This window comes from Oceanirhabdus seepicola (genome assembly GCF_023684385.1).
Taxonomy (GTDB): domain Bacteria; phylum Bacillota; class Clostridia; order Clostridiales; family Clostridiaceae; genus Oceanirhabdus; species Oceanirhabdus seepicola.
In genome coordinates this window covers 865,069-922,739 of record NZ_JAGSOJ010000002.1, presented here as the reverse complement: position 1 = coordinate 922,739, position 57,671 = coordinate 865,069, and the positions used below count along the sequence as shown (strand labels likewise).

General features: G+C 29.6%; 44 protein-coding genes and 2 other annotated features (2 of these 46 only partly in view). Of the genes, 21 read left to right on the top strand and 23 right to left on the bottom strand.

The window, feature by feature from the left end; all coding sequences use genetic code 11:
* The 3 genes from KDK92_RS11625 to fba form a co-directional block, all read left to right on the top strand.
* Positions 1-505 carry the 3' portion of a YetF domain-containing protein gene (locus KDK92_RS11625; RefSeq protein WP_250859425.1) on the top strand. The gene continues 167 nt to the left of window position 1, outside the view, so the window shows 505 of its 672 coding nt (coding positions 168-672); its start codon lies beyond the left edge, outside the window; it ends in the stop codon at positions 503-505.
* An 8-nt stretch (positions 506-513) separates the two neighbouring features.
* Positions 514-894 (top strand): DUF4363 family protein, encoded by a 381-nt coding sequence (locus KDK92_RS11620; protein WP_250859424.1) that lies wholly within the window; start codon positions 514-516, stop codon positions 892-894.
* A 182-nt stretch (positions 895-1,076) separates the two neighbouring features.
* Positions 1,077-2,015, top strand: coding sequence for a class II fructose-1,6-bisphosphate aldolase (fba, locus tag KDK92_RS11615; RefSeq protein ID WP_250859423.1), 939 nt, complete (start codon positions 1,077-1,079; stop codon positions 2,013-2,015).
* A 28-nt stretch (positions 2,016-2,043) separates the two neighbouring features.
* On the opposite strand, the gene KDK92_RS11610 is transcribed toward fba, so the two are convergent.
* The gene (locus KDK92_RS11610) at positions 2,044-3,081 is read right to left on the bottom strand and encodes a nucleoid-associated protein (RefSeq protein WP_250859422.1); all 1,038 of its coding nucleotides are present in this window, start codon (positions 3,079-3,081) and stop codon (positions 2,044-2,046) included.
* A gap of 142 nt (positions 3,082-3,223) precedes the next feature.
* Between KDK92_RS11610 and KDK92_RS11605 the strand changes: the two genes are divergently transcribed.
* The 5 genes from KDK92_RS11605 (at position 3,224) to leuS (ending at position 8,640) form a co-directional block, all read left to right on the top strand.
* The gene (locus tag KDK92_RS11605; RefSeq protein ID WP_250859421.1) at positions 3,224-3,772 is read left to right on the top strand and encodes a class IV adenylate cyclase; all 549 of its coding nucleotides are present in this window, start codon (positions 3,224-3,226) and stop codon (positions 3,770-3,772) included.
* Positions 3,772-4,629, top strand: a complete 858-nt coding sequence (locus KDK92_RS11600) for a DUF5685 family protein (protein WP_250859420.1) — start codon at positions 3,772-3,774, stop codon at positions 4,627-4,629. Before KDK92_RS11605 ends, KDK92_RS11600 begins: the two co-directional genes overlap by 1 nt.
* Before the next feature lie 82 nt (positions 4,630-4,711).
* Positions 4,712-5,371: a J domain-containing protein gene (locus KDK92_RS11595; protein WP_250859419.1), complete on the top strand. Its 660-nt coding sequence runs from the start codon at positions 4,712-4,714 to the stop codon at positions 5,369-5,371.
* 9 nt (positions 5,372-5,380) lie between these two features.
* A complete protein-coding gene (locus KDK92_RS11590) occupies positions 5,381-5,896 on the top strand; it encodes a hypothetical protein (RefSeq protein ID WP_250859418.1) in 516 nt (171 codons plus the stop codon).
* A gap of 54 nt (positions 5,897-5,950) precedes the next feature.
* Positions 5,951-6,151, top strand: a binding site (T-box leader).
* 56 nt (positions 6,152-6,207) lie between these two features.
* Positions 6,208-8,640 carry a leucine--tRNA ligase gene (leuS, locus tag KDK92_RS11585; protein WP_250859417.1) on the top strand — a complete coding sequence of 811 codons (2,433 nt, stop codon included), beginning with the start codon at positions 6,208-6,210 and terminating at the stop codon, positions 8,638-8,640.
* 48 nt (positions 8,641-8,688) lie between these two features.
* Here the strand turns inward: leuS and KDK92_RS11580 are convergent, their stop codons facing one another.
* Positions 8,689-9,486: a GTP pyrophosphokinase gene (locus KDK92_RS11580; protein WP_250859416.1), complete on the bottom strand. Its 798-nt coding sequence runs from the start codon at positions 9,484-9,486 to the stop codon at positions 8,689-8,691.
* A gap of 145 nt (positions 9,487-9,631) precedes the next feature.
* Between KDK92_RS11580 and KDK92_RS11575 the strand changes: the two genes are divergently transcribed.
* On the top strand, positions 9,632-10,540 hold the full coding sequence (locus KDK92_RS11575) for a DUF2225 domain-containing protein (protein WP_250859415.1): 909 nt from the start codon (positions 9,632-9,634) through the stop codon (positions 10,538-10,540).
* Positions 10,541-10,811: 271 nt separating this feature from the next.
* Here KDK92_RS11575 and KDK92_RS11570 read toward each other — a convergent pair whose 3' ends face one another.
* The 6 genes from KDK92_RS11570 to KDK92_RS11545 all read right to left on the bottom strand — a co-directional run bounded on the left by KDK92_RS11570 (position 10,812) and on the right by KDK92_RS11545 (position 16,811).
* Positions 10,812-11,501 (bottom strand): metallophosphoesterase, encoded by a 690-nt coding sequence (locus tag KDK92_RS11570; protein WP_250859414.1) that lies wholly within the window; start codon positions 11,499-11,501, stop codon positions 10,812-10,814.
* Positions 11,501-11,770 (bottom strand): EscU/YscU/HrcU family type III secretion system export apparatus switch protein, encoded by a 270-nt coding sequence (locus KDK92_RS11565; protein ID WP_250859413.1) that lies wholly within the window; start codon positions 11,768-11,770, stop codon positions 11,501-11,503. Before KDK92_RS11565 ends, KDK92_RS11570 begins: the two co-directional genes overlap by 1 nt.
* 35 nt (positions 11,771-11,805) lie before the next feature.
* Positions 11,806-13,539: a hypothetical protein gene (locus tag KDK92_RS11560; protein WP_250859412.1), complete on the bottom strand. Its 1,734-nt coding sequence runs from the start codon at positions 13,537-13,539 to the stop codon at positions 11,806-11,808.
* A 315-nt stretch (positions 13,540-13,854) separates the two neighbouring features.
* Positions 13,855-15,072, bottom strand: coding sequence for a tyrosine--tRNA ligase (gene tyrS, locus KDK92_RS11555; RefSeq protein WP_250859411.1), 1,218 nt, complete (start codon positions 15,070-15,072; stop codon positions 13,855-13,857).
* A gap of 105 nt (positions 15,073-15,177) precedes the next feature.
* Complete coding sequence (locus tag KDK92_RS11550; RefSeq protein WP_250859410.1) at positions 15,178-15,600, bottom strand: hypothetical protein; 423 nt, start codon at positions 15,598-15,600, stop codon at positions 15,178-15,180.
* A gap of 131 nt (positions 15,601-15,731) precedes the next feature.
* Positions 15,732-16,811: a sensor domain-containing diguanylate cyclase gene (locus tag KDK92_RS11545; RefSeq protein ID WP_250859409.1), complete on the bottom strand. Its 1,080-nt coding sequence runs from the start codon at positions 16,809-16,811 to the stop codon at positions 15,732-15,734.
* Between the two features lie 149 nt (positions 16,812-16,960).
* On the opposite strand from KDK92_RS11545, the gene KDK92_RS11540 reads away from it, so the two are divergent.
* Entirely contained in the window at positions 16,961-17,116 is a 156-nt protein-coding gene (locus KDK92_RS11540; RefSeq protein WP_250859408.1) for a hypothetical protein, read from the top strand.
* Between the two features lie 30 nt (positions 17,117-17,146).
* Here KDK92_RS11540 and KDK92_RS11535 read toward each other — a convergent pair whose 3' ends face one another.
* The 3 genes from KDK92_RS11535 to trpS form a co-directional block, all read right to left on the bottom strand.
* Positions 17,147-18,739 (bottom strand): peptide chain release factor 3, encoded by a 1,593-nt coding sequence (locus KDK92_RS11535; RefSeq protein WP_250859407.1) that lies wholly within the window; start codon positions 18,737-18,739, stop codon positions 17,147-17,149.
* Positions 18,740-18,797: 58 nt separating this feature from the next.
* A complete protein-coding gene (locus tag KDK92_RS11530) occupies positions 18,798-19,382 on the bottom strand; it encodes an ATP/GTP-binding protein (RefSeq protein WP_250859406.1) in 585 nt (194 codons plus the stop codon).
* 189 nt (positions 19,383-19,571) lie between these two features.
* Positions 19,572-20,573 carry a tryptophan--tRNA ligase gene (gene trpS, locus KDK92_RS11525; RefSeq protein WP_250859405.1) on the bottom strand — a complete coding sequence of 334 codons (1,002 nt, stop codon included), beginning with the start codon at positions 20,571-20,573 and terminating at the stop codon, positions 19,572-19,574.
* Between the two features lie 370 nt (positions 20,574-20,943).
* Positions 20,944-21,185, bottom strand: a binding site (T-box leader).
* A gap of 148 nt (positions 21,186-21,333) precedes the next feature.
* Here trpS and KDK92_RS11520 point away from each other — a divergent pair.
* Positions 21,334-21,555, top strand: a complete 222-nt coding sequence (locus tag KDK92_RS11520) for a hypothetical protein (RefSeq protein WP_250859404.1) — start codon at positions 21,334-21,336, stop codon at positions 21,553-21,555.
* A 67-nt stretch (positions 21,556-21,622) separates the two neighbouring features.
* Here KDK92_RS11520 and KDK92_RS11515 read toward each other — a convergent pair whose 3' ends face one another.
* Positions 21,623-30,100 carry a GH36-type glycosyl hydrolase domain-containing protein gene (locus KDK92_RS11515; protein ID WP_250859403.1) on the bottom strand — a complete coding sequence of 2,826 codons (8,478 nt, stop codon included), beginning with the start codon at positions 30,098-30,100 and terminating at the stop codon, positions 21,623-21,625.
* 116 nt (positions 30,101-30,216) lie between these two features.
* On the bottom strand, positions 30,217-31,515 hold the full coding sequence (locus KDK92_RS11510) for a M18 family aminopeptidase (protein ID WP_250859402.1): 1,299 nt from the start codon (positions 31,513-31,515) through the stop codon (positions 30,217-30,219).
* A 384-nt stretch (positions 31,516-31,899) separates the two neighbouring features.
* Here KDK92_RS11510 and KDK92_RS11505 point away from each other — a divergent pair, with 384 nt between their 5' ends.
* The 4 genes from KDK92_RS11505 to KDK92_RS11490 all read left to right on the top strand — a co-directional run bounded on the left by KDK92_RS11505 (position 31,900) and on the right by KDK92_RS11490 (position 37,172).
* Entirely contained in the window at positions 31,900-32,985 is a 1,086-nt protein-coding gene (locus KDK92_RS11505; RefSeq protein ID WP_250859401.1) for a PRK06851 family protein, read from the top strand.
* 138 nt (positions 32,986-33,123) lie between these two features.
* Positions 33,124-33,822: a response regulator transcription factor gene (locus KDK92_RS11500; protein WP_250859400.1), complete on the top strand. Its 699-nt coding sequence runs from the start codon at positions 33,124-33,126 to the stop codon at positions 33,820-33,822.
* The gene (locus KDK92_RS11495) at positions 33,819-35,294 is read left to right on the top strand and encodes a HAMP domain-containing sensor histidine kinase (protein WP_250859399.1); all 1,476 of its coding nucleotides are present in this window, start codon (positions 33,819-33,821) and stop codon (positions 35,292-35,294) included. Before KDK92_RS11500 ends, KDK92_RS11495 begins: the two co-directional genes overlap by 4 nt.
* Before the next feature lie 81 nt (positions 35,295-35,375).
* Positions 35,376-37,172: a C40 family peptidase gene (locus KDK92_RS11490; protein ID WP_250859398.1), complete on the top strand. Its 1,797-nt coding sequence runs from the start codon at positions 35,376-35,378 to the stop codon at positions 37,170-37,172.
* 329 nt (positions 37,173-37,501) lie between these two features.
* Here the strand turns inward: KDK92_RS11490 and KDK92_RS11485 are convergent, their stop codons facing one another.
* The 3 genes from KDK92_RS11485 to KDK92_RS11475 all read right to left on the bottom strand — a co-directional run bounded on the left by KDK92_RS11485 (position 37,502) and on the right by KDK92_RS11475 (position 41,030).
* Entirely contained in the window at positions 37,502-39,004 is a 1,503-nt protein-coding gene (locus KDK92_RS11485; RefSeq protein WP_250859397.1) for an LCP family protein, read from the bottom strand.
* Between the two features lie 367 nt (positions 39,005-39,371).
* Positions 39,372-40,514, bottom strand: a complete 1,143-nt coding sequence (gene iadA, locus KDK92_RS11480) for a beta-aspartyl-peptidase (protein WP_250859396.1) — start codon at positions 40,512-40,514, stop codon at positions 39,372-39,374.
* Positions 40,515-40,553: 39 nt separating this feature from the next.
* The gene (locus KDK92_RS11475) at positions 40,554-41,030 is read right to left on the bottom strand and encodes a hypothetical protein (protein WP_250859395.1); all 477 of its coding nucleotides are present in this window, start codon (positions 41,028-41,030) and stop codon (positions 40,554-40,556) included.
* A gap of 220 nt (positions 41,031-41,250) precedes the next feature.
* On the opposite strand from KDK92_RS11475, the gene KDK92_RS11470 reads away from it, so the two are divergent.
* The 4 genes from KDK92_RS11470 to KDK92_RS11460 all read left to right on the top strand — a co-directional run bounded on the left by KDK92_RS11470 (position 41,251) and on the right by KDK92_RS11460 (position 46,457).
* Positions 41,251-42,108, top strand: coding sequence for a patatin-like phospholipase family protein (locus tag KDK92_RS11470; protein WP_250859394.1), 858 nt, complete (start codon positions 41,251-41,253; stop codon positions 42,106-42,108).
* A gap of 58 nt (positions 42,109-42,166) precedes the next feature.
* The gene (locus tag KDK92_RS24565; protein ID WP_276575946.1) at positions 42,167-42,301 is read left to right on the top strand and encodes a hypothetical protein; all 135 of its coding nucleotides are present in this window, start codon (positions 42,167-42,169) and stop codon (positions 42,299-42,301) included.
* Between the two features lie 198 nt (positions 42,302-42,499).
* A complete protein-coding gene (locus KDK92_RS11465) occupies positions 42,500-44,416 on the top strand; it encodes an ABC-F family ATP-binding cassette domain-containing protein (protein WP_250859393.1) in 1,917 nt (638 codons plus the stop codon).
* Between the two features lie 115 nt (positions 44,417-44,531).
* Positions 44,532-46,457, top strand: coding sequence for an ABC-F family ATP-binding cassette domain-containing protein (locus KDK92_RS11460; RefSeq protein ID WP_250859392.1), 1,926 nt, complete (start codon positions 44,532-44,534; stop codon positions 46,455-46,457).
* Positions 46,458-46,493: 36 nt separating this feature from the next.
* Here the strand turns inward: KDK92_RS11460 and KDK92_RS11455 are convergent, their stop codons facing one another.
* The 4 genes from KDK92_RS11455 to wecB all read right to left on the bottom strand — a co-directional run bounded on the left by KDK92_RS11455 (position 46,494) and on the right by wecB (position 53,352).
* Positions 46,494-47,090, bottom strand: a complete 597-nt coding sequence (locus tag KDK92_RS11455; protein WP_250859391.1) for a DUF3793 family protein — start codon at positions 47,088-47,090, stop codon at positions 46,494-46,496.
* Positions 47,091-47,189: 99 nt separating this feature from the next.
* Positions 47,190-47,609 (bottom strand): flavodoxin, encoded by a 420-nt coding sequence (locus tag KDK92_RS11450; RefSeq protein ID WP_250859390.1) that lies wholly within the window; start codon positions 47,607-47,609, stop codon positions 47,190-47,192.
* A 369-nt stretch (positions 47,610-47,978) separates the two neighbouring features.
* Positions 47,979-52,208 carry a 2-hydroxyacyl-CoA dehydratase gene (locus KDK92_RS11445; protein WP_250859389.1) on the bottom strand — a complete coding sequence of 1,410 codons (4,230 nt, stop codon included), beginning with the start codon at positions 52,206-52,208 and terminating at the stop codon, positions 47,979-47,981.
* 28 nt (positions 52,209-52,236) lie between these two features.
* Positions 52,237-53,352, bottom strand: coding sequence for a non-hydrolyzing UDP-N-acetylglucosamine 2-epimerase (gene wecB / locus KDK92_RS11440; RefSeq protein ID WP_250859388.1), 1,116 nt, complete (start codon positions 53,350-53,352; stop codon positions 52,237-52,239).
* 243 nt (positions 53,353-53,595) lie between these two features.
* On the opposite strand from wecB, the gene KDK92_RS11435 reads away from it, so the two are divergent.
* Both KDK92_RS11435 and KDK92_RS11430 read left to right on the top strand, forming a co-directional pair.
* Complete coding sequence (locus KDK92_RS11435) at positions 53,596-53,967, top strand: tetratricopeptide repeat protein (RefSeq protein ID WP_250859387.1); 372 nt, start codon at positions 53,596-53,598, stop codon at positions 53,965-53,967.
* 245 nt (positions 53,968-54,212) lie between these two features.
* The gene (locus KDK92_RS11430; RefSeq protein ID WP_250859386.1) at positions 54,213-54,860 is read left to right on the top strand and encodes a TetR/AcrR family transcriptional regulator; all 648 of its coding nucleotides are present in this window, start codon (positions 54,213-54,215) and stop codon (positions 54,858-54,860) included.
* 78 nt (positions 54,861-54,938) lie between these two features.
* On the opposite strand, the gene KDK92_RS24810 is transcribed toward KDK92_RS11430, so the two are convergent.
* The 3 genes in view from KDK92_RS24810 to KDK92_RS11415 are tightly spaced (at most 11 nt apart) and all read right to left on the bottom strand, a layout consistent with a single transcriptional unit that may run on beyond the window.
* A complete protein-coding gene (locus KDK92_RS24810) occupies positions 54,939-56,108 on the bottom strand; it encodes a transglutaminase-like domain-containing protein (protein ID WP_250859385.1) in 1,170 nt (389 codons plus the stop codon).
* A gap of 11 nt (positions 56,109-56,119) precedes the next feature.
* Complete coding sequence (locus KDK92_RS11420; RefSeq protein ID WP_250859384.1) at positions 56,120-56,953, bottom strand: RecX family transcriptional regulator; 834 nt, start codon at positions 56,951-56,953, stop codon at positions 56,120-56,122.
* Positions 56,940-57,671: the 3' portion of a M16 family metallopeptidase gene (locus KDK92_RS11415; protein ID WP_250859383.1), read on the bottom strand. Its footprint extends 528 nt past the window's final position; 732 of the gene's 1,260 nt are visible here — the last part of the coding sequence; the start codon falls outside the window, past its right edge — the gene reads right to left on this strand; the stop codon is at positions 56,940-56,942. Before KDK92_RS11415 ends, KDK92_RS11420 begins: the two co-directional genes overlap by 14 nt.

Below are 57,671 nucleotides of genomic sequence, written 5' to 3'. Positions count from 1 at the left end.
AATTCACGTAATAGGACCAATTGTAACTTTATTATTTTTACAGGTTTTCACTATGTTTTTATCTTTAAAAAGTGAATGTGCTAGAAAATACCTTTGTGGAAAACCTACTGTTCTTATTGAGGAAGGTAAAATTCAAGTAGAACAGTTGGAATATCAGAAAGTCAATTTAAATGATTTGCTTGAAGAATTACGATTAAAAGGTTTTTATAATATTGAAGATATTGAGTATGCTATTTTAGAAACAAGTGGTGAGTTATCTATTATTCCAAGAACATCAAAAACGAATGTAACAAAATCTGATTTAAATATACGTTCAACCCAGGATAAACTCCCTGTTACATTGATATTAGATGGTAGAATAAATTATAATAATTTGAAAGTAATCCGTAAAGATATCCATTGGCTTGAAGAACAACTAATAAGACATAAAATTAATGATTATAAAAAAGTATTTTTTGCCATTTGTGATTCTAACGGAGACTTTTTTTATCAATTACGACCTTGAGGTGAATTATGACTAGAACCAAATGTAGCATTGCTATTTTCATACTTTTACTGTTCTATATTTTATTCTCTATAAATAAAATAAATACTATTACAGCTGAAACAAATAAATTATGTGATGAAATACATGATTCAATAATGTCCTCTCATTGGGAAAAAGCTCATGCCGAATCTGAGGATCTTCTTAAATTATGGGATAAAAATTCTAAATCAATGATTGTTTATGTAAATACTAGTGAATTAGATTTAATCAGTTCTGAAATAGTCAGGTTAACTGACTATATTCAATTTAAGAAACAAAGTGAAGCCATACCTTGCATTAGCGTGATAAAGCACCAAATTAATGAAATTAAGACTTTAGAAAAGTTAACATTGCATAATATCCTCTAACAAAAATATAAATTCAATTTGCAATATGCAACAAATTCTATATAATGATATAGGACAGTATTTTATAAAGAACAATTAACAAATAACAATATTTGTTCTCTATTCTTTGTTCTTTTATTATAAATCTACGAAGTAGTTTATATACAAATTACATATATTATTTTATGAAAGGCGGAGATTAAATGGCATTAGTAAATACTAAAAAAATGTTTGAAACTGCATACAAAGGTGGTTTCGCTATAGGAGCTTTTAACATCAACAATATGGAGATTGTTCAAGGTATAGTAGATGCTTGTAAAGTAAAAAACACTCCTGTTATACTTCAAGTATCAGCTGGAGCAATGAAATACATGAGACCTACTTATTTAAAGCACTTAGTAGACGCGGCTGTTGAAGAAACAGGATTAGATATAGCTTTACACTTAGATCATGGTCCAGATTTTGAAACTTGTAAAAAAGCAATAGACTTAGGATTCACTTCTGTTATGATTGATGGTTCTCACCACCCACTTCAAGAGAATATTGAAATCACTAAGAAAGTTGTTGAATATGCTCATGAAAGAAACGTTACTGTTGAAGCAGAACTTGGAAGATTAGCTGGTATAGAAGATGATGTTGATGTATCTGCAGCAGACGCTATTTACACTAACCCAGACGAAGCTTTAGAATTTGTTCAAAAGACAGGTGTTGATTCATTAGCTATAGCTATCGGTACTAGCCACGGTGCTTACAAATTCAAAGGTGAAGCTAAATTAGATTTTGATAGATTAGAAAAAATTACAGAGAAACTTGAAGCTGCTGGTATACATAACTATCCTATCGTATTACATGGTGCTTCAGCTGTTGATCCAAAATATGTTGCAATGTGTAACGAAAATGGTGGTAATCTTGGTGGAGCTAAAGGTATTCCAACTGAAATGCTAAGAAAAGCTGCTTCTATGGCAGTATGTAAAATCAACATGGATACTGACATAAGATTAGCTATGACTGGTTCAATCAGAAAAGTATTAAATGAAAAACCAGAAGAATTCGATCCAAGAAAATACTTAGGATTAGGAAGAGAAAACGTTACTAATCTTGTAACTGGAAAGATTGAAAATGTATTAGGAAGCTCTAAATAGATAAAAAGCACGGTTACCCGTGCTCTTTTTATTTCTCAATATAGTTTCTAACTTGTTTAATCAGTATATTAATGCTTCCGTCTCCGTTGCGCTTAATCTCAAATCTTTCATTATCATTATACGCATCATGTGTAAGATATAAGTCAATATCACTATCAATTTTCAATCTCGTTCTCTTAAGTTTCTTTTCCACCCAATTTTTATCAACTTGAACTTCTTCTTTTACACCTTCATTAATTGCAAAACTCTTAAAATCTTCTTGAACTTCTTTCTGCTCATGAAACACTTCTTGTGTAAATTCAGCAATATTAATGTTGTCTTCTTCTTTTAATTTTTCTTTTACTTTACGTCTTACCTCTTCTGCCTTTACTGCATTTTCTCCTAAATTTGCTCTAGTCCATTTCTCTGCCGCATTATAAAATGCTTTAGTTTCATCTCTTTCACTATCTATAATATTGCATCCTAAAAAATTCTCTATAAAATAATTTGTACCATATTCTTCTGTATCTTTGCTTTTCTTTTTTTTATCAATTACAAGAAGATCATATTTATTATCTTCTTTGAATACCTTAACAAAAGCGCACTTTGCTACCCTTTGACCACTGCCAGGTAAACCTGTATACTGCGGTATTATATTTATCCCTATTTTTTCTTCTATAAAATCAATTGTATGCATATAGTTTTTTATATAGTCCATCTTAAGCATCCCTAACATAGGCCCTAACTCGCATGAAAAAGCTACAACAATCATATCACAGGAAGGAATATTCCCTCCGCTCTTCATAAGCATGAACATTTGTCTTGAGACTTCTTTCGATACTTCTAAAATATTCTCATGTCCATTTAGGTATTGTTGACATAGTTCTCTTACGATATTTCTTTCTTCACTGTATTTAGCATATTTTAAGTCTTCATCTTTTAATGCCTTTTGTATATGCTTTAATAAGTACGTATATAGTTCATCACTTAAATCTAATGCAAACTCATTAAGTATCGGTTCTTCTCCATTATTATCTAAAACGTGAATTACGGCCTCATAAATATTAATATCACTTACATAATCCAAAATACTCTCCTCCTTTTACTGCACTCTCAATTATATATTGATAGGGCAAAAAATTCAAATATCTACACTGTTCATATTTTCAATTTAGTAACACATTGTGTATTGAATTTATGTTATAATCCTTTAATAAGGAGTGATTTTGGTGAAAGAGTTAGAAGTAAGGATTATAAAGATTAATCCAGAAGAGATAAGAGCAAAATTGACTGAATTAGATGCCAAAAATGTAAAAGAAGAGGATCAAATAAATAGAATTTATGATTATGATGATGGTCGCCTTCTTAATAATAAAGGATATGCAAGAATTAGAACTGTTCATGATAATTTAAATGATAAAACAATCCACTATATGACTGTAAAAAAATTATTGAGTCAAGAAAAGTATAAAATTATGGAAGAAAATGAAACTGAAATTCATAATTGTGATGAAGGCATTGCAATTTTCAAAGCACTTGGACTTAATTTAGTACAAGAAATAAAAAAAAGTAGAGAAAGTTATCAATATAAAAATACTCTAGTAGAAATAGATATAAATGATAAGAGTTTTTGTCCTTTTCCTTATATAGAAATTGAGACGGAAGATGAGAAAGAGTTAGAAGAAGTTGTTTCTCTTTTAGGATACAACCTTGAGGACACTACATCTGCTACCATTTATGAAATTCTACAAAAAGAAGGAGCTGTAAAAGGTCTATAATGTTTGGTTATGTACTTCCATGCAAAATGGAATTAAAAATGAAAGATTATGAAATATTTAGATCTTATTATTGTGGTCTATGTATTGCTATAAAAAATAATTACGGTCAATTACCTAGACTTGTTTTGAATTATGATATGACTTTCCTTGCTATATTATTAGATTCTTTAAATAATGAAGATAGGAGTATTGTAAACAACGCCTGTGTTATGCATCCTATTAAAAAAAGAACTAAAATTATTATCAATAAGCCATTAAATTATGCTGCTTTTTCTAACGTAATACTTGCATATTATAAACTTATTGATGATGTTGAGGATGATAGATCATTAAAATCTTCGATTTTTTCTTCAATGCTTAAACCTTATATTAATAAAAACAATAATGAATATGAAGAAGTAATTGAAAATGTTAAAACCAATCTCAATAAACTGTCATCAATGGAAAAAGAAAACTTTTCTGATAATATTGATCAAATTTCTCATCCCTTTGCTGATATAACAGGTCTTATTGTATCTTATTACTATAAAAATGAAGAATTTAGTGAAAATCTCTATTGGTTAGGTTATAATTTAGGTAAATGGATTTATATAATAGATGCATGGGATGATTTAAAAGATGACCTTGAGAAAGGTAAATATAATCCCATAAATGCAGTCTTTAATAAAAATAATCAAAATTTCAATAAATTTTCTGAGCAAATATACTTGAGAATCGAAGATTTACTTTTAAGTTGTGGTTATAACTGCACTGTTAATCTAAAAAAACTTCCTCTCAAGAAAAATATTGATTTACTTGATAATATACTTCATTTAGGATTGATTGAAAAAATGGATAAGGTATATGAAAAAAAATAACAAATCAAAGATACACACCTTAAACCTAGACTAGTTATTTATTTGAATATGCCGTATGTTATGAAAAGGAGTGAAGATCACAATGGAAAATCCTTATGAGATTCTTAATGTAAAAAAAGGTGCTACCAAAGATGAAATTAGAAGAGCATACAAGAAGTTAGCAAAACAATATCATCCTGATCAATATGATGATAATCCCCTTAGGGATCTTGCAGAAGAAAGAATGCGTGAAGTTAACGAAGCATACGATACACTTATGAAATCAGCTAGTGAGAACAATACTCATAGTAGCAGAAGTAGTTCTTATAGTAATCAAACATCTTACAACAATCAAAGTTCAAGCACTAATAACAACTATAATCAACAGAACTATCAATCTCAAAATGTATATGAAAATATCAAAAATGATATTTATTCTGGAAATTTAAGATCTGCTGAACAGAAATTAAATACCGTAAAAACAAGAGATGCTGAGTGGAATTATCTAATGGGAATATTATTCAGTAAAAAGGGATGGAATGATAGTGCAAAAAGATATCTATCTGTAGCATGTAGAATGAACCCTTCACATCCTGAATACAGAAATGCGCTTGAACAAACAAACTTTAGCACAACATCATATAGACAAAACTATTATGGAAGAAAACACAGAGATAATGATATGTTTGATATGTGCTTTAAACTTTGGTGCGCTGATTCCCTTTGCGAATGTGCTGGTGGAGATTTAATTGACTGTATGTAGGAGGCTTTTATGAAAAACACAAGGTTTATAGCTCTTGGTGGGGTTCTAACCGCTTTAAATATTATAATTCTTTATATGAGTGTATTGCTTCATTTTAATAAGTTATTTTTCTTATTTATTACATCCTGCATCGTAGTCACATCAATTATTATCACTGATAAAAAAACTGCTTTCATAAGCTATGTTGCAACTGCTTTGTTATCATTATTTTTATTATCAGCTAATATTGGTGTTGCAATTGTATATATCTTAATATTTGGAGCATATCCTTTTATTAAACTTTTTCTTGAAGGTTGTAGGAATGCCCCTATTGAATTTCTTTTGAAATTATTATATATTAACTCAGGTGTATTAATAAGTTTTTTATTATATAGCAAATTATTTGCAGATATATTTACATTTAAATTTTCAGTATTTATATTGATAATAGTTTTACAGATTTTATTTATTGTTTATGACTATGCTCTCACTACTTATGTAGTATTTATTACTAAGAAATTCAAACCACTTATCAAAAAACAATAAGTATTTTCTTGACAGAAAAAAGGGTTAAATGTATAATAACATATAATTAAATAATGTACTGCGTTGAATAGGAGTAGTAGATTTATTTTGTATTATCAGAGAACTGTTGGTTGGTGTGAAACAGTAATACAAACTTTCGAACTTGCCTTGGAGCATATCTGTAGAAAAACAGATACGGTGGAAGCCGTTATACAAATAAGATGGATATTTATGTCCGAATTAGAGTGGTACCGCGAATTATACTTCGTCTCTTACTGAGACGGAGTTTTTTTATTATAAAAAATACTTTAAATATTTGAGGAGGTCTTTATATGTCAAATTATTCTACTGCTATTGATAAAAAATGGCAACAAAAATGGGCTGATACAAACTTATATAAGTTTGATGAAAATAATCTTGATAAAAAACTATATGTTTTAGAAATGTTTTCTTATCCTTCTGGAGCTCAATTACACGCAGGGCATTGGTTTAACTATGGTCCAGTAGATTCTTGGGCTAGAATGAAAAGAATGCAAGGATTCAATGTTTTCCAACCTATGGGATTTGATGCATTTGGATTACCAGCTGAGAATTATGCTATAAAAACTGGAGTACACCCTAAGGATTCAACTGAAAAAAATGTAGCTACTATGGAAGAACAACTAAAAGCTATGGGAGCAATGTTTGATTGGGATCATGAACTTATCACGTGTGATCCACAGTATTACAAGTGGACTCAATGGTTATTCTTGAAATTATATGAAAAAGGATTAGCATATAGAAAGAAAGCTCCTGTGAATTGGTGTCCTAGTTGTAACACAGTTCTAGCTAACGAGCAAGTTCTAGATGGACTTTGTGAAAGATGTGATACTGAAGTAACTAAGAAAAATCTTACTCAATGGTTCTTCAAGATTACTGAATATGCAGATGAACTTCTTGATATGATTGATGGTCTTGACTGGCCTGAAAAAACTAAAGCAATGCAAAAACACTGGATTGGTAGATCAACAGGGGGGCAAATTACATTCTCAATCGTTGATTCTGATCTATTATTTGAGGTATTCACAACAAGAGCTGATACATTATTTGGAGTATCTTATGTTGTTCTTGCTCCTGAGAATGATCTTGTTGAGAAAATCACTACACCTGAGCAATTTGAAGAAGTACAAAAATACATTGATGATACAAAAAAACAATCTGAGATTGAACGTCAATCAATTACTAGAGAGAAAACCGGAGTATTCTCAGGTGCCTATGCAATAAACCCTATTAACGGAAGAAAGGTTCCTATATGGATCGGTGATTACGTATTAAACTCATATGGTACTGGTGCTGTTATGGCTGTTCCTGCGCATGATGAACGTGATTTTGCTTTCGCAACTAAATATAACCTTCCAATCGAAAGAGTTATTGAAGGTGGTGAAGAACTTCCATTTACAGAGCACGGAAAAATGATCAACAGTGGTGAATTTGATGGTCTTTCAACTAAAGAAGGAAAAAAAGCAATTCTTGATTCACTTAATGATAAGAATCTTGGAGGAGAAAAAGTAAACTTCAGATTAAGAGATTGGCTTGTTTCAAGGCAGAGATACTGGGGTGCCCCAATTCCTGTTGTTTATTGTGAAAAATGCGGTACAGTAGCTGTTCATGAAGAACAATTACCAGTTGAACTTCCTTATGACGTTGATTTTGCACCAGATGGTAAATCACCACTTGCTAAATGCGAATCTTTCTTAAATACAACTTGTCCTAAGTGTGGTGGAAAAGCTACTAGAGAAGCTGATACTCTTGATACTTTTGTTTGTTCTTCATGGTACTATCTAAGATACCCTGATGCAAATAGTGATAGTAATCCATTTGATAGTGGTAAAATCAATTCTATGCTACCAGTTGATAAATATGTAGGTGGTCCTGAACATGCTTGTATGCACCTTCTATACGCAAGATTTATAACTAAAGCATTAAGAGATATGGGTTACGTAAATTTTGACGAACCATTTAAATCACTTACTCACCAAGGACTTATTCTTGGAGCTGATGGATTAAAAATGAGTAAATCAAAAGGAAACACTATTTCACCAGATGATTATATCAGCAAGCATGGTTCTGATGTATTTAGAATGTATCTAATGTTTGGATTCGGTTATACTGAAGGTGGTGCTTGGAGTGATGATGGCGTAAAATCTATAGCACGTTTTGTAGAAAGAATAGAACGTATTGTAGATAATGCTATTAATCGTACTAGCGAAAATGGGCTTTCTGAAATGACAAAACCTGAGAAAGAATTAAATTTCTGGAGACACACAGCTATTAAAGGCGTTACTGATGATTCTGAAAAAATGCAATTTAACACTGCAATTGCAAGAATGATGGAATTTGTTAATGCTTTTAATAAGTATCTAAACGAGAAAGAGATTAATCCAACTTTCTTAAAAGAGTGTTTAATAGACTTTATCAAAATACTTGCTCCATTTGCTCCTCATTTTTCTGAAGAATGTTGGGAGTCATTAGGTATGGATTACTCTGTTTTCAATGATAAATGGCCAGTATTTGATTCATCAGCACTTGTTAAAGATGAAGTTGAGATAGCAATACAAATAAACGGAAAAATAAAAGCTAAGATTAATATTCCTTCTGGTTTATCTGAAGATGAGATAAAAGAGGCATCTCTAACTAATGATACTATCAAAGCTGCTACTGAAGGTAAAAATATCATTAAAGTAATAGTTATAAAAGGAAGACTTGTTAATATAGTAGCTAAGTAAAAAAAAGCCCTGAGGGGCTTTTTTTTCAGTTGACAGTTGACTATGTTTTTAATTCTTGACTCCTTTACTATGTAAAGTTTTTTCTGTAGTACTTAATAACTCACTAAATTGAATTATATTCCCCTCTTCTATGAGAGAATCGAGAGTTTTTCTAAATCTAGCTGCCTCTGAAGATTTTCCAACTGATGATAACAACTCTATGTTCTGCATTATATCAGAAACTAAACTTGATTTTATTCCAAACAATTTCTGAGCATCCTTTATTTCCTCTTTTATTTCTAACATTTCCTGGTCTAACCTAAACGCTGCATCAGCCGCACTTTTAAGCTTTTTCTTTATATGTGGGGGGATATTATGCTTATATTTATAATTTAATGAATGTTCGATTGTAGCCCAAAAATTCATTGCTAAAGTCCTCACTTGAAGTTCTGCTAATATAACTTTAACCCCATCTGACATATTTACTGGATATTTAATTATAATATGATAACTTCGATATCCACTATTTTTAACATTATCAACATAATCTTTCTCATAAATAATTTGCATATCTTGCCTTTTTCTAATAATATCTATTACTTTATCAATATCATCAACAAATTGACACATAATTCTTAAGCCTGCAATATCCTCAATTTCATATTGAATTCTTTCTAATGGAATATCAAATTTATTTGCTTTTTCTAAAAGGCTAGACATTTCTTTAACTCTACCTGTTACAAATTCTATTGGTGAATAAGTTCCTCTTTTCTTGCATTCTTTTCTTATACTTCTAAACTTAATCTTTAACTCATCTATTGCTTGCTCATAGGGTATTGTGAATTTTTTCCAATCTATTGTCGCCATTAAAATCACCCTTCTAAATATTCTTAATAAATTATCTCTATATACTATTATATAACATTTTTATCTTTCTTTTAATCTTTTTATTTTAAGGACAAATTATTTTTGATATAATTAATGTAGTAACGCTTTATTTGGGAGGCAAACAGTGGATAAAAATTTATTTGAAGAATTAAAAGAAATTGGTTTTAAAAATATTGATGACCTCGATATATACAAGAAAGAACTAAAAGAGGAACCTGTCATTGAGAAAAAAACAAATATTCAAACCTATTTATATGATAGGACTGTAGTTTGTCCAATTTGTGGTGAAACATTCAAAACCCCTTCAGTAAAATCTTCAGCGTATAAAACAACTGGTAAAGAAAGTGATTTTTATATAAACTATTCTTTAATAAATCCATATTTTTATGATGTATGGTTATGTAATACTTGCGGTTATACAGCTATGAAAGTTGATTTTGATAAGATTACTCAAGCTGAGCGAAGATTAATACTCGAAAATATCACGCCTCAATGGACTGGCAGAAAATATCCTAATGTTAGAGATGAAAATCATGCTATTGAACGGTACAAGCTAGCATTATTGAACTACATAGTTAGAAAATCAAAAAATAGTACAAAAGCAATAACCTGTCTAAAGATCGCTTGGATGTATAGACTTAAACCTGAAGAAAATTTCAGACCATTAGAATTAAAATTTATTGAAGAAGCTCTAACTGGATTTAAAGAAGCTTATTACAATGAGGTTTTCCCAATATACGGTATGGATAAGTACGCTACCATGTATCTAATTGGTGAATTATATCATCGTATAAATGATTACGATAATGCTCTAATATGGTTGAGTAACGTACTAACCACCCCTGGTGTTAAAGCATCGTTGAAAGAACTAGCTAGAGATCAAAAAGATATTATTTCAATTAAAAAGAAACAACAAGAAAACACTGAAAATACTGAAACTAAAGATAATGAACCTCTTGTTGAAGATTTATCTTATGAAGCTAGCTCCAAAAATAAAAAGGGCCTCTTTGGAAAGCTCTTTAAAAGAAGTTGAGAACAGTAAAATTCTTAAATATACTTAACTCTTTATTTGATATTTACTTAGATAAAACTTTTTCATATTAATATAAGCTGATAATAGATAACTCTATTATCAGCTTATATTAATATTAATCTTATACAATAAATATTTAAATTCAAACTACAATATTTCATTATAAATGAAACATGTCAACCCCTATTGTCCAAGGAACAACAAGATTAAAATTTCACGGAGTGAAATATCATTCGTTGTCCGTTGTCAACTGTCAACTACCCACTATGTTTTAAAGTATTTTTACTGGATCAAAGTCAATATAATCTGCTGAAGTTAATATAAACTCTATCCCTTCATATTGCCCTTCAAATGCATTCTTTATCCCTGCCCCATGTAGATGTCCATAAATCACTTTCTCTACTTCATACCCCTTAAATAGCCTCATAAACTCATTATCTTCTATCTTCTCATTAAATGGTGGATAATGAGTCACAAATATAATTTTATTATATCCCGCTTCTTTTGCTGCCTTCAAAGAAAGTTCTGCTCTTATACATTCTCTATTATATATCTTTCTATCCTTGTCTTCTTTAAAATTATAGCCTCCTGGACAAACCCAACCTCTGGTACCACATACAGCATACTCACCATATTCGAAGAAATTATTTTGTATGAACATCATATTTTCATAGAGGGAGTTAAGCTTTTTTATACCACTCCACCAATAATCATGGTTCCCTCTAATAAGCAGCTTATTACCTGGTAATGAATTTAACCATTCTAAATCTTTAAACCCTTCTTCTTTACTCATGCCCCAAGATATATCTCCACCTATAATTACAGTATCATTTTCAGTTATTTTTTTTATCCAATTATCTTTTATTCGCAAATGATGATCAACCCATTTCTCACCAAATATTCCCATAGGTTTATCTACACCAAATGATAAATGCAAATCTGATATAGCGTATAATGCCACTATTTATCACCTTCTACTTTCTGATCTAGTTCCATTACATAAGCAAGAATATTTGCTACAACATCATATAACTCTGTAGGGATTTCTTCACCACATTCTACATTAGTAAGTAATTCAGCCAACTCTTTATTTTCTACTGTTGGAACAAAATTTTCTTCTGCTTCTTCAATTATCTTTTCAGCTATTTTCCCAACACCAGCTGCTGTAACAATAGGGGCATCCATATTAGCTTCATATTTAAGTGCTGCCGCTTTTTTTCTTTCGCTCATGTAATCACATCCTTTTAGGCATCTTTAAATACGCCTTAAACTCTAACATTTAAAACACTAAAATTATCATCTTCAAAAAAATCGTTACAATTTATAATATTTATTTCTTCTTCTCTTTCTTCAACGCTAATATTAATTAAAAATTTACTTTCACTAAACATATCTTCTAATTTACTTCTTGTCATTTCTATGACTTTCTTCCATTTTGAATCACATTTTAAATTTATAGTAAGATTATTATTCCTTATTTTAATCAAGCTATCAATTGTACCAATATTTTTTGTTTTTAATGACACAATCATTTTAACATTTTTTGAATCAATTTTCTTTTCTTTTTTTCGATCATCTTTAATTATAAATTTAAAAGGATATTCTTCATCATTATGTTTAAACGGGCTATCAAAATAATAATATTGATTACTAATAGAATTAAATACTTTAAACTTATTAATATTATTGTCTATAAATCCTTGTAATTTATCCGTTAATTCATTACTTTCCTTATAGTCTTTTGATAAAATCATTTTTAACATTTCTTTCGAATCCTTAAGAACTTCATTTATCTCTTTTTTAACTTTATCAGATGTAATAAGTTTTGAGTCTTTAATTATTTCTTTGTTCATATTCTCTTTAGTTACTTCTTTATTCTCTTCTTTAGTTACTTCTTTATTTACTTCTTTATTCTCTTCTTTAGTTACTTCTTTATTTACTTCTTTATTAATATTCTCTTTAGTTATTTCTTTATTTGTGCTTTCTTTTACGGCTTTTTCTTTTCCAACTTTTCCGTCATCACTTTCAATATTGCTCTCTATTTCTTTAAATGATATCTCATTCTTAAGTTCCTTCAACCTTTTTAAATCATCTTGGGAGCTTTCTTGCAAAATATCACTAATCATTTTCTCAATAAATTCAATTTTTTTATTTTCACCGGCACTATATTTATTAACCGCATTAGAAATTGTGTTTTTATTTGCCATTCCAATAAATTCTTTCTGCTCATTACCACTAATCTTATTTCCGTTATATCCACTTACATTATTTCTATCTAGCAATCCCTCTTTAACTAATATTTCTTTCATTTCTTTAAAGCTACTGAATACATTTTCTTTATTGCTAGATAAATTCTCAAGAACTTCTATATTTTTACCACTTGGTGTTATATTATTCTTCAATATAAATATAAGCGATTTAGTGTCAATACTTTTTAATTTATCTAAAGAACCACTAATTAGCTTACTATACATTTCACTTTTACTTTTATCACTTTGCAACCCTTTATTAAAAATGAATTTTTGAGTGAATTGTATTTTTTCATTCTCATTCTCATTTAATTTAGTTTGAAATTGCAAAAGACTTTTTATGGATGAGATATTTTCTTTTGTTAAAGGCATTTTGAATTTAATCATAAGCTTCAATAAATTCATTGTTTCCTCATCCTTTTTTAGCCCTAACTTTTCAATAATTGTATCAACAGAACTTTTATTGCTTCCACTTTCTAAAAATCCCTCAACCAGCTTTAACTGTAACTTTCCTTCTTTAAATCCAGAAACTTTGAACTTTGCAAATTTATTTAATAACTCTGAATCTATTGATTCATCTAGCTCAGCTTCAAATTCCCATCCATCTATAGTTCTCAGTAAAACTGTTTTATCTTCACTAGTTCCTTTGACTTTTGCTCTAACAACTTCTCCTTCACTAAAGGATATCTTTTTATGCATCCTTTTTTTATCTATCTGCCTTAAGCCAGAAATACTTCTGATATCGGACATATTCTCCCCCCTATATCCCTACACCTTATATAACTTTCATATTATTATTATCGAAGAGTTTCACGCTATATAAACATTAAATAATTGTAAAAGTTTAATATCTAATAATTCAATGCATTGTTATATTCTCCCAAATAACAAAGAAACCCAATTTCAGCTTGTTAATCTTCCACAATATAAGGCATATTGAAATAAATAACAAGTCAGTATTCTAGTCTATTTTGCAAACTATTTCGCAAAATATCCATCGAACCTTGGATTTGTTATTTATTTTCATACACCTAAGAAACTGAATTCGGGCTTAATTTTACTATATTATTCGAAAATCACTTTAAAATATTTTTTCTTACCTTTTTTAACTAAGATCATTCCGTCTTTAATATCCTCTTCTGTAATAACTCTACTTATTTCTTCAACTTTCTCGTCATTAATCGAAAGTCCACCTTGTTCTATTAATCTTCTACCTTCTTTTTTTGAAGGAATAATTCTCCCAGCATTTAATACATCAAGAATACCTTTTCCTAATTCTTCTTTACTTAACATAACAGTAGGAACGTTATCTAAGTTAACGCCTCCGCCAAATAATGCTTTTGCAGCATCCTCAGCTTTCTTAGCCTCATCTTCACCATGTATAAGTTTAGTTACTTCGAAAGCCAGTCTCTCTTTTGCTTTGTTTATCTCTGCTCCTTCAAGAGAAGAAAGTTCTTCAACTTCATCCATAGGTACAAATGTTAAAAGAGATAGACATTTTTTCACATCACCATCATCCACATTTCTCCAGTATTGATAAAAATCATATGGTGATGTTTTCTCTGAATCTAACCAAAGAGCTCCATTCTCAGTTTTCCCCATTTTCTTACCTTCACTATTAGTAAGTAATGTACATGTCATTGCATATACTTGCTCTGATTCTTTTCTTCTAACTATATTCATACCTGCTAACATGTTAGACCATTGGTCATCTCCACCAAGTTGCATAGTACAATTATATCTTTTATATAATTCATAAAAATCATATCCTTGCATTAACATATAATTGAATTCTAAGAATGATAATCCTTTTTCTAACCTTTGTTTAAAACATTCAGCCGTAAGCATTTTATTAACAGAGAAACAAACACCTACTTCTCTTAAAAAATCCACATAATTAAGATTTAATAACCACTCTGCGTTATTTACTAAGATTGCCTTATCATCTTCAAAGTCAATAAGTCTTGATAATTGTTCTTTTATACAGCTAACATTATGTTCTATTTCTTCTTTAGTTAGCATCTTTCTCATATCAGTCTTTCCAGACGGATCACCGATCATTGCTGTTCCACCACCAACTAAGGCTATAGGTCTATGTCCACCCCTCTGCATATGTGCCATAAACATCATTGCTATAAAATGACCTACATGTAAACTGTCAGCTGTTGGGTCGAACCCTATGTAAAACGTTATCTTTTCATTATTCAAAATATCCTTTATGTTATCATGCGTTGTTTGCTTGATATATCCTCTTTCACATAAAATATCATAAACATTTCCCAATTCGTATTTCCTCCTATTCTAAATATACCTCTTCTTATTATAACCTTAATTGAGATTTTTGCAACAAAAAAAGGATTGAAATCAAAGCTCAATCCTTTTATCTATTTATTTCTTAAACTCAACAGAATACGAATTCAAATATTCAGGGATTTCATCAATTCTAATACTTATGTTAATATGCATTTTTATTTCAAATTTATCTGATATCCATTGAATCCTTTTTAATAATTCTTCACACTCATTAATAGTGCTAGAGGTTATTTTCAAAAGACCATCAATAAACATCTCTTCTATATCGTAATCTTCGGCTATTGCACCGCACAAGAAACCATAAAATTCATCATAATTTTTTAGTCCAAATTCGTCTGTTGAAATAAATCTAATATTTCTATCAAGCTCATAACTCATTTTATCATCATCATCAAAGTAAACTAGATTTCCTTTTCGCTTACTAACCTTTTCATTGGCTAATTTTATCAGTGATTTTGTTTTTCCGCTACCTTTTCTACCACAGTATAACTGTATCATTTTGATAACCCCCTTCAAAATTCTGAATTTTTTGACTATTAAATATATTATACAGTATTTTACTCTGCTTTTCAAATAAGATACCCAGAGTTGTAAACTTGTAATGTTTACTAAACTCTGGGTACTTAAGTCTACTTTATGTATGTAACTTTATCTTTTCCATTTCTTTTGCTTATATATAGACATTGGTCAGCCACACTTACTACGCCATCAATATTTTTTGAATCATCAGGATAAAATCCCACTCCAAAACTCATAGTAGTTATAACTTTTTCTCCATTAAAGCATAAGGCTTTTTCTTTAATTTCTTCTCTAAGCTTTTCTATTCTCTCATAAACTTTTCTTTTGCTTTCACCATGGCTAATGTATGCTATTAATTCTTCTCCACCATATCTGGCTAGAATATCTTGTTCACAAAGATTATCTTCAATTATACTAGTTACATTATTAAGGACATTATCCCCAAATTGATGTCCATATTTATCGTTAATTTTCTTAAAATCATCGATATCCATCATCACAAGAGCGAATTTATTCTTTGGTTCACTTAAAAGCTTATTATCTAATTGGTTGAAAAAATATTTTCTATTATATATATTTAAAAGAGGGTCCCTTCTTGAACTTTCTCTTATTGTCATATATAGAAAATTATTATCCAAAGCAATTCCAATATGATTTGAAATTGTTGTAAGGAAATTCATATGATCAGAACTTAAAAATCCCCACATACTATGCTCAACAACTATATAACCAAGAACTGTTCCTCTAAAATTTATAGGAACCCCTATTATAGAGTGATTCTCTCCATTATCTACAACAGATTTTTTGTGAGATTTACAATTTATTATAAATGGATTTCTTTCATCAAGAATATCATAATAACTTTTTTCGTAATTATTAAAAGATTTATTATTTATATTTGTTGCTTCTATAACAAATTTTTCATCTTTTTTTATATAAATAGTAGAATATTCAACACCCAAAATTCCAACAATCATATCATTAATTTTAGGAATCAAATCACTTTCACTTACGTTCAGATTTATATATTTACTTATCTCCATTACATTAGTAATTACATCAATTTTTTTTTCTAAAACATCTACCTTATTATTTAAAAGTTCTATTGTACTTTCTGCGAAGCTTTTATATGTTTCAAGCTCTTCTTTAATTTTCTTATAATCAAAGTTGTTTCCATGTAATTCATCCATAAAAAAATCAAACCCCTATTTTTATTCATTCGTCACTATTATTAATTCTATTTCCATTATAAAAAACCCTTTATTTATAGTAATTTTTTTGCATATTATTATACGCTATGCAAAGAATAAGATAATAACTCGTAGATTGGTGTGATATTATGAATTTTTTAAGATTTGTAGGAGCATTTATTCTCCTTACTTGGTTAATTATGCTTTTATTAAGTTTAGGAGGGGCCTTTATAAATATTCTATTAATTTTAGCTGTAGTAATATTTATAGCCGATGCCTTCACAACTTACAAAAGAAAAGGGTAAAAATAAAAATGCACGCTTCGCGTGCATTTTTTAAGCTTTTCCTATAGATGAAAGAACTAACCCTGGATTGTGCTCTAATGCAAATCCAATACCCCACTCACTTTGGAATAAAAGAATACTTCTATCTTTTATATCTTTTACAAGTCTTGTATCACTAGTTAAGCTTAATTTATCAACTGCAACTGGACTTTCTTCAATCCATCTAATATTAGAAAATGCTAACTGTTCAAGTTTAATATCAACATTATATTCATTTTTCATTCTATATTCAAGAACTTCAAATTGAAGAACCCCAACAACACCAACTATAATCTCTTCAACCCCAATATTCGGTCTCTTAAACACTTGAATAGCACCTTCTTGAGATATCTGAGTTACACCTTTTATGAATTGTTTTCTTTTCATAGTATCTATAGGCTTAACTCTAGCAAAATGTTCTGGTGCAAAACTTGGAATTCCCTCAAAAGTAAATTTATTTGGATTCTTACATAATGTATCTCCAATATTAAATATGCCTGGATCAAACACACCAATAATATCTCCTGCATAAGCTTCTTCAATTATCTCTCTATCTTGAGCCATAAATTGCTGTGGCTGAGATAATCTAACCTTTTTACCACCTTGAACATGATTAACTTCAATTCCCTTTTCAAATTTACCTGAACAAATTCTCATAAATGCAATTCTATCTCTATGAGCTTTATTCATATTAGCTTGTATTTTGAATACAAATGCAGAGAATGGCTCTTCATATATGTCGATTTCACCTTTATCTGATTGTCTTGGTGTAGGCGTAGCTGTTTGTTTCAAGAATTCTATTAGGAATGGTTCAACACCAAAATTTGTTAATGCACTCCCGAAAAATATTGGTGAAAGCTTTCCATCTCTAACTGCTTCAACATCAAATTCATCACCTGCATAATCTAATAATTCGATATCTTCCATAAGTTTTTCGTAGAAAGCAGGACCTATATATTCAATCAATTTGTCTTCTTCATCTATCCCAATTCTATCAACCGCTACTTGTTCTTGCCCATGTTTACCACCACTAAATACAAGTACCTCTCTAGATACCCTGTCAAATACCCCTTTAAAGTTCATCCCACATCCAATAGGCCAATTCATAGGATATGTTTTTATTCCCAACTCATTTTCAAGTTCTTCTAAAAGTTCATATGGATCTCTAATCTCTCTATCAACCTTGTTTACAAAAGTGAATATAGGTGTTTCTCTTAAAGCACAAACATGGAACAACTTTCTTGTTTGCGCCTCTACACCTTTAGCTCCATCGATTACCATTACAGCATTATCTGCTGCCATCAATGTTCTATACGTATCCTCACTAAAGTCTTGGTGTCCAGGTGTATCAAGTATATTAATACAAAAATCATTATATTTAAACTGCATTACAGAAGACGTAACAGAAATTCCTCTTTGTTTCTCAATCTCCATCCAGTCAGATACAGCATGCTTAGATGACTTTCTTGACTTAACAGTACCAGCTTCTCTAATAGCTCCTCCATATAGAAGGAATTTCTCAGTTAGTGTGGTTTTTCCTGCATCCGGGTGAGAAATTATAGCAAACGTTCTTCTTCTTTCAATTTCATTAACTATATTACTCAACTATCATTCGCTCCTCTTATTATATAATATAAAAATCAAGGCTTTGCCTTAGCAAAGCCTATGCATCTTTTTTTAAATTTTCTTCAATATTTCCTAACTGCATTATTTCTAATACTTCAGCAGCTCTATCTTTTGTATTTCCAGTTAATTCAACATAAGGAACTTTTTCATTATCTATAAATTGTTTTATGGCATTATCTATCCCTATAGCTACTTCTTCATCTTGCCATCTCACGCCATCTTTTTTATAACCAAATTCTCTAGGTACATAAAAAATATAATCGTATTTATTTATATCTTTCAAAGCATGATTATAAAGATCTTTTAATATTTCGATTTCCTTAGCAGTTCTTTTCTTATCACCTAACATGAATCTTCCATAAATATATGGTAAGAATGTTGCATAATCTGTAATCGCATAATCAAACTCTTCAAGTTCTTTGTCTATAAACATCTGTCCTAAATATATACCGTATTGCTCACTAATCGTCTCAATCATACCTTTATCCTTAAGATACTTAGTAGAATATTCTGGTATGCACCCAACGCTTAAACCCATTATTTTCATATCAACATAAAGTTGTTGCATCAATGTAGTTTTTCCGCATCTTGGTCCACCAATGATAGCAATTCTCACAGTCATCGCCTTGACCCCCTAAAGTTTTGTACACTACATTATATCAGCAAAACTCCAAACATTCAATAAAAAAAACAAATTCTTATTCATATGCATCAAGGTAATATTTTCTTTAATAACATGCTAGCACCAGCCATTTTCCATATAATTGAAACACGAATCTTCACCTCTCACAAATCCCTTTAATGTTCGTATTTACCTAGGTATAAACCCTACTTTTTTCATAACTTTCCTTAAGGTTTTATTAGCTACATAACTTGCTTTTTGAGCACCATTCTTATAAATTTCTTCTAACTCTTTCTTATTAGTCAGAAGTTCATTAACTTTTTCTTGTATTGGTTTTAGTTCATTAACAATTATCTCTGCAACATCTTTCTTAAAATCAGCATATCCCTTATCCGCATATTCTTCAACAATCTGCTGTGGTTCAACCCCTCTTATAGTACCCATTATATTTATCATATTCTTTATACCTGGCTGTTCGTCACAATAATTCACCTTTCCTACTGTATCTGTTACAGCTCTACTAACTTTCTTTCTTATAACTTCTGGTGGATCCATAATAAGAATATATCCATTTCCATTCTCATCAGATTTTGACATTTTCTTTTCAGGATTCTGAAGATCCATAATTTTAGCTGAACTCTTTGATACATATCCATCTGGAATTTTAAAAGTATCACTATATGCATTATTAAATCTGTTTCCAATATCTCTTGCTAACTCAAGATGCTGTATCTGATCCTTTCCTACTGGCACAAGTTCCGTTTGATAAAGAAGTATATCGGCAGCCATTAATACAGGATAATTAAATAATCCTGCTCCTATACTCTCTCCACCTTTTGAAGATTTATCTTTAAATTGAGTCATTCTTCCTAATTCGCCCATATATGAGTTACATGTTAAAACCCATGAAAGCTCACTGTGTGCTGGCACGTGTGATTGAATAAATACTGTATTTTTCTCTGGATCAATACCAGCTGCTAAATATATAGCCAAAACTTCTAAAGTTCTTCTTCTTAAATCTTTAGGTGTTTGATTTACAGTTATTGCATGCATATCCACAACACAATAAAAACATTCATACTGATCATCATCTTGAAGTTTCACCCAATTTTTTATAGCTCCTAAATAATTTCCTAATGTTAAATCCCCTGATGGTTTTATTCCACTAAATATAATTTTCTTATTTTCCATAACTATACCTCCGCTTTCAAATATTTTTTGTTTAATAAAATTTATTATTCTTTGATAATTCTTCATCTGAAAAACTTTAAAGAAATTGAGAATGGATGATGTAGAATGGATAATGAACGACATTTCTCTTCGAGAAATTTTAATCTTATTGTTCCTTAGACAATAAAATTTTACTCGTTTCATCAAGGATGAAACCTTGTATTTTAATACAATATTTTATCTTTAGATAAAATAAGTAAACTTCTCTTACTCTAGAGACCAATAAAATGTGGGTTCTGCGTAAGCAGAAACATCCATCGTTCTCCACTCTCCACTCACCATTCTCAACTTGTTTTTAAAATAAAAAAGTCCTATAAACTATTTACATAGTTTATAGGACGTATTCACACGTGTTGCCACCTATTTTCAAGAATAAAATTCTTCTCGTTACAGATACATTCATATCCTGTTTCTATAACGTGAAACTTATCCGTCATCAACTACTCAGGAACTTCCCTTTCATCTTGATTCTCCGAGATCCATTCATTTTGAACATAATTATTACCATCTCACCAACTGATAATTCTCTGTAAATCTGTTTTCAAAACTACTAATTCTCTTCTAAGAATTTTTTTGAATTATAATAATAAATATATGTTATTTTATACTACATGTTATACCTTTTAATAAAAATTGTCAATATAGAATTTCTTTTTTGTAAGTTTTTTTTCCTTTCATGTGGAATACTATAAAAAAAGTACTTTAGAAAGGATGTTTTATTATGAATAAATATTCTAAGGAAACCAAAAACAATCTTTATGGACCTCACCAACGAGAATTTCTTGAAGCTGGAGAAAAAGAAGTAAGATCATCTGGTCCACTTGACTCCGTTACACTTCCAGATAATGTTGTGGATCCTATAGTAAGTAATAATATTTCACAAGCTGAATTTGATTATACTTATGACTCAGTATTAAAAACCTCTGAAAAAGAAGAGGAATAATAAAAACAAGATTTAGGTTCTGACCTTTGGTCAGAACCATCCATCATTCTCCATTATCAATTATACATTATCCATTTCTTTTAAATATCACCACCACATCATAACTTCCAACTTTATAAAGTGGTATATAATCTTCATTATAATGCTCACCATTTATGATAATCTTATAACTATTTCCTTTCTTTACGCTTATATTATATACTGCCTCTTCATTTCTATATTTTATTTTAAACTCATTCCATGAATCTGGAACCTTTGGATTAATTGTTATTTTTTGCCCTTGAACAACTTTAAATCCTAATAAATATTCAATTCCTAAGCTGTAATACCATGAAGCACTTCCAGTATACCAACTCCATCCTCCAAGTCCAATATTACTTTCGTTAGAGTAAACATCTGCACAGGTTACATAAGGCTCTTTTTTATATTTTTCACAATCATCTAAATGCTTAGTTTTATTAACTGGGTTTATCATAGACATAAGCTTATAGCCTTTTTCTTCTTGATTCATCATAATATAAGCAATAATTCCCCAAATCACACCATGAGTATATTGCCCTCCATTTTCTCTTACACCACTAATATACCCTTTTATATATCCTGGTTCTTCTTTACAATCTCGAAATGGTGGATCCAAAAGTTTTATTAATCCATTTTCATAATCTACTAAATATTTTTCAGCACTTTCCATAGCTTTTTTGGTCTTCTCTTTTTCGCCAACAGTACTTATTACACTCCATGCTTGAGATATCATATCTATTTTACAATCTTCATTTTCTGATGAACCTAATGGTGATCCATCATCAAAATATGCTCTTCTATACCATTCTCCGTCCCATGCTTTTGTATTAATGGCACTTTCAATTTCAAAAGAGTTTTTCTTTAATTCTTTTATTAAATCATCTTCCCCTTTAAATTTGCATAGTTCAATAAACTTCAATATGATATCATATAAAAATTCTCCTAGCCATACACTTTCCCCTTTATCTTTATATCCAATATTGTTCATGCCATCATTCCAGTCGCCACAACCCATTAATGGAAGGTTATTATCTCCAAATCTACATCCTCTTCTTATAATTTTTATACATTTATGAAAGAGTGTATCCTTCTCTTTACCATCTTCATAAATACCATATTTTTCACATTCATTTTCTTTCAGTAGTTCTCCTTCTAAATATGTAGTCTCTTCATCTAATATACTGTAATCACCACTTTTATTTACATATTCTATAACCACATAAGGTAACCAAAGCAGATCATCACTGAATCTTGTTCTTATTCCACTACCAATATACTGATGCCACCAATGAAGAACATCACCTTCTTTGAACATCTTTTTAGATGCCTCCAATATGTATTTTCGAACTTCTTTTTTATTGAAAGAAATTATGGGGATTAAATCTTGAAGTTGATCTCTAAATCCAAAAGCTCCTCCACTTTGATAAAAGGCACTTCTTGCTTTATATCTACAACTATAAATCTGATAAATAAGCCAACTGTTCATCATTATATCAAAGGATGGATCTGGTGTATCAACTTGTAATCTATTAACAATTCCCTTCCAATATCTCTGAGTTCTTAAATACTCATATGATGCTGAATCATGCTCATTGCATATTTTTATAAGTTCTTCAATTTCAGATATACTCTCACCAGCTCCTAAAATTATATGAACATTCTTATCTTCACCTTTTTTTAGATTCATACTACTCTCAGCATAAAGACAGCTACTGTTGTTTATACCTTGCACCTCATATATATTATTGTGCATAATCCCTTTGGGATTTAAAACATTACCACCTTTAATTACTTCATATCTATCACCTGTGAATTTCACGTTCTCTACATCTAATATTTTCAAGAAAACCTTGCTATTCTTAAAGGAAGAATTATAAGGATTATCAGCATAAATATATTCATGTTCTACGTTTATTTTTGTTCGAATGTATCTCCTATTCCCACCTTCATTTACTCCAAGAACTAAACCCGCATAATACATTAAAGTAAAGTTATTTTCACTGATTTCACTGTTTTTTATTCTCACATGTATATGTTTTATATTTTTTTCACTATTCATAAATACAGTCATTGCAAAATGAGTACCCTTATAAACATATTCATATTTTGAATATCCCAAACCATGCCTTATTTTTCTCTCACCTTCATCATCAAAAGGCGCTTTTGTAATGGCAAATATTTTACCATTATTATTATCTCTGATATATAGATATTCTTCTCCTAAATCTGTAATCTCGTTATTATTCCATGGGGTTATTTTAAATTCTCTACTATTTTTAAACCAAGTATACATTGTTCCTCTCTCACTTGTAATGAATCCCATGTTATCATTTGATATTACATTACACCATGGCGAAGGGGTATTCTTTTTCCCATTTAAAATAATATCATAACTCTTATCACCAACATTAAATCCACCATATCCGTTGAAAAACTTCAATCTTTCAAGATTTTTACTAAACTTCCTTTCATGCTGATTATTAATATCCTCTAAGTTCCGCTCTTCCGCACACACTTCTTTCTTTTCAAATGGTATTTGTATAAATAGTGGTCCCTCAATATCATTAAACTGGAGAACACTAACATACTTGAATATGTTAATATCTTCTTTCTCTAACTCATAGAAATTTTTTATATATATTCCACCATTAGTGTTTATTACTTCCCCTATATTAGCACTCTCAATTTCATTATAAACTGCATCTTTTATCGGCTGATTATACCCCTGTAGTTCCTTACATAATATCAATATATCAAATTTAAAATCTAACATCTTCAAGTATTGATATACTTTGATTAATTGTTTTATATGTGTGAGTCCACTACATTTATTGATTTCAAATTGTATTATTGGGTAATCACCAGATATACCATACTTCCATAAATCTTGTTGAGTCCCAAGCAAATCATCTTCATTTAATTCACAAGTATTTCTTTTGCCAAAAATGAGTTTTGAACAAATATTCATGATAAGTTGGTAACTTCCCGAACTTATATCCATTATTTCTAAGTTATTAAAACTTTTTTCATCAAATCCTTTTATATTTTCATCAATTTTAATAGGATTATTATTTTTACTATGAATTCCCTTAATTTCATCTATTGAACCAGCAATACCATAACAAAAATATATTTTTTTTCTTTCACCAGCTTTTAAAGTCAACTTAATCTTGTGAGAAAAAACAGGTTCTAATACATCCCCAGAACTATTATCATATTCTCCCTTAAGAATAATTTCTGGAGAATATTCTACGTTCAATCCTCTTCCAACAATTTTTCTTTTATTACTTTGAAAATACTTTTCTCCTTCACCAATTATATAAGTAAATCCTAAAACCGTATTATCAGACTTGCTTCTTTTTCTCTTTTTGCAAATAAGAATTTCTTCTTCCTCTAAATATTCAGTACTCATAAATAATTTCCCGAATGCAGGGTGTGCACTATGAGCTTGCAACTCACTCAATATTACTTCACAATAACTATACAATTCTATATTTTTCGTATCTTTTCCGTTATTCATTATTTCAATAATTCTATATTCTAACGCCTCATTTTTTTCTACAGTACATGAATAATTAACATAAACCTCTCCACTAGAGCTTATAAATGATGCATCATTGTGTTTAAATACTACTTCTCCGTATCCGTTATCACATTTATTAACATCTGAAAGACACCAAAATTTTTCTTTATCAAGATTTATGAAAAATAGTATTCCACCTTCTTCACATACATAATCCTTATTGTAATAGTTAAGACAAATATTATTTCTTTTACTTACCCCTTTACCATTATAAGAAATTAGATTACTATACTTTTCATTGCTCATAATATGAATTTCAGGTATAAGAAGATTTATGTCTTTGAATTTCCTAACATATCTTTTCTTTTCTTCCTTGAAATGAGATATTTTATTTATCTTTTTACTATCAAAGATTATACTATTAGGAATATTCTCCATAAGTAATCTTTCCATACATTTTACATTTGGTATAGCATGAAAAAGCTCTCTTAATCTATTATCATTCAAAATATTATTTAATGCCATAAGTATCATTCCTTGATGATGAATCATAAAGGATTTGATAATTTCATATTCTTTATCCCTTTTCATTCTACTTCGAGTAAAATCTATTGCTTCATATAATCCATATTTCCCTTCCATTCCAAGGTCTCTTAATTTTTTAACATTATCTATACATTCTTTTTTATTCATCATCATTAACAAGAAAGTAGAATATGGTGCTATAACTAAATCTGGATTCAAAATATTTTTCATTGCTAATGTAGGAACACCAAAAGCCTTATATTGATAATTATCATTTACATCAAATCCAAAATAACCACTTTCAGATACCCCAAATGGTATTGAGTATTCTTCACCGAAACTTTTTTGAGCTTTCAACACACCTATACTCATTTCTTCAAAAGCACTACCTTTAAAATCCTTTAATAATAATGATGGCATAAAATATTCAAATGTGGTTCCACTCCAAGATGCAAATACTCTCTTGTTTTTTACCATAAAAAGATTTCTTCCTAGTTTAAACCAGTGCTCTAAAGGAACATCTCCTTTAACTATTGCCATAAAACTTGTAATCCTAGCTTCAGAAGCAATCAAATCATAGGAATTCTCGCTTAATTTATTGTTATTTATATCATATCCAATAGAAAATAATCCAAGTTCTTTGTTATACAAGGTTTCAAAATTTGTATTATTTATAACAACATCTATTTGTTCAATAACCTTATTAATTTTTCTATTTAAATCATCAATATTTTTCTTAATATTTTCAAATTTCACATCATCTTTCATCTTAAACAACTCATTGTACGTTATGTTGCCTACTTTTAACTCTTTTAATAAATCATAATTCAGATACTTATTTTCTTTTTCAAATGATTTCAATAAACTTTCTGTCTTTTTCAACCAAAATCCTTCACTATCTAATAACTTCAACTCCTCTAATAACCCACTTATATATCTAGTTATTTTTTCACAATTACTGTAATTCATATCATTACCCATTAACTTGATATTTTCATAGGCATTAAATAATAGTTCCTTATCCCCTAACCTATCTCCATATTCTAGACTTAAAAGTTCTAATGTATCTCTCAATCCATATATTCGCTCTTTGTTCAGCAAGAAACTATTTCTACTTACTTCTAAAAAACTTTTAGCCAAATAAAGATATGAAATAAGATTGCCACTGTCCACTGTAGATATAAATTTAGGTTCTAAAGGCTTCAATGTCTTTACATCATACCAGTTAAATAGATGCCCATTAAACTTTTCTAACTTATTTACTGAATTCAATGTTTTTCCAATACGCTCCACAGCATCAATTAATGAAATATACCCAAGATCATATGCGCATATATTGGATGTTATTGCCATTCCAATATTGGTAGGTGAAGTTCTTTCAGCTAAAGGCACATTCGGATGTATTTGAATATTATCAATTCCAAGAAAGTTCGTCTCTTCATTAACACAATCTTCAAAATACCCCCATGTCTTTCTTGCGATTCTTCTTAAATACTTTCTATCACTTTTAAACATCTTCTCCACATTCTCATTATCACATTCTCTACTTATGCTATAGGCTATATATGGACTAAAAAACCATAATCCACATGGAAAAAGATAATACATCATTAAATCAACATGATAAGCGTAAGATACAAGCATAACAACAACAGAAAATATTGGTGCTACCTTCATTTCTTTCACATAAAATAAAAAGCTATTATCTGCATTTTTTTCTATAGTACTCGCTGGAGTCCACTGAAGAAGATTTCTTTTTGAAAAAAACATTCGATATAAAGTTCTTACAATAGCATCACCCATTAAATAAGAATTGTATGGTATAAACGCTATTATTACCAATATCCTTTCTATTGTGTTTTTGTAATTTTTGTAATCATAAAGAAGCCCATAAGTCTTAGCTTTAAGAAAGACAACTTCACTGATATTTATCAAAACAGGCACAATATATGATATAAGTGCTGCAGCTAACCACACACCTTTATCATTTGGTAGTATGTTTAACAAAGAGAAAATTATAATAGCAATTATGCTAGGTGATATTAAACTTCTCCTCATATTATCTATAATTTGAATTTTATTTAAAGCCTTAAGATTCGTTCTCTTTAAAAAATCTATTAGTTGCCAATCCCCCCTTACCCATCTATGTAATCTCTTACAAAATGAGTAATAGCTCGTTGGATAACTATCAATAAATTCTATATCAGTACCTAATCCACATTTTACAAAAGCCCCTTCTATAAGATCATGACTGAGAACTGTGTATTCTGGTATTTCTTGATTTAAAACTTTATTAAACATGTCAATATTATAAATACCTTTGCCTGTGAAAATTCCTTCTCTAAATAAATCTTGATATATATCTGAAACTGCTCGTGTATATATATCAAACCCACTATCCCCACTAAATATTCTTGAAAATAGGGATTTATTATGAGAGACATAGTTTATACTAATCCTTGGTTGAATTATTGTATATCCCCTAATAACCTTCTTCTTTTTTTCATCATAAATAGGTTTATTAAGAATATGTTCCATTGCTCCAACAAGTTTTTTACACACACCAATTGGTAAGAATGTATCTTCATCAAGAGTAATTATATGTTTACACTCTTGTAGTTTTTGTATATCTCCTCCTAAAACTTCATAAGTTGTATTCTTATCTCCTCTCAGAAGTCGATTAAATTCAACTAACTTACCTCTTTTTCGCTCCCATCCCATCCAGTATTTATCTCTATGATTAAATATTCTCTTTCTAATAAATACATTGAACTTACTGTGTTCATTATATTTTTCATTTAGTGTTTCAATACACTTTAATGAATAATCTCTTAGTTTTTCATCATTTTCTTTTTTAAAAACATCATTGTCAACATAGTCTCCCAATAAGGCAAAATAAATATTATCATCCTTATTTCCCAAGAAATATATTTCCAATTTATCAGTTAATTCTTTAATATCATTCTCATTAGTAAACATACAAGGTATAACAACACAGGTTTTATTATCTTCATTTATTCCATTATAAAAATCTATTTTAGGTATTATTTCAGGATTTTTTCTTATAGAAATAACCCAATTAATCAACGTTAATGATAATTGACTAAAAGAAGGAATCAATAATAATGCAGGAATAATATACTTAATTAAACTTTTTTCATTATCTATTAGATATACTCCTCTTAATAGAATTCCAATAAAAAACAAGGTCAATATTACATTTGTAGATACATATATTTTCACTCGACTCTTTTTATTAATAAATGAAGGTTTGAAAAAACTCCCATAATTCTTTAATAAAAATTTTTGTCCATAGTCTACTATATAGTATCCAACATGTTTATTTATCTCCTCCACTGCTTTTTCACACTTATTTAAAATAGAATCAACTATTTCGAATTCACTAATCCCAAATTTCTTTGACATTTTTTCTATCTTACTTCTATATAATTTTTTAGATTCTAAATCCATACTACTATATACCTTCGATGGATCCCTTAGCAACATTCTCTCTACATAAGAAATTTGTGTAATGCAATTTTCCCATTGAATTTTTTCAATTAGGTTTAAACTTTTTATATATCTAGAAATTTTACACTCATTATCTATTAAAAAACTCTTAGTTTTATTTGAAATATCTTCTTCATCAATATTATTAGTTTTTACGATGTTATTATATATGTTATACATGGGAATATTATTTTCACTGTATTCATGTAAATATTCTAATGTTTTATTAATAAAGAACAATTTATTTCTTTTATAATTATCATTAAAAATTTCAACAAATTCATTTTCATCAATTAAATTTTCTTTTAATTTTTCAATCAATTCACAAGAAATTTCCTCTTCTTCCGTCAATAGTGCTATTTGTCCTGAAACAACGCTTATGCATTGTATTAATGAAAAGCTTATACATGATTTCAGAAAGTTAATCTCTCTATAAGAAAGCCTTCCACCTTTTTCACATTCTTTAAAAGCTTTGATTATATCTTCTTTACACAGTACATCTTGAATATCTTTTATATATTTCATGGTCAGAAGCAAAATTCTAGGATATCTTTTTAATTCCTTATTACTAGTCTTTATATATGTAGGTAAGCTTTGTATTCCATTATTACTTAGTGTTCTGGTTAAAATTTTATATTCTTTCTCAATTATACTTATATTATCAACTATCCATCTTTCACAATTGTTTATATTCTCAAGCTTGTATGAAACCAGTCGATTATAACTCTTCTGTATATATTCATAACTTACTTTCACTTGATTAATAATTCTTTTTTCATCTTTTTTATTTAGATTTACATATCTATATGAAATATTATCTTCTTTAAAACTTTTATAACATTCTTCAAATTCATCAATTTTTTTGTATAAAATATCAAATTCATCTTTGTTATTATTTCTAATATGTATAAAAGAAAATAGGAATAAAATACATATTCCAGTTAAAGTAAAAAATAGCCAAACCATCTGACTACCCCCTTTCATTTCTTAACTCTTCATGTATTTTATCCCTATTTCATTGAAATTATTATTTCTTTATAAAAAACAAACTAGCCATTAGGCTAGTCTGTTTTTAAATCTATCTATAAGCTAAAGAACTCAAGATATACTTTATAAGCATAAGTATGATCTTTTACTCCTGCCATTTCCCTTATTGAATGCATAGCTAATTGTGGTAATCCAATGTCCACTGATCTCATATTCAAGTGTGTTGAATTAATTGGCCCTATAGTAGAACCACCTCTTACGTCAGATCTATTAACAAACTTTTGATAAGGAACTTCACATCTTTTGCAAATCATCTCAAAAACCGCACCTGATTCACTATCAGTTGTATAGCTTTGATTTGCATTTATTTTTATCACTGGACCATTATTGATTATAGGCCTATTAGTTGGATCGTGCTTCTCAACATAGTTTGGATGTATAGCATGAGCATTATCTGCAGAAATAATAAATGAATGAGCAATACTTCTTAGGTAATTATCTCTAGTTCCACCAAGTGCAAGTACTATTCTCTCTAATATTATTGCTAACATTTCTGAGTCTGCTCCTTGCTTTGTTGAACTACCTATTTCCTCATTATCATAGCAAACCATTACATTTGTTGCTTTTGTATTTTTACATTCTACAAGTGCTCTTATTCCAGAATGAATATTTTGAAGATCATCAAGTCTAGCACTTGAAATGAATTCTTCGTTGAATCCTACTAAACAACCTTTTTCAAACTCATATAAGAATAGATCAAAATCTATAATCTTATCCATTTCAACATTTAATTCCTCAGCTATAAGCTTTAAGATAAAATTATCTTTCTCCAACTTTTCATTTATCATACCAACTAAAGGAAGAACATGATTTTGTCTATTAAGCTCTACCCCTTTATTTACTTCTCTATTCATATGTATTGCAAGATTAGGAATTATCATTATAGGTTTGTTTATATTCATAAGTCTTATTTCTGGTTTTAGAGGATTTTCGCTCATTAGCGTCACTCTACCTGCTACAGATAATGGTCTATCTAACCATGTATTTACTATAGGACCACCATAAACTTCAGTGTTTAATTTTAAGTAAGTTTTTTCAGCCACCATTTCTGCATTTGGTTTAATTCTAAATCCAGGAGAATCTGTGTGTGCTCCAATCAATCTAAATCCTTTTTCCTCAATATTATCGCTTCCTACTGTGAATGCAATTAATGCGGAACCATTTTTAGTAGTGAAATATTTTCCACCCTTTTCAATTTTCCATTCATCCCCTTCGTTTAATTTAACGAAGTTTTCTTTCATTAATTGTTCTTCCACATTTTCTACTGCATGAAAAGCTGTTGGACTATCATAACAAAAATCTATCAACTCTTGAGCAAATATTTTTTCATTCATACTTTTTCCTCCTAGCATTATGCTTTTTTATCAAAGGTATATTTAATAAAATACACTAATGTACCTAATATACCTTATATCCCCTATAGTATACACCATAACATTTCTATTTTATATAAAAAATCCAGAATTATTTAGATATTCTAAAGTTTTTTTATCTCATGGGGATTTAAAACCCCAAAAGTTGTGCGTAGTAGACTTCAGAATAAGCAGCAAGTGAAGTTAAACGTCACTCGTTCTCCACTATCTCTTAACTTCCAACTATTCTTTTAAACTCTCCCTTTCACCATAATAAACATCAAAATAATAGTAAACATTTCTCTAATACGAAATATATTATATTGTATAGAAAATATGAAATTATGAAATTAGGAAGTGAATTAAATGGCTACAATTAAAAACTATTTCCCAGGGGGTAATACCTCAAAAGGTTTCTATTCATTCTACAGATATATTATGAGTCAAAAAGAAGCCACAAGAATTTTTTGTATTAAAGGTGGGCCTGGAACAGGTAAATCCACATTAATGAAAGATATCGGTAAATACTACTACGATAAAGGATATGATATTGAGCATCATCATTGCTCTTCTGATAACAATTCTCTTGATGGAGTTGTTATAAAAGGATTGAATGTTGTTCTAATAGATGGAACTGCACCTCATGTTGTAGACCCTATCAATCCTGGTGCTGTCGATGAAATTTTAAATCTTGGTGAATGTTGGAACGTGGATGGATTTGGGAAGTATAGACAAATGATTATTGATACAAATAAAGAAGTTGGTCTTTATTTTAAAAAAGCCTACAAATATATTGCAGCTTCAAAAATAATAAATGATGATCTATGCTCATATTATTCTGCTGCTCAAAACTGGGGTAAAGTCAATGAACTCATGCTTTCATTAAAAGATGAAATACTACCAGACAAAAAATCAAATAAACTTCATAAAGATCGACATATGTTTGCAACAGCGCTTACACCTAATGGAATAATCAGTTTCATAGAAAATTTAACTGAGGGTATTCAAAAGATATATGTTCTTCAAGGAAAACCTGGTACTGGACACGATTTAATTCTAGAATATTTATATGAAGAAGCTTTAAGATACGGTTATTATACCGAAGTATTTCATAGCCCTCTAAGGCCTGATAAAATATCCCATCTTATTATTCCTGAACTAGATATTGCTCTTGCATCAAGTAATGAAATTTATACTCCTCAAATCAGTCATGGAAGGATTATAAATCTTAATAGACATTTAAATAATGCTCTATTAACAAAAAAATCAGATGAAATTAACGAATGTGAAGATGATTTTTATAACTTATTAAACAAAGGTTTGGCTAATCTTAAAATTGCGAAAAGTGTTCATGATAAACTTGAAACTGGATATATTCCAAATATGGATTTCAATAAAATTAATCAAGTCAAAGAAAATATTATCTCAAGAATTAATGGATATATAAAATAATTAAGAGAGGCTCACGAGCCTCTCTTTTAATTTAACTAGATAAATTTCACAAATACATGTATAATCTCCTTAGATTACAATAATTAGAATTAATCATGCACTACTACAAATTTGAGTAAAAGATTTGGAGGACATAAAATGAATCATACAATAATTGTTATTGAAGACGAATTTTCTATTAATGATGCATTAAGCTTTTCATTAAGAAAAGAAGGTTATGAAGTTATAAGTGCTTATTCATCAAGAGAGGCAAAAAAATCATTAAAAGAACACAGTATTGACTTAGCACTCCTTGATATAAATTTACCTGATGAAAACGGCTTTGAATTATGCAAGTATATCAATTCGGTTTACCAAATACCAATTCTTATGCTTACAGCAAGAAATGATATAGTTGATAAAGTTTTAGGGCTTGAGCTTGGCGCAGATGACTATATAACAAAACCCTTTCATATAAAAGAAGTTTTGACAAGAATAAAAGTAGCTCTTCGAAGAGTTCAAAAATACAGTAACTTTGAAAAAGAAAAAGAATTTTTACAGCTTAATGAGAATATTAAAATAAACCTAAAAAGTAGAAGAGTGTTAAAAAATGAAGACGACATTAAGCTTAAGCCAAAGGAGTATGATCTATTAGAGTTTTTGGTAAGAAATAAAGAGAGAGTTTTTTCAAGAAATGAGCTTTTAGACAAGGTTTGGGGATTTGATTATGAAGGTGAAATGAGAACAGTTGATACTCATATTAGAAGATTAAGATCAAAACTTGATTCAGAAAGTGGACAATCTATAATTGAAACTATCTTTGGTATAGGATACGTTTTAAGGAATATTAAAAAATGAAAAAAAGCATTAAATTTAAATTTACTTTAGGATTGTCCTTAATTTTTCTTATTTCAGGAATAGGTATAAATCTTCTAATGCGTAAGGTATTTGAAGTGAATCTTGAAAACACAATAAAAAGCTCAGTCAAAGACATTATGAATAATTCAAGAGAATATATACATTATAGATTTTTGTTAAATAATTTACCTTTTAATGATGAAAGTCTAGATTCCCTCTCTTTTGATATACTATCTTATTTTACATCTACCCACAACTGTGATAGTCAAGTAAGAGACAAGGATGGAAAAATTATTCAGAGTAATATTAGAATATTAGATAAAAAAGTAACAGAAAGGCTAACAAAATCAGCTTTAGAGGGTACTGTTATTATTACACTTCAATATGGTAATGATAAAGCTTATGCAACCTTTGCCTATCCTCTATATTTTGAAGAAAAACCAATAGGAGTACTTACCATTAAGAAAAACATAAGTGAATTATACTTTGCCAATAGAAAGTTAGTTAATTTAATTACATACTCTGAAATAGGCATTCTTATAATTATATTTATTTTATCCTTCATCTTAATATCAAAATTAATAACCCCAATCTCTATTTTAACTAAAGACGTAAAAAAAGTAAGTGAAGGTGATTATGCAAATACATTAACAATTAAAGGCAATGATGAAATTAGTATTTTATCAAAGGAATTTGTAGAAATGAAAATGAAAATTAAAGAGCAAATCGATACTATAACCAAAGAAAAGGAAAAGGTTATGAGGTTGGAGAAAATACGAACCCAATTTTTTAACAATGTAACGCATGAATTAAAAACTCCTTTAACTGGTATATCATGCTATGCACAAATACTTCTTGAAGAATTAAATTCAGAAGATGAGTTTAAAAATAGGGCTATCAATAGGATTCACATGGAAAGTGAGCGATTGCATAACCTTGTTTTAGACTTAATTGATGTCTCTAAAGGTATGTCCTTAACAGAAGATGAGGCTGAAGATATTAATATGCAAAAGCTATTAAATGAAATATGTGACGATATGGAAATTAAAGCCCGCAAACATTCCATAAAACTCTGTAAATCAATTGATAAAGGATATATCACAGGCACAACTAACAGAATAAGACAGGTTTTAATTAATATTATAGATAATGCAATTAAATATTCTCACATTAAAGAAGATATAAACATTACCACCTTAAATAAAGATGGTTTTTATACAATTAAAGTTTGTAATAAAGGCGATATAATTCCTAGAGAAATTTACGAAAATATATTTGAACCCTTTGTTAGAAGTAAAAATAGCTCTGAATTACACAGCAACGGATTAGGCTTATATATATGTAATGAAATAATAAAAAAACATAATGGAGAAATTAATATAAAGAATGGTGAGGTAATAGTAGTTACAATTAAATTTCCCTCTTTCGGTAACATTTTGGAAACAACTGAGATAATTATGGACAAAAGTTGATGTTATGATTTACAAAGAGATACCGGGTTTTATATGAAACTCTTCATCTTAGAAAATCCAAAATATTAGGGGGCAAAAATCATGTATATTTATTTTAAAAAAATATCTTCAATATTAATAATTTTTTCAATGATATCTTCGTCAGCTTGCAATTCCACCAGTAAAAACATTACTTTAAACAACACTGGTGTCAAGATTAAAAAAGACCTAAAACAGGATATAAAAACTAAGGATGACCTTCAAAAATTGCCAAATGAAAAGGATATTCTTTTAACTACAGACATTAAAATGAATCTTAAAGAGCAAGAAAATAATTCCTTTAAATTAGAAAAGATTAAAGAATTGGACATCTCAGATGAAAATTTTACTCCTATCTGCTGGAGTGATAAAGATAATATAATTGCAATTAAGCATATTGGGGGGCTTAAACATAGTTATGATGTATATAACATTAATATTTCAAATTCTGAAACTAAAAAAATTACTAGAATAGATTATGTTATTCCCAAGTCTACTATAACAGCAGCTACCACTAAAAAAATATTTTTCCTGCAAAACTTTAAGCTATGTGCATACAATTTAAAGGAAAATACTGCTGATGAAATATATGATTTAAGTGAAATCAAAAAAGACCTTGAAGAAGACTATACAAATTGCTATCTAGAAAAAGAATATTTAGCTCCAGAAAGTTATAGCTATACTATAACTGAAAAACAAAAGGAATCAGATAATGAATTTATAATCAAAGATGATCTAGAATTGATTTTTTTATTTGACATAATTCCAGTACAAGGAAGTGATAAATACATAAGCATTATATCTTCTCGATCAAAAAAGGGTCAAATTATTAGAATATTAGATGTAGATTCAAAAATAGTTATCTCCAGCAAAAGATTTAAAGATTTGAATTTATGCTTTCCTGCTCAGACAGGATTTAAGTATAACAAAACAAATAATACCTTCTATATTTGCGCAAATGGTTCCAAACAAAATACACAAACTATTTACAAATATACGTTAGCTGATCCTAATAATCTGAGAGAAATAGAAAATATTTCAGATATTAAAATTTCTTCTCCAATAATATGTCCTGATAATGAAAATTATTATTTCATTGGAGATAGTTCATATACCCAAAACAGTATTATGAGATATAATACAACCAATGATAAATTATCAGTTATTTTCAAAGATAAACCTGAGGGCTATTATTCTTCTTTAAAGTTTATTAATAACACCAATTTGATATGTTTTAATTATAAAGAAAACACTTTAGACAAGGAGAATGAAGAATTTTCTTTTATAGGTGTACTTCAAGAGGATACAATAAAAAATATTCAAAAACTTCCTTTTGATGATTTATCTACTGATGGAAAAAGAAATTATTCATTTATTTTAAATGAGAATGGAAGTAGTCTCATTCGTACAACACATGATTATTATAGAAAAAATTCTATGGACTACACATTTTCAAAGTTCTATATATATAAAATTGATAATATAAAAACTGTACTAAGAACTGACAATGCTATTATATTTACTGCAATACAATTCTTAGGTACTCCTTATTTTTGGGGTGGTAATACTCCCGAAACAGGATTTGATACTTCTGGACTCGTTCAATATGTTTATAAACAGAATGGAATTACCCTAGGTAGAACTACATATCAGCAAATAGACCAAGGAATACATGTATCAAAGGATAATCTAAAAACAGGAGATTTAATTTTCTTCGGTACTTCTAAGGACCCACATCATGTAGGAATTTATGTTGGAAACAATCACTTTATCCATGCTCCTAGAACTGGTGATGTAGTGAAAATTTCTTCATTATCTTCAAGAAAAGATTTCTTGACTGCAAGAAGAATATTAAAATAATGTTATTATTTAACACTTCAAAAGTATATGCTAATTCAGCAAAAAATAAACTTAGAGCTACACAGGGCAGATCTACCAATGAAGATATTAATAGATAAATCTTATTTAAAAAGAGAGGCTTTCCAGCCTCTGAGTTTGTTGACAAAGTTACAATATATTGTTTTGACTCTGTTTTCTGTCTTAAGAATTTCAGGCGTTGAAAAAGCCCAAGGTCAAGGAACAAGATGAGCGAGCAGCGCAGTGTACAAATAAGTACTCGAGCAGCACAACGAGTCTTAGTGACGATGAGATTGGGCTTTTTCAACAGCCTGAGAGGCTTCCAGCCTTTCTTAACTATCATTTTGATTATCTATAACTTCATCTTGAGATTTCTCTTTCTCTATTTCAGCATCTTGTGTTTCACTTTCATCTGATTTAACTTCCTCTGTTTCAAACTCATCTAATTCACTTACTTCAGAATCAATTTCTTTTTCTTCTGATTTAACTTGTTCAGATTTGGCTTTTTCAGATTTAGTATCTTCTGAATCTTCTTTTGATTTATTTCCTTCAGTTTTAGTCTCTTCGGTTTCAATTCCTTCGGTTTCTGTTTCCTCAGTCTCAGTTCCTTCGGTTTCAGTTCCCTCAGTTTTAGTTCCTTCGGTTTCAGTTCCTTCGGTTTCAGTTCCCTCAGTTTCAGTTCCCTCAGTTTCAGTTCCTTCAATTTTAGGTTTGGGCTCTACATAATATATTGAATTTTCATAATCAAACCAATAAAACTCATCAGGATTATATTCAATATTTTCAAAAACAAAATCATGAATTACCTTCTTAACATTTTCTTCATCCATGATAAATACAAAACCATTATCTTTATATTCATTTACTCCTCTACATAACTTATCAGGAGGAACTTGTAATTGATTAATAGAGTTAACATTATTTTTCAATATAGTGTACGCCATATCTAAAGCTGTATTAAATGGAATATTCGTTTTAACACTTTCAAATATTTTATCTGCAACAAATGGATATTTTATTATTGAAGTTTCTTTAAGCTCTAACAATAGTTTTGTTACAACTTCTCGTTGCCTTTCTACCCTGTCAAAGCTCCCTCTACCAATCTTTCTCATTCTTGAATAAGCCAATACTTGTTGCCCATTCATATGTTGCGTTCCTGTCATTTCAAGTAATGTAGGCTCTTCATCAAAGAAATTCTCTTTTTGATTTTCTAGACCTATTATACATCTATTTAATTCATTCTTTTCTTCTTCTGAAACCGTTAGTTCAAGTCCTCCAATTTCATCAACAATATCTTTAAAGCCATAAAAATTTACAATAGCATAATAATCTATGTTCATCTCAAAAGTTTTTTGTAATGACTGTCTTAATAAATCAATCCCTCCATATCTATATGAATGATTCAATTTCTGCATCTGATATCCTGGAATCTTAGCATAAGTATCTCTCAATATAGATGTAATCTTAACTTTTGAATTAATATTATCTATAGTAAGAATCATCATTGTATCAGATCTTGTTCGTTTTTCATCTTCTCGCTCATCAGTACCAACAAGAAGAATATTAGTAATTCCTTCAACTTCTTTATATTTTATAACTTCTTTTTTTTCTTGTACATTATCATCTGTCTTGCTATTGGTTGTACTATTTTTTTTCTCTTCAACGTCAGATATACTCTCTTCTTTATTTTTATCTTCTGACTTTGTAACATTATTGTTTATAAAACTCTTTTCATTATACCTGTTCATAACATGAAAATACGCTCCCAATATAATTACCATAACAACTATTAGTATACCAATACCACTTATCACTGCAACCTTTCCTTTTTTCATCTACCTATTTCCTTTCAAAAATGCTATGTACTTACCTGTCCATCTTTTATTATTTTAGCACTAATTTCTCATGTTAACAATTGTTTAAACTAATTGTAATATTTTTGTAATATGTGGTTTTTTTTTAAATTTGAGTAGGACAAGCTGCAGTTGCGATACTTTTAAAAAATAGTTACCTATATCTCTTTTTTAAAGAAATGTTGAAAAAACAGTTAATTTTAAAGGATAAATTGTTATATAATATTGATGATTAAATGCCAAATATATGTCAAAGGGATGCAACCCATTGACTATTAAAGTTCAATAAATTGCATCCCATATGTAAGACTACCTCATTTGTAGAAGATAAGGGACTTCTCTATTTATGTTAAAACGTACCTTTCACAAATATTTCTTTATCTTTCATTAATACTCTTCCTTTTGCTATTACACCATCTAGATTCAAATTATTATCTAGAATAAGAATATCTCCATCACACCCTTTTGTTATACTTCCCTTATGAGGATATATCCCCATTCCTTTAGCTACATTCTCCGTAACAAATTTAAATGCTCTTCCTATTTCCATATGTTCGTGTTGAATTAAGTGTTTTACAGTTTCTATCACAGCTTCCAACTTTCCTATACCTATTCCAATCATATTTCCAACCTCATCGAATTTAGGTATACTCCCATTACCATCTGAGCTTAATGTAATCCTATGTTCTACTGCGCCCAAATCTATTGCTTTTACAATATCTTTGGCTGAGCCCTTTGGATCCTCCTCATGCGCTGAGACATCAATTCTTCCTCCTAATTGGGTCAATCTTACCCCTTCATTAAGAACTAAATCATTCCTATTTATATGGGTTGGGCAGAATATATTAGCTGGAATATCTGTCTCCTCTATAATATGAAATACATCTTTTAAACATTTTTCTTCACTTCCCATATGTATATGAACAACCCCCTGCTTTCCAGATAGCATGCCTGCAACTCTTACATCTGAAGTGATTCTTAACAATTCTTCTTTAGTAGGATGTGACGATCTATGATCACTTAAAGCAATTTTCACCCCTCTTACTTTTGGAATAAATGCAATATCCTTCTTGAGATTGCCTGTAAGCGTTCGGGATGGTACTCCATATGAACCTGTCAAAATATATGTTGAAATCCCTTCATTATCTAAAGCATATGCTTTTGCTAATAGATCTTCAATAGATCTAGTTATACCATCAGTTCCTAAGAGTCCTACTACAGTTGTAACTCCCGCTCTCACTATATCCCTAATATTCACTTCAGGAGTTCTTGTGTGAAATCCCCCTTCACCTCCTCCACCAGTAATATGAACATGAGAGTCAATTATACCTGGCACCGCTATCTTATTAGTACCCTCAATAACTTCGCACTTAATCGTTTCACAAGCGAAATTTTCTTCGATTGATATTACTTTATCACCACATAGGACAATATCCTTAACCCCTATGTCTTCTGGAGCATATACTTGGATATTTTTTATTACTTTAATCATAAAATCACCTCATTAATCAAACATATAGTCCCAAAATCTCTACTCTACCTCTCCAACTTTATCGTAAATATTTTCGACTTCTCCTATTTCCCCTTCTACTTCTTTTCTTAGTCTTCCGAAGCTTACCTCTTGCTCACTCCCGTTGGCAGCTAAAAAACCTTTAGCAAGGTCCTCTACTGTGCTCTCTAATGTCATAAAGAAATGATCCATTGCAAAATCTTTCTTAGAACAATTATCATCTTCTCCAAATTCTCTAATTATAGACTTTTCAATCATCTGATCCATTTTCCAAAGCTTGATATGAAGCAATTCATGGACAACTAGTTCCTCAAGATTAGTAACCTTGGGATTGCTATTAATAAGCAATATAGCATTTGAGTTATCAACATCAATTTTAACGTCCCCTGATTTTCTCCACTCTGTATCCACCATTTTGATCTTGATATCCCAATCTCTTAATCTCAAGATATCTTGCCACTTATCTAAAAGCCTTTTTACCTCTTTGATATTTGTCATCTTCAATTCCCCCTTTATAGATCCACCTATAATATTCATATATTAACATATATTTACTACCCATTCAATAACTCACTTATTCAAATATAATTGTAGTCATCATACGTCTTTAAGATACTTAACTCTAGTAATTTTCAAAACTCCATATATTTCTGATTAATATTATTGTTTCTTTACAATAATAAACATATGAACTATTTTTCAAAAGGAAGTGATTTATATGATAGATAACTGCGCACTTGTCCTTGAAGGCGGAGGTCTTAGAGGAGTATTTTCAGCTGGTGTTCTTGATTTTTTCCTCGATAATCAACTTGATTTTCCATACATTACTGGTGTTTCAGCTGGTGCATGTAATGCATTCTCTTATATATCAAAACAAAGGAACCGTAACCTTAGAATCTTTACTGATTTTCTCCGTGATAAACGATATGCAAGTGTGAGAAATCTAATTAAAACTGGAAATGCCTTTAGTATGGATATTATGTTTCAAGATTTACAAGATAAATTATTGCCATTTGATTATGAAACTTTCAAAAAATCAAAACAAGAATTAGTGATAGGAGCAACTAACATGTTTAATGGGGAGACTGTATATTTTAATAAATCTGACTACTTAGATAATATAAAACACTTATTTAATGCTACTAGAGCTTCAAGTAGTCTTCCTTTTTTCTCACAAATAGTTAAACTTGAAGGTTATGATCTACTTGATGGAGGGCTGTCCGATCCTGTTCCTTATAAAAAAGCTTTAGAAATACATAAAAAAGCTGTTGTGGTATTGACTCGTGACTCTAACTTTAGACAGAAACCATATAGACGTAAACAAATGTTGAAGTATTACTATAAAGATTATCCAAATTTCATAAAACTTATGTTAGATAAATATTCTATTTATAACGATCATATGAATAAGTTAACCAAGCTTGAAGAAGAAGGAAAAATTCTAATAATACGCCCTAAAAACCCAGTAAAATTTAAAAGATTAGAAAGAAATCTTTCTAAGTTAAAATCTCTGTATTCTGAAGGTTACAATATACCTAAAGATAATTTTGAAAGAATCATTTCATTCTTATCTTGAATATTCAGAAATTTTAATGTAAAATATAAAGTAAGATTATTATGAAAGGAGTTTAACTATGAGTTCATTAGTAATATATGATTTATTTTTGGATATTTTACCATTGAGTCTAGCAGGAATAATTTTCATTTCTGTAAAGTCCTTAGGGAAAGTGCGTCCAAATTTAATATATATTAATGAATCCAAAAGTTAAGCGTCTTTGATAGTTATTTAGTATTTACATAATTTAATTTTCGATGCTTAGCTTGAGGTGTTGCCTTGAGCTTTATTTATTTGTCATATTTTTTGAATATGCCTTTAACCTGTATTTTTTGACAAATGGCTCAAGGGGACCCTTGAGCTATTTTTATTGAAATTTTTGATACCAATATACATTTAGGAGGAGAAAAATATGGTTGATATTACAATAAAAAATCTTGTTAAATTTTACGGGGGAAATAAGATTCTTGAAAACATCTCACTTGAAATATATCGTGGTGATAAGATAGGTATAATTGGAGATAATGGTTGCGGGAAAACTACCCTTTTTAAAATCATTACTGGAGCTGAAAACTATGAAGCTGGAACACTTCATATGAGAAGAAACATGTCTGTAGGCTATCTCCAACAGATTCCAGTATACCCTACAAACTATACAGTTGAAGATGTTTTGAAATCATCTTTTCAAGAAATATATGAAACTCTTGAGAAAATGAGTTCTTCAGAAAAAAACATGTCTGAAAGTACAGATAACATGGATAAACTCCTTAAAGAATATGCTGATTTGCAAGCCTTCATTGATTCATGTGATGGTTATAATACTGAAGAGAAAATAAATAAAATCTGTACTGGATTAAAAATCTCATCGGATATGAGGAATAGAGAATTCACTTGTTTAAGTGGTGGTGAAAAAACCATAGTACATTTAGGTAAACTGCTTCTTCAAGACACTGATCTATTATTATTAGATGAACCTACAAATCACATAGATATAGAAGCTGTTGAATGGTTAGAAAATTTCTTAGATGAGTATAAAGGTACAGTGTTAATTATATCTCATGACAGATATTTTTTAGATAAAGTGGTTAAGAAAACAATTGAAATTGAAGACATGGGCTGCAGCGAATTTGTAGGAAACTATAGTTATTATCAAGAAGAGAAAAAACGCAGGGTTGAACAGCAACTTGCGCACTATATTCAACAACAGAAAAAGATAAAATCAATGGAAGCCGCAATCGCTCGTTTTAGACTATGGGATAGTGAAAAATCTATTAAGAGAGCTGTTAATATGGAACGACGAATTGAGAGAATGGATAAGATTGAAAAACCTACTACCAATAAAAAGAAAGCTGACCTTGTCTTTACTTCATCAAACAGAAGTGGAAAAGAAGTACTAACAATTGAAAACCTCTCAAAGTCTATTGGTGAAAGGTCGCTCTATGATAATGTAAATCTTAAGATATTTATTAAAGATAGATATGTGTTACTTGGGAAAAACGGATCGGGGAAATCAACATTTCTAAAATCAATTATCAAAAAGTTTTATCCTGAAGCTATTGATTCTTTCTACAAAGAGGATAATGGTATTATTAAATTAGGCGCAAGTATCAAAATGGCATATTTACCTCAAGAAATAAAGTTTCCTAATGAGGATAAAACAGTAATTCAAGTATTTCAAGATGAATTCCCTATAGCTCAAGGAATTATAAGAGGGCTATTAGCTAGATACTTATTCTTCTCAGAAGATATCAACAAAAAAGTATCCGCTCTATCCGGTGGTGAAAGAAGTAGATTAAAAATGTGTTTGCTAATGCAAAACAAAGTAAACTTCCTCATCATGGATGAACCTACAAATCATCTTGATATATCCTCAAGAGAAATGTTAGAATCCTCTCTTGAAGAGTTTGATGGCACAATTTTATTTGTATCACATGATAGATTTTTTACAAATAAAATTTCAAATAAAGTTTTAGAACTAAAGGACTCTAAAATAACAAAATTTGATTGCCCTTATAATGAATATAAGAAAATTATTTCATTAAAAACTTCAATAGATAAACCAAAACCAAAGAATGATAATTCAATGTCTAATATTAAATATGAAGAAAATAAAATAATATCAAGAGAACAACGAAAAAAAGAAACCCGCTTATCATTCCTTGAAAATAAAATATGCGATCTAGAATTAAATATTTCTAATATAAATGAACAAATAAAACTCTCCTCATCAGATTATGATAAGGTAAATATATTGTTCAATAATAAAGAAAATCTAAGCGCTCAGCTTGATGAACTCTTAATAGAATGGACTGAACTTCAAGAAATTTAAGGCACACATAAAGTATGCTAGTTGAGTATAAAGATTTACAAATGGAAAATAACGGAACATTCGAACCATTTCATTGAAATTTTTGCTAATAACATACCTTTGGGAGGGAAAATATATGGTTGATATTACAATAAAAAATCTTGCTAAATTTTACGGGGGAAATAAAGTTCTTGAAAACATTTCACTCGAAATATATCGCGGTGATAAAATAGGTATAATTGGAGATAATGGTTGTGGAAAAACTACCCTTTTCAAAATTATCACTGGAACTGAGAACTATGAAGATGGAACACTTCATATGAGGAGAAACATGTCTGTAGGATATCTCCAACAGATTCCCGTATACCCCTCAAACTTTACAGTGGAAGATGTTTTGAGATCATCTTTTCAAAAAATATACGAGACCCTTGAGAAGATGAGTACTTTAGAAAAACAAATGTCTCAAGAAACCGATAACATGGATAGACTTCTTAAAGAATATTCTGATTTACAAGCCTTCATTGATTCATGTGATGGTTATAATACTGAAGAGAAAATCAATAAAATTTGCTCTGGATTGAAAATATCATCTGATATGAGGAACAGAGAATTTTCTTGTTTAAGTGGAGGTGAAAAAACAATAGTTCATTTAGGTAAATTGCTACTTCAAGATACAGATCTATTACTATTAGATGAACCTACAAACCACATAGATATTGAAGCTGTAGAATGGTTAGAGAATTTCTTGAATGAGTATAAAGGTACAGTGTTAATTATATCTCATGATAGATATTTCTTGGATAAAGTAGTTAAGAAAATAATTGAAATTGAAGACATGAACTGCAGCGAATTCATTGGAAATTACAGTTATTATCAAGAAGAGAAAAAACGGAGGGTTGAACAGCAACTTGCTCAATATATTCAACAACAAAAAAAGATTAAATCAATGGAAGCAGCTATCGCACGTTTTAAATTATGGGGACAAATTGCAGATGATATAAGATTTTTTAAGAAAGCTTTTAATATGGAAAAAAGAATTGATAAAATGGATAAGGTTGAAAAACCTAATACAAATAAAAAGAAAGCAGATCTTTCCTTTTCATCATCAAATAGAAGTGGTAAGGAAGTACTAACTGTCGAAAATCTATCAAAGTCTATAGGTAAATTGAAGCTTTATGATAATGTAAATTTAAAGATATTCATTAAAGATAGATATGTTTTAGTTGGAAAAAATGGTTCTGGAAAGTCAACATTTCTAAAATCAATTATCAGAAAGTTTCACCCTGAATCAATTGATTCTTTCTACAAAGAGGATAATGGTACTATTAAATTAGGTGCAAGTATCAAAATGGCATATTTACCTCAAGAAATAAAGTTTCCTAATGAGGATAAGACAGTACTTCAAGTTTTTCAGGATGAATTTCCTATAGCCGAAGGACTAATAAGAGGGATACTCGCTAGATACTTATTCTTCACAGAGGATATCAATAAAAAAGTCTTAACTCTATCTGGTGGTGAAAGAAGTAGATTAAAGATGTGTATACTAATGCAAAACAAAGTAAACTTCCTCATCATGGATGAACCTACAAATCATCTTGATATATCCTCAAGAGAAATGTTAGAATCATCTCTTGAAGAGTTTGATGGCACCATTTTATTTGTATCACATGACAGATTTTTTATAAATAAAATTTCTAATAAAGTTTTAGAATTAAAAGATTGTAAGATAACAAAATTTGATTATACTTATGATGAATATAAGAAAATTCTTTCATCAAAGGCTTCAATCAATAAACCAAAACCAAAGAATGATGATTCAATATCAAATATTAAATACCAAGAAAATAAAATAATATCTAGGGAACAACGAAAAAAAGAAAATCGCTTATCATTCCTTGAAAATAAGATAAGTGAACTTGAATTGAATATTTCTAATATTAATGAAGAAATTGAACTCTTCTCAACAGATTATGATAAGGTAAATAAGCTATACAAGAATAAAGAAAAACTAAGTTCAGAACTTGAAGAACTCTTAACAGAATGGACTGAACTTCAAGAATAAAATATGAGTAGTACATTTAATGTACTACTCATATTTTTATATACAATATAGATTTCTAACACTTCTATTGATAATCTGATTAAGAATTATTTTTTTAGCATTATCATATCTTTGAAAAATACATCTTGCTGATTGTTCATCATTGTATACTTTCCAATAACCACAAAGCAAACAATTCTTACCTTCATTTTTTATAAATTCTTTTGTATCTTCTAGTGGATATCCTAAGAATATACCAATCTCATGAGGACATGTGTTATGAAACTTACTCTTTAGATTTTCTAACATAGTATCTAGTGTGGAACAATTAGCATATCCAATATTATCAAGAAAATCTCTTATATCTTTTCTGTTAACATATTCATTGAGCATTTCTTTGTTATAAAAAATCACTACGCTGTTACCACAATGAGTCTTCAATTCTAAATGTTCAATTCCATAAATCTTGATTCTTTCTTTAATATCATCCCATAATGTTAAAAAATTCAATCTATTAGTTATTCGCACCAATGAAGCAGGTTTTACTCCTTCAATTACTGGGGCAATATTAAAGAAAAGATATGCCTCAAAAGCATCGTATCCTTCACGTTTATTTAAAAATTCTAAATACTTAGTTACTACTTCTTTATTCATAACGCACTCCTCATACTTAATTAATACTCTTTAGTTTAAAATTCATAATAGAGAAATATCCTTCATTTTCCATTATACATATCAATTATCCATTTCCTATTATAGTCTCTTACCAAACTCTCTACATTGAGCTAGTCCTTCATCATCTGGTGTTTCATTCAATATAAGACCATCTTCTAAAAGTATTGCTCCATTATCCTCTACACGTTCTTGCCATTCTCTCATCCATCTTCCATCGCCCCATCCATATGATCCAAATAAAGCAATTTTCTTACCACCAATTTTTCCATCAATTGATTCCATGTAAGGTTCCATTTCTCCTTCTTCAAGAACCTCATCTCCCATAGAAGAACAGCCTAACACTAAAACATCGCAATTATTAGCATCATCAATTGTAGCCTCTCCTACATGTATTACATTAACTTCATTTCCTGCTTCTTTTGTTCCATCAGCAATTGCATTTGCCATCATTTCTGTATTTCCTGTACCACTCCAATATATTACATTAATTTTACTCATAATTATCACCTCATTAATATTTTCTTTCAATTGATATTATATAACAATTGATAATTATTTTCAAGTAGTCATTTAGAACTTTCAACTATTTTCTAAATTATTAAAGAATAAGAGAAACAATGATATTACTTAAAAAGAGATATTTATTTGAACAAGCAATAAAAATATTTTATATTGGATTATAATCATATATAAACATAAAAAAGATTATTGTTGGTGGATTTCAACAATAATCTTTTCTTTAAAACACAAAATTTAATTTTAATTAAACAAGAAAGTTATGTAGTCAAAGGAACAATAAGATTAAAATTTCTCGGAGAGAAATGTCAATCGTTCTCCACTGTCAACTCTCAACTTTCAACTATGTTTTTATTCATTGGTCATTGCAGCTTCATCAATAGCAAAATTACTATCAATTTTTTCAAATGCTACAGTCATCATAAGCTTTATTCTATTTAATTGGTTTACTTCACTTGCACCTGGATCATAATCTATAGCTACAATATTAGAATCAGGATATTTATGCTTTAATGCCTTAATCATCCCTTTTCCTGTTACATGGTTAGGTAAGCATGCGAAAGGTTGCGTGCAAACTATGTTGTTAACCCCTGATTCTATCAATTCCACCATCTCAGCAGTTAAAAACCACCCTTCACCTGTCATATTACCTAATGATAATATCTCTTCAGCCCCTTTTGCTAATTGTTCAATTGAAACAATCTTATGGAACCTATCGCTCTTTTGAAGGTATTTATTTATTTTTGCCATGTAACTTTCAAGATATTTAATTACTATTGATCCACCAACTTCATTTACTCTACTCATACCAAGATATTTGCTCTTAAATTTAGTATTATATCCACAATACAAGAAGAATTCCAGAAGCCCTGGAACCACCGCTTCTCCACCTTCTGTCTCAATTACATCTACAAGGTTATTGTTTGCTAGGGGATGATATTTCACCAGTATTTCCCCAACTACTCCAACTCGTGGTTTTTTTATATTTTTAAGAGGAACTCTATCGAATTCTTCAATAATTTCCTTGCATAAACTTGAGAACTCCCTTACACTGCCATTTTTTAATACTTCCTTACATTTCTTATTTAACTTATTATGAAGTGCATTGCATTCCCCTTCATTCTTTTCATATGGTCTAGTTCTATAGAGCACCTTCATAAATAAATCCCCTAAACAAACTGCCATTATACCTTTTCTTATTACATTGATTTTAAACTTAAAACCAGGATTTGATTCTAATCCAATAGCATTTGCTGATATAACAGGTATTTGACCATAACCAGCATCTTTAAGGGCTTTCCTCAAGAAACCTATATAATTGGTTGCTCTACACCCTCCCCCTGTTTGAGATATAATAACAGCTGTTTTATTTGGATCAACTTCTCCATTCATAATCTCATTAACAATTTGTCCAACGGTTATTATAGATGGAAAACAAGCATCATTATTAACATATTTTAATCCTACATCCACGTCATCTTTTGAACTATTGTGGAGAACTCTTAAGTTATACCCCTCACTTCTAAATGCCTCTTCTACAATGTCAAAATGAATAGGGGACATCTGTGGACATATAATTGTATGAGTCTTTCTCATTTCCTTTGTGAATATCACTCTCTTATTTCCCTCATATGATCCTTTTTCTTTTCTTTCACCTTTTTCTTCAATAGCATATTTTAATGATCTTATTCTGATTTTAGCCGCTCCAAGATTGCTTATTTCATCAATTTTTATCATGGTATAAAGCTTTCCATACTCTCTTAATATCTCTTCTACCATATCAGTTGTTACTGCATCTAATCCGCATCCAAATGAATTCAGTTGAATAATATTAAGCCTTTCAGTTCTTCCTACCAAGTCCGCTGCTTCATATAATCTTGTATGATACATCCATTGATCCACAACCCTAATAGGTCTTTTTATATTACCAAGGTGAGATATGCTCTCTTCCGTTAGAACTGCAAATCCTAAAGAATTTATCAATTCTGGAATACCATGATTTATCTCTTCATCAAAATGATAAGGTCTTCCACACAATACTATTCCTTTAAACTTTCCACTCTCAATATCCTTTAAAACCGCTTCCCCTCTACTCCTATATCTTTCATAAAAATTACTATACTCAATTAGAGCTTTCTCATATGCTTTCTTAATTTTTGTATTATCAATTCTTAAAAAAGCTAAACAATCGCACATATTTTTTATAACAGAATCTTTATGATTTAGATTTATAAAAGGATTCAAAAATCTCATATCACCAAGGTTCATATTATTCTTTATTACCTCTGGATAAGATGTTACTATAGGGCAATTAAAGTTATTATTAGCCTCTGAAACCTCTTTATTTTCATATACAACTGAAGGATAAAAGATAAAATCCACCTTCTTGTCCATTAAATCCTGTATATGACCATGAGTGAGTTTTGCTGGATAACAAACAGATTCAGATGGAATTGATTCAAAGCCTTTCTCAAAAGTTTCTTTTGATGACTTATCAGATATAATAACTTTTATCCCTAATTCATCGAAGAAATAGTGCCAAAGAGGAAGATTTTCATATATATTTAATGCTCTTGGTATTCCCACTGAAGCAATATACTGCTCTTTTGTTTGTTTCAAATTATTTAACATATTTAGTTTTTCTCTCATAAGATTGGGCACTTCTTTTCCAATACCTTTATTTCCAGATCCTCTCTCGCATCTATTACCAATTATAAGTCTTTCACCATTATCAAATAAATTTATAGTGAGTGCACAATTATTCTCACAAAGACCACATCTAGCCTCTCTCTTATCTATTGAAATTTTCTTTATTTCTTCTAATGTTCTGATAGTGCTTAAACCTTCTCTTTCTTCTTCAAGTGCAATTATTGCAGCACCAAAGGCTCCCATTAGCCCACAAATCTCAGGTCTTTTTCCTACTCTTCCAGTAACCTTCTCAAAAGCTTTCAATACAGAGTCATTGTAGAAGGTTCCTCCTTGCAGAATAACCTTGTCCCCCATATCACTACTATCTTTAATCTTAATAACTTTGAATAGAGCATTTTTAATTACAGAATATGCCAATCCCGCCGAAATATCTTCAACTCGTGCTCCTTCTTTCTGCGCTTGCTTCACCCTTGAATTCATAAATACGGTACACCTTGAACCTAGGTCAACTGGTTTTTGTGATAACGCACCTATCTTTCCGAATTCTTCAACCGGTATATTTAATGATTCTGCAAATCCTTGAATAAAAGATCCACACCCTGATGAACATGCTTCGTTCAACATTATATCGTCAATAACACCATCTTTTATCCTCATACATTTCATGTCTTGTCCACCAATATCTAAAATGAATGTTACTCCTGGATAAAAATAATTTGCCCCTTTATAATGGGCCACTGTTTCTACCACACCTATATCTACTCCCAAAGCCTTCTTTATAAGTTCTTCTCCATATCCTGTAACAGTTGAATTCTTGATATGAGATTTTTCATTCATTTCACTATAAAGGTCATTTAAAAATTCTTTGACTTTTTCTAGTGGCTTTCCTTCATTACTTCCGTATCTCTCAAAAAGCAACTCATAGTTTTCTCCTATAGCCACTATCTTTGTAGTGGTTGAACCTGCATCTATTCCCAAATAAATATTTCCAAAGTATTCTTTAATTTTTTTTCTCTCAATTGGTAATATATTTTCCTTCTTATATTGTTCCATTTCAATTTTATCTCTAAAAAGCGGTTCTGATCTTTGGATTTCCTTTTCTTCAAATGTGCTTACTTTCTTAATTTTTTCTTCTAACACATCACATGATATTGAAACTGCTTCCTCTGCTTTAATGGCAGCTCCTAGTGCAACATAATACTCCCCATTCTCTGGGAAAATTGCGTTTTCATCACTTAATTTTAAAGTCTCCTTAAATCTTACCCCAAGCTCTGATAAAAAAGTTAAAGGCCCTCCTAGAAAAGCCACTCTTCCTTCAATCTTTCTACCACATGCCAACCCTGCAATTGTCTGATTAACTACACTCTGAAAAATAGATACAGCTATATCCTCTGTTGCAGCTCCTTCATTGATTAATGGCTGAATATCACTTTTTGCAAACACCCCACATCTTGCTGCTATAGGATACATCCTCTTATAATTCTTAGCCTTCTCATTTAACTCCTGAACAGTGCATTTCATTAAGGCTGCCATCTGGTCTATAAATGCCCCTGTTCCTCCAGCGCATGTCCCGTTCATCCTCTGTTCTACACCATTTTTAAGGAATGTTATTTTAGCATCTTCCCCACCTAATTCTATAACTGTCTCTATATCCTGTAAGTACGTATTTACTGCTTCAGTACTTGCAATAACTTCCTGAGTAAACATAATTTCAAGTTCATTTGCTAGTGATAATCCACCTGAACCACTTATAACAATCTTAAATAATGAATTTGGATTTTCTTCTACTAATCCATTCATTACTTTTTCAAAGGATTCTTTTATCTCAGAATAGTGCCTCATATATCTTTTGGATTTCAATTTACCGTTATTTAAAACAACTGACTTTATTGTGGTTGACCCAATATCTATACCAACACATACTGTTTTCATAATTACTTCCTCCATGCCTCAAGTTTATTTATTGTAGCCCCTCAAGAATTTCAATAATCCTTTGGCCTGCTTTTCCATCTCCATAAGGATTCTGGGCTTTACTCATCTTTTTGTATTTTTCTTCATCATCTAATAAAAGTTGCACGTTATCAACTATATTTTTTTTATCTGTTCCTACTAAGATCAATGTCCCCGCCAATACACCTTCTTGCCTTTCTGTAACATCTCTCATTACAAGGACAGGTTTATTAAGATGTGGCGCCTCTTCTTGAATCCCACCAGAATCTGTAAGTACTAAATAACTTCTTTTCATAAGATTATGGGAGTCCTTTACATTGATTGTATCTGTTAGAATTACATTTTCAATACCACTTAATTTTTTATGAACACACTCTCTAACAATAGGGTTCATATGAACAGGATAAATAACTTTAACACCCTCATTTTTTTGAACAACCTCAATTAGAGCATCACAAATACTCTCGATTCCCCCTCCCCAGTTTTCTCTTCTATGAGCCGTCACCATAATAATTCTATGCTTCTCATAATCTATTGTATTTAATATTTCATTTTCAAAAACATAATCTTCTTCAATACTCATATCAACAGCATCTACTCCAGTATTTCCTGTAACAAATATGTTCGCTTCATTTACCCCTTCCCTTAATAGGTTCTGTTTTGCGAATTCAGTTGGGGCAAAATGAAAATCTGCCATTACCCCAGTCAATCTTCTATTTATCTCCTCTGGATAAGGTAAATACTTGTTAAAACTCCTCAATCCAGCTTCAATATGACCTACCTTGATTTTTTTATAGAAGGCTGCAAGTGCGGAAGAAAATGTTGTAGTAGTGTCACCATGAACTAAGACCATATCTGGTTTTTCAAGCTCTAAAATTTCTTCAATTCTAATAAGTATGCTGCTAGTAATATGTGATAAACTTTGCTTATTCTTCATAATATCCAAATCATAATCAGGGGTTATATCATATATTTCTAATATTGTATCCAGCATCTCTCTATGCTGTGCTGTAACACAAATCTTATATTCAATTAATTCACTTTTTTCTAACGCTTTAATAACCGAAGCCATCTTAGTAGCTTCAGGCCTTGTTCCAAATATTAATAATACTTTCAAAACTTTCATTTCTTTCTCCTTAATAATTTGAATTATTTTATTTATCAACCAATTTATTACAAACCATTTGTTTATATTAATATTATAATTCATCACATAAATTAATAAAACAAAAAAACCTTTTTTTTATAAATATTTTACATTGCAAAATCCTATACACCATTTCCTCTATTGAGTAATAAAAATCTAAATTTTGGAATATTAATATTAAAAATGGATATAATTCAAATATAATAACTGAAGGAGGAGACCATGGATTACTTTTCAAAAGCAAATGTAATGTATAATTCTAAAGATTACGAGAAAGCAATAGCCTTCTATGAAAGAGCCTTAGATGAAGATAGTTCAAATTCTGCAAGTTGCTATTATAATTCTTCTGTATGTCACATAAAACTAAAGAAATATCCGGATGCTATTTACCTCCTCAAAAAAGCTATCCGTTTAAAAGATGAAAGCAAATATTATTTCAACCTTGCTTATTGTTATGCTCTATTAGGAAATAATAAAGATGCTCTTTATTTCTTTAATAAAGCCTGGTGTCTTAATGAAAATGATGAAGATTGTGAAAAGGCTATAAATCTAATACTAAAAAAAGAAATTGATAAAACAAAAAAAAGCTACTAACAATAGTTAAAAAGAGGGGAAGTATATTCCGCTCTTTTTAAATTGGTAGATAATCATCTACTATGTCCATAAACTTTATACAAAAGCTTTTATGTTATCCTCAATGAATTACGGGACTTGTGTCCGGCTAATTAGAACACGTTCTAGATTTAGTCTACACCTCTCCTCTTCAAAAGTCAACGACAAAACAGAACACGTTCTATTTTGTCGTTGACTTGTTAATTATTAAAATGTAAACTTATACTATGAAAAAACAAAAAAATCATAAAAATACAAAAATGGATATATTGAATACCGCAAGAGAACTTTTTGAAACACAAGGATATAACAAAACAACAATCAGACAAATTATTAAAAAGGCAGGTGTAACCACTGGAAGTCTGTACCATTTTTATTCAAATAAAGATGATATCCTATTGAATATTACTAACGATTATTTCGAGGCAGTTATCACTAAAGCAAATGAATTGGCTCATGAATATAACGAACCACTTTTAGGATTTTCTTTAGATGCATCCATAATTTTTCATCTTATGGACAGACATAAAACTCTAGAAGAATTACTCCTAACTTCATATAATTCACCTTTTGTTTCAGCGCAAATCATCAATCTTGCTAGCAATGCAACTAAGAAATGGTTTGGAGCATATAATCCATCATTTGCCCATTGTGAATACTATAATCGTTCAGTACTTATTAGAGGTATATTCCACGGCTTATTAAACGATCATTTATATGAAAGTGCTATTCCGTTAAAAGACAAAATTGACTTACTTATAACGACCGTTAATCAAATGTTCAATGTTCCAAATGAAAAGATTCAAAAGCTACTTCTTCAGACCGAAAAAATTATTAATGAGAATAAAATCACCATTTTAGATTATAAAATTTAAGCAAGTTCAAATAAATAACAATTCATTATACTCGTCTTTTTTGCATCATTGACTTGTTATTTATTTTTTGAATGTGCTTTAGTTCCATTCTCCAATAACTTTCCTATCAATATGATCTAAATTAAACGTTAAGTTATCGAAATAGTTTCCAGACAAACCAAATGTGGTATCTATCTTTATCCACTCATTTTTTTCTTCGATATATACTTCATTCCATGAATGTTCTACCCATACTTCTCCACTATAACCTTTCCCCGTAATAATCCTAACTTTTAGTCCTACTTCCTTGGCCATAGCAGTATATAAACAAGCGAAATCAAAACAAATTCCTTTCCTACTTTCAAAGGTAGGAATAGCCCCACTTTTATCATTAAAATTATCATTAATTATGTTATTAGCCTTATCTTCATCATAAATTAAGTTCTCTGTTATCCAGCTATATATAATAAACGCTTTTTCTTTATCTGTTTCACTGTCTTGACATAACATTGAAGTCAATTCATAGATTGCCTTATTACTTTTTATTCCTTCATCTAAGGTAACTCCATTGTAATAAATCGTTAAGTTTTCTGTAAAAGCGTCTTCAACTTGATTTATATCTATTTTTAGTGATTCACTTACTATATTAGGTATATGGTTAACCAATTCATTACTTGTTATTGGTATTATAATTTTTTCAGAAATAAGATCATTTACAGTTGAATTGAATATTATATTATCTAATTTTTCATTAGAATAACTTAAAGAATAAAAATGGATTATCATACAGAAAATTATTGGATAGAAAACAGCTTTAGGAATGCTAAGTAAAAAACCTAATACTCTTCTAATGAAAGTCCCTCTCTTTAATACCCACTTGTGAAAAACATCAAATACTGGGTATAGAAAAGCCATTAATAGAATATTCAGTATTTTAAATACAATAAAAGATATAATAATTGCGATTATTGGAGCTAATCCAAGATACAACAATATAGGATTTTGACCAAAAATAGTTTGAAATTCCCCTACTAGATTACTTAAGTAGTCTGAAAAAAAACTGTAAGTATCGTAAAGTATAAATTTTTTGCATAAATAAAAACCAGATAATAACCCAATACAAAAAGAAATTATTTTTACTATTCCAATAATCTCTCTTTTAAAATTATCTGGTGAGTATTTATAAAGAATCCCTTTCATTAAAGGGATAATACATAATAATATTATAACTATTGATAATAGATCTAAATTCAATATATCTAAATTCACACAGTTCACCTTTATTCATTAGAAATTATCTCATTTACAACCCCTTTAATATCTTCATAAGAATACCCTTTTCTCAATAAAAAGTCATATAATTTCTTTTTCAACTTCAAATTATTACTCTCACTCTTAGAAATAAGTGCATATCTTTTTGAAGCCACATCCATTATATTTTCTTTATCTTTTTCTTCTTTATTTCTTTGATGTTCGTAAATAAGATCCCTATTCTCCATTATTGCCTCTTTTATGGATTTTAAAACACAATCTCCATAAAACCCCTTTGTACTAATATATGAATAAAGTTTATTTTTAATGAAATATTCATCCTTACCATCTCTTATAAGTGTTTGAATTTTTTTGTTAACTATTTTATTAATAGCTTCAAGTTCCTCTTCTTCATTTATATCAAGTAATTTTTCTGTTATAATGTCTTCATTTATGCCTTTTTTCTTTAAAGCATATTTAATTTTATTTTTCCCATCTGTTCTTTTTCTTTCTTTGACATACCTTTCAGCATATCTCTCATCATTTATAAAATCATATTCTAATAAAAATCCCATTACCTTTTCAATTACTTGAGGAGAATACTCTTTTTTCTCTAAATATTCGCTTACTTGAGAAAAAGTTTTATCTCCTCTTTCAATATACTTTAAAGCTTTTGTTTTCCCTGCTCTGTAGTTTTCCTCGATTAAAATTGCATCAAATTCTTCCTTATGAATTATTCTTCCTTTTTTCAAGCTACGCTTGTACACCGCTTCTAATGAAAGAGTATACTTTTCATAATTATCCATGTATACTACTACTTTATTCTCAAACCTTTTATGTGGGACTATATCAATTATCTCCATCCTCTTCATCCCTTCCTAATATGACACTCATTGTAGAATTAGTGAATAGCTCTTTGGCTATTTCATAAATATCTTCTTTACTCAATGTATCTAATATATCAAGATCATTATAAAATGATAATATATCCTCATCATCTAAAATATAGGCTAAAATGAAGTGAGCTAGATCATTACACCCCTCTAATGTTGTTATTATTTCAGTCTTATATACCTTTTTTACTATATTGAAAAACTTATCATCAAATTTTAATTTTTCATTTAAGAATTCATCTAGGCAAAAACTAATTACTTCCTTACTCTCTTCAACATCACATTTAGCCACAGATGCATAGATATATAATATATTAAACTTTTCATAATCACCAAGTGTGGAGTGCACAGAATAACATAGTCCTCTTTTTTCTCTTAATTCTTTAAATAATACAGAATTTGAGCTAGACCCCAATCTATAATCCAATATTCTAAGGGCTAATTCTTCTTTTGGTGTTGGATTTTCGAATGTAAATAAATACATAATTGTACTTTGCTCATTATCATTTAATTCTGTTTCAAATTTTCCTGGAGTATTTTTAAATACTTCCTTTCTACTTGTTCTTGAATCACCCTTCTTCCAATTCCCATAATATCTTTCAATAGTATCTGCTACATCATCATGATCAAATGGAGATACTATTATTATCTTACAATTACTTGCATTATAATATCTATTGTAGAATCT

What these genes read in the sequence shown, in the direction of transcription:
- KDK92_RS11620 (WP_250859424.1), top strand. Translation starts at nt 514, where the DNA reads ATGACTAGAACCAAATGTAGCATTGCTATTTTCATACTTTTACTGTTC.
- fba (WP_250859423.1), top strand. Translation starts at nt 1,077, where the DNA reads ATGGCATTAGTAAATACTAAAAAAATGTTTGAAACTGCATACAAAGGT.
- KDK92_RS11600 (WP_250859420.1), top strand. Translation starts at nt 3,772, where the DNA reads ATGTTTGGTTATGTACTTCCATGCAAAATGGAATTAAAAATGAAAGAT.
- KDK92_RS11595 (WP_250859419.1), top strand. Translation starts at nt 4,712, where the DNA reads ATGGAAAATCCTTATGAGATTCTTAATGTAAAAAAAGGTGCTACCAAA.
- KDK92_RS11590 (WP_250859418.1), top strand. Translation starts at nt 5,381, where the DNA reads ATGAAAAACACAAGGTTTATAGCTCTTGGTGGGGTTCTAACCGCTTTA.
- leuS (WP_250859417.1), top strand. Translation starts at nt 6,208, where the DNA reads ATGTCAAATTATTCTACTGCTATTGATAAAAAATGGCAACAAAAATGG.
- KDK92_RS11580 (WP_250859416.1), bottom strand. Translation starts at nt 9,486, where the DNA reads ATGGCGACAATAGATTGGAAAAAATTCACAATACCCTATGAGCAAGCA.
- KDK92_RS11565 (WP_250859413.1), bottom strand. Translation starts at nt 11,770, where the DNA reads ATGAGCGAAAGAAAAAAAGCGGCAGCACTTAAATATGAAGCTAATATG.
- KDK92_RS11560 (WP_250859412.1), bottom strand. Translation starts at nt 13,539, where the DNA reads ATGTCCGATATCAGAAGTATTTCTGGCTTAAGGCAGATAGATAAAAAA.
- KDK92_RS11550 (WP_250859410.1), bottom strand. Translation starts at nt 15,600, where the DNA reads ATGATACAGTTATACTGTGGTAGAAAAGGTAGCGGAAAAACAAAATCA.
- KDK92_RS11545 (WP_250859409.1), bottom strand. Translation starts at nt 16,811, where the DNA reads ATGGATGAATTACATGGAAACAACTTTGATTATAAGAAAATTAAAGAA.
- KDK92_RS11540 (WP_250859408.1), top strand. Translation starts at nt 16,961, where the DNA reads ATGAATTTTTTAAGATTTGTAGGAGCATTTATTCTCCTTACTTGGTTA.
- KDK92_RS11530 (WP_250859406.1), bottom strand. Translation starts at nt 19,382, where the DNA reads ATGACTGTGAGAATTGCTATCATTGGTGGACCAAGATGCGGAAAAACT.
- trpS (WP_250859405.1), bottom strand. Translation starts at nt 20,573, where the DNA reads ATGGAAAATAAGAAAATTATATTTAGTGGAATAAAACCATCAGGGGAT.
- KDK92_RS11520 (WP_250859404.1), top strand. Translation starts at nt 21,334, where the DNA reads ATGAATAAATATTCTAAGGAAACCAAAAACAATCTTTATGGACCTCAC.
- KDK92_RS11515 (WP_250859403.1), bottom strand. Translation starts at nt 30,100, where the DNA reads ATGGTTTGGCTATTTTTTACTTTAACTGGAATATGTATTTTATTCCTA.
- KDK92_RS11510 (WP_250859402.1), bottom strand. Translation starts at nt 31,515, where the DNA reads ATGAATGAAAAAATATTTGCTCAAGAGTTGATAGATTTTTGTTATGAT.
- KDK92_RS11505 (WP_250859401.1), top strand. Translation starts at nt 31,900, where the DNA reads ATGGCTACAATTAAAAACTATTTCCCAGGGGGTAATACCTCAAAAGGT.
- KDK92_RS11500 (WP_250859400.1), top strand. Translation starts at nt 33,124, where the DNA reads ATGAATCATACAATAATTGTTATTGAAGACGAATTTTCTATTAATGAT.
- KDK92_RS11495 (WP_250859399.1), top strand. Translation starts at nt 33,819, where the DNA reads ATGAAAAAAAGCATTAAATTTAAATTTACTTTAGGATTGTCCTTAATT.
- KDK92_RS11490 (WP_250859398.1), top strand. Translation starts at nt 35,376, where the DNA reads ATGTATATTTATTTTAAAAAAATATCTTCAATATTAATAATTTTTTCA.
- KDK92_RS11485 (WP_250859397.1), bottom strand. Translation starts at nt 39,004, where the DNA reads ATGAAAAAAGGAAAGGTTGCAGTGATAAGTGGTATTGGTATACTAATA.
- iadA (WP_250859396.1), bottom strand. Translation starts at nt 40,514, where the DNA reads ATGATTAAAGTAATAAAAAATATCCAAGTATATGCTCCAGAAGACATA.
- KDK92_RS11475 (WP_250859395.1), bottom strand. Translation starts at nt 41,030, where the DNA reads ATGACAAATATCAAAGAGGTAAAAAGGCTTTTAGATAAGTGGCAAGAT.
- KDK92_RS11470 (WP_250859394.1), top strand. Translation starts at nt 41,251, where the DNA reads ATGATAGATAACTGCGCACTTGTCCTTGAAGGCGGAGGTCTTAGAGGA.
- KDK92_RS24565 (WP_276575946.1), top strand. Translation starts at nt 42,167, where the DNA reads ATGAGTTCATTAGTAATATATGATTTATTTTTGGATATTTTACCATTG.
- KDK92_RS11465 (WP_250859393.1), top strand. Translation starts at nt 42,500, where the DNA reads ATGGTTGATATTACAATAAAAAATCTTGTTAAATTTTACGGGGGAAAT.
- KDK92_RS11460 (WP_250859392.1), top strand. Translation starts at nt 44,532, where the DNA reads ATGGTTGATATTACAATAAAAAATCTTGCTAAATTTTACGGGGGAAAT.
- KDK92_RS11455 (WP_250859391.1), bottom strand. Translation starts at nt 47,090, where the DNA reads ATGAATAAAGAAGTAGTAACTAAGTATTTAGAATTTTTAAATAAACGT.
- KDK92_RS11450 (WP_250859390.1), bottom strand. Translation starts at nt 47,609, where the DNA reads ATGAGTAAAATTAATGTAATATATTGGAGTGGTACAGGAAATACAGAA.
- KDK92_RS11445 (WP_250859389.1), bottom strand. Translation starts at nt 52,208, where the DNA reads ATGAAAACAGTATGTGTTGGTATAGATATTGGGTCAACCACAATAAAG.
- wecB (WP_250859388.1), bottom strand. Translation starts at nt 53,352, where the DNA reads ATGAAAGTTTTGAAAGTATTATTAATATTTGGAACAAGGCCTGAAGCT.
- KDK92_RS11435 (WP_250859387.1), top strand. Translation starts at nt 53,596, where the DNA reads ATGGATTACTTTTCAAAAGCAAATGTAATGTATAATTCTAAAGATTAC.
- KDK92_RS11430 (WP_250859386.1), top strand. Translation starts at nt 54,213, where the DNA reads ATGAAAAAACAAAAAAATCATAAAAATACAAAAATGGATATATTGAAT.
- KDK92_RS11420 (WP_250859384.1), bottom strand. Translation starts at nt 56,953, where the DNA reads ATGGAGATAATTGATATAGTCCCACATAAAAGGTTTGAGAATAAAGTA.